The organism is Pseudoalteromonas sp. MM17-2 (genome assembly GCF_022347945.1).
Taxonomy (GTDB): Bacteria; Pseudomonadota; Gammaproteobacteria; order Enterobacterales; family Alteromonadaceae; genus Pseudoalteromonas; species Pseudoalteromonas ruthenica.
This window is the reverse complement of the sequence record NZ_JAKRFV010000013.1, coordinates 1-56,844: the sequence shown is the minus strand read 5'-3', so window position 1 is coordinate 56,844 and position 56,844 is coordinate 1. Positions and strand designations below refer to the sequence as shown.

Annotated in this window: 59 protein-coding genes (1 of these 59 only partly in view); 56 read left to right on the top strand and 3 right to left on the bottom strand. The window is 47.9% G+C overall.

All coding sequences use genetic code 11. The annotated features are described in order from the left end of the window. From fliD to MHM93_RS11740, 15 genes are all read left to right on the top strand, one after another. Positions 1-1,393, top strand: partial view of a flagellar filament capping protein FliD gene (gene fliD / locus MHM93_RS11810; RefSeq protein ID WP_138507730.1) — the 3' portion only. 23 nt of this gene lie to the left of the window's left edge; only the last 1,393 of its 1,416 coding nucleotides appear in the window; its start codon lies beyond the left edge, outside the window; it ends in the stop codon at positions 1,391-1,393. Between the two features lie 14 nt (positions 1,394-1,407). Continuing rightward, positions 1,408-1,830, top strand: a complete 423-nt coding sequence (fliS, locus tag MHM93_RS11805; RefSeq protein WP_239385704.1) for a flagellar export chaperone FliS — start codon at positions 1,408-1,410, stop codon at positions 1,828-1,830. Beyond that, positions 1,823-2,107, top strand: coding sequence for a hypothetical protein (locus tag MHM93_RS11800; protein ID WP_138587853.1), 285 nt, complete (start codon positions 1,823-1,825; stop codon positions 2,105-2,107). Before fliS ends, MHM93_RS11800 begins: the two co-directional genes overlap by 8 nt. 85 nt (positions 2,108-2,192) lie before the next feature. After that, on the top strand, positions 2,193-4,316 hold the full coding sequence (locus tag MHM93_RS11795) for a 6-hydroxymethylpterin diphosphokinase MptE-like protein (RefSeq protein ID WP_239449257.1): 2,124 nt from the start codon (positions 2,193-2,195) through the stop codon (positions 4,314-4,316). Continuing rightward, positions 4,313-5,503: a UDP-N-acetylglucosamine 4,6-dehydratase gene (locus tag MHM93_RS11790; RefSeq protein WP_239449256.1), complete on the top strand. Its 1,191-nt coding sequence runs from the start codon at positions 4,313-4,315 to the stop codon at positions 5,501-5,503. The genes MHM93_RS11795 and MHM93_RS11790 overlap by 4 nt, the downstream gene beginning before the upstream one ends. After that, positions 5,503-6,660: a LegC family aminotransferase gene (locus tag MHM93_RS11785; protein ID WP_239449255.1), complete on the top strand. Its 1,158-nt coding sequence runs from the start codon at positions 5,503-5,505 to the stop codon at positions 6,658-6,660. The genes MHM93_RS11790 and MHM93_RS11785 overlap by 1 nt, the downstream gene beginning before the upstream one ends. Then, entirely contained in the window at positions 6,657-7,814 is a 1,158-nt protein-coding gene (gene neuC / locus MHM93_RS11780; protein WP_239449254.1) for a UDP-N-acetylglucosamine 2-epimerase, read from the top strand. The genes MHM93_RS11785 and neuC overlap by 4 nt, the downstream gene beginning before the upstream one ends. Next, positions 7,807-8,889, top strand: a complete 1,083-nt coding sequence (gene neuB / locus MHM93_RS11775) for an N-acetylneuraminate synthase (RefSeq protein ID WP_239449253.1) — start codon at positions 7,807-7,809, stop codon at positions 8,887-8,889. Before neuC ends, neuB begins: the two co-directional genes overlap by 8 nt. Beyond that, positions 8,882-9,514: a NeuD/PglB/VioB family sugar acetyltransferase gene (locus MHM93_RS11770; protein WP_239449252.1), complete on the top strand. Its 633-nt coding sequence runs from the start codon at positions 8,882-8,884 to the stop codon at positions 9,512-9,514. The genes neuB and MHM93_RS11770 overlap by 8 nt, the downstream gene beginning before the upstream one ends. A gap of 12 nt (positions 9,515-9,526) precedes the next feature. Then, the gene (locus MHM93_RS11765) at positions 9,527-10,585 is read left to right on the top strand and encodes a nucleotidyltransferase family protein (RefSeq protein WP_239449251.1); all 1,059 of its coding nucleotides are present in this window, start codon (positions 9,527-9,529) and stop codon (positions 10,583-10,585) included. Continuing rightward, entirely contained in the window at positions 10,585-11,550 is a 966-nt protein-coding gene (locus MHM93_RS11760) for a Gfo/Idh/MocA family oxidoreductase (RefSeq protein ID WP_239449250.1), read from the top strand. Before MHM93_RS11765 ends, MHM93_RS11760 begins: the two co-directional genes overlap by 1 nt. Then, on the top strand, positions 11,550-12,245 hold the full coding sequence (locus tag MHM93_RS11755; RefSeq protein WP_239449249.1) for an acylneuraminate cytidylyltransferase family protein: 696 nt from the start codon (positions 11,550-11,552) through the stop codon (positions 12,243-12,245). Before MHM93_RS11760 ends, MHM93_RS11755 begins: the two co-directional genes overlap by 1 nt. Further along, a complete protein-coding gene (locus tag MHM93_RS11750) occupies positions 12,242-13,051 on the top strand; it encodes an SDR family oxidoreductase (RefSeq protein ID WP_239449248.1) in 810 nt (269 codons plus the stop codon). Before MHM93_RS11755 ends, MHM93_RS11750 begins: the two co-directional genes overlap by 4 nt. Before the next feature lie 70 nt (positions 13,052-13,121). After that, the gene (locus MHM93_RS11745) at positions 13,122-13,907 is read left to right on the top strand and encodes a flagellin (protein ID WP_239449247.1); all 786 of its coding nucleotides are present in this window, start codon (positions 13,122-13,124) and stop codon (positions 13,905-13,907) included. A gap of 150 nt (positions 13,908-14,057) precedes the next feature. Then, positions 14,058-15,488, top strand: coding sequence for a sigma-54 dependent transcriptional regulator (locus tag MHM93_RS11740; RefSeq protein WP_239449246.1), 1,431 nt, complete (start codon positions 14,058-14,060; stop codon positions 15,486-15,488). Between the two features lie 60 nt (positions 15,489-15,548). Here MHM93_RS11740 and MHM93_RS11735 read toward each other — a convergent pair whose 3' ends face one another. Beyond that, entirely contained in the window at positions 15,549-16,124 is a 576-nt protein-coding gene (locus MHM93_RS11735; RefSeq protein WP_022944846.1) for a DNA-3-methyladenine glycosylase I, read from the bottom strand. 173 nt (positions 16,125-16,297) lie between these two features. Between MHM93_RS11735 and MHM93_RS11730 the strand changes: the two genes are divergently transcribed. The 31 genes from MHM93_RS11730 (at position 16,298) to MHM93_RS11580 (ending at position 46,378) form a co-directional block, all read left to right on the top strand. Continuing rightward, positions 16,298-17,413 (top strand): ATP-binding protein, encoded by a 1,116-nt coding sequence (locus MHM93_RS11730; RefSeq protein ID WP_239449245.1) that lies wholly within the window; start codon positions 16,298-16,300, stop codon positions 17,411-17,413. Further along, positions 17,406-18,806 (top strand): sigma-54 dependent transcriptional regulator, encoded by a 1,401-nt coding sequence (locus MHM93_RS11725; protein ID WP_239449244.1) that lies wholly within the window; start codon positions 17,406-17,408, stop codon positions 18,804-18,806. The genes MHM93_RS11730 and MHM93_RS11725 overlap by 8 nt, the downstream gene beginning before the upstream one ends. A gap of 188 nt (positions 18,807-18,994) precedes the next feature. Then, positions 18,995-19,327, top strand: a complete 333-nt coding sequence (gene fliE, locus MHM93_RS11720; protein ID WP_026111098.1) for a flagellar hook-basal body complex protein FliE — start codon at positions 18,995-18,997, stop codon at positions 19,325-19,327. A gap of 19 nt (positions 19,328-19,346) precedes the next feature. After that, positions 19,347-21,068: a flagellar basal-body MS-ring/collar protein FliF gene (gene fliF / locus MHM93_RS11715; protein WP_022944842.1), complete on the top strand. Its 1,722-nt coding sequence runs from the start codon at positions 19,347-19,349 to the stop codon at positions 21,066-21,068. Further along, positions 21,061-22,098, top strand: coding sequence for a flagellar motor switch protein FliG (fliG, locus tag MHM93_RS11710; protein ID WP_022944841.1), 1,038 nt, complete (start codon positions 21,061-21,063; stop codon positions 22,096-22,098). Before fliF ends, fliG begins: the two co-directional genes overlap by 8 nt. 3 nt (positions 22,099-22,101) lie before the next feature. Then, on the top strand, positions 22,102-22,959 hold the full coding sequence (fliH, locus tag MHM93_RS11705) for a flagellar assembly protein FliH (RefSeq protein ID WP_239449243.1): 858 nt from the start codon (positions 22,102-22,104) through the stop codon (positions 22,957-22,959). After that, positions 22,956-24,293 (top strand): flagellar protein export ATPase FliI, encoded by a 1,338-nt coding sequence (fliI, locus tag MHM93_RS11700; RefSeq protein WP_053911136.1) that lies wholly within the window; start codon positions 22,956-22,958, stop codon positions 24,291-24,293. The genes fliH and fliI overlap by 4 nt, the downstream gene beginning before the upstream one ends. Then, positions 24,286-24,738: a flagellar export protein FliJ gene (gene fliJ / locus MHM93_RS11695; RefSeq protein WP_239449242.1), complete on the top strand. Its 453-nt coding sequence runs from the start codon at positions 24,286-24,288 to the stop codon at positions 24,736-24,738. Before fliI ends, fliJ begins: the two co-directional genes overlap by 8 nt. A gap of 72 nt (positions 24,739-24,810) precedes the next feature. Next, positions 24,811-26,688: a flagellar hook-length control protein FliK gene (locus MHM93_RS11690; RefSeq protein WP_239449241.1), complete on the top strand. Its 1,878-nt coding sequence runs from the start codon at positions 24,811-24,813 to the stop codon at positions 26,686-26,688. A gap of 46 nt (positions 26,689-26,734) precedes the next feature. Continuing rightward, positions 26,735-27,268, top strand: coding sequence for a flagellar basal body-associated protein FliL (gene fliL / locus MHM93_RS11685; protein WP_053911139.1), 534 nt, complete (start codon positions 26,735-26,737; stop codon positions 27,266-27,268). A 9-nt stretch (positions 27,269-27,277) separates the two neighbouring features. Further along, on the top strand, positions 27,278-28,372 hold the full coding sequence (fliM, locus tag MHM93_RS11680; RefSeq protein ID WP_022944834.1) for a flagellar motor switch protein FliM: 1,095 nt from the start codon (positions 27,278-27,280) through the stop codon (positions 28,370-28,372). Between the two features lie 42 nt (positions 28,373-28,414). Continuing rightward, entirely contained in the window at positions 28,415-28,819 is a 405-nt protein-coding gene (gene fliN, locus MHM93_RS11675; protein WP_022944833.1) for a flagellar motor switch protein FliN, read from the top strand. Beyond that, positions 28,816-29,211, top strand: coding sequence for a flagellar biosynthetic protein FliO (fliO, locus tag MHM93_RS11670; RefSeq protein ID WP_239449240.1), 396 nt, complete (start codon positions 28,816-28,818; stop codon positions 29,209-29,211). Before fliN ends, fliO begins: the two co-directional genes overlap by 4 nt. Before the next feature lie 4 nt (positions 29,212-29,215). Then, on the top strand, positions 29,216-29,959 hold the full coding sequence (gene fliP, locus MHM93_RS11665) for a flagellar type III secretion system pore protein FliP (RefSeq protein ID WP_022944831.1): 744 nt from the start codon (positions 29,216-29,218) through the stop codon (positions 29,957-29,959). 2 nt (positions 29,960-29,961) lie between these two features. Next, the gene (gene fliQ, locus MHM93_RS11660) at positions 29,962-30,231 is read left to right on the top strand and encodes a flagellar biosynthesis protein FliQ (RefSeq protein WP_138587836.1); all 270 of its coding nucleotides are present in this window, start codon (positions 29,962-29,964) and stop codon (positions 30,229-30,231) included. 2 nt (positions 30,232-30,233) lie between these two features. Next, positions 30,234-31,013 (top strand): flagellar biosynthetic protein FliR, encoded by a 780-nt coding sequence (fliR, locus tag MHM93_RS11655; protein ID WP_022944829.1) that lies wholly within the window; start codon positions 30,234-30,236, stop codon positions 31,011-31,013. Between the two features lie 8 nt (positions 31,014-31,021). Next, complete coding sequence (gene flhB, locus MHM93_RS11650; protein ID WP_022944828.1) at positions 31,022-32,152, top strand: flagellar biosynthesis protein FlhB; 1,131 nt, start codon at positions 31,022-31,024, stop codon at positions 32,150-32,152. An 80-nt stretch (positions 32,153-32,232) separates the two neighbouring features. Continuing rightward, positions 32,233-34,338, top strand: a complete 2,106-nt coding sequence (gene flhA / locus MHM93_RS11645) for a flagellar biosynthesis protein FlhA (protein WP_152441059.1) — start codon at positions 32,233-32,235, stop codon at positions 34,336-34,338. Between the two features lie 31 nt (positions 34,339-34,369). Beyond that, on the top strand, positions 34,370-35,869 hold the full coding sequence (flhF, locus tag MHM93_RS11640; protein ID WP_239449239.1) for a flagellar biosynthesis protein FlhF: 1,500 nt from the start codon (positions 34,370-34,372) through the stop codon (positions 35,867-35,869). Further along, positions 35,862-36,722 (top strand): MinD/ParA family protein, encoded by an 861-nt coding sequence (locus MHM93_RS11635; RefSeq protein WP_022946906.1) that lies wholly within the window; start codon positions 35,862-35,864, stop codon positions 36,720-36,722. The genes flhF and MHM93_RS11635 overlap by 8 nt, the downstream gene beginning before the upstream one ends. Positions 36,723-36,737: 15 nt before the next feature. After that, a complete protein-coding gene (locus tag MHM93_RS11630) occupies positions 36,738-37,460 on the top strand; it encodes an RNA polymerase sigma factor FliA (protein WP_022946905.1) in 723 nt (240 codons plus the stop codon). A 38-nt stretch (positions 37,461-37,498) separates the two neighbouring features. Then, on the top strand, positions 37,499-37,882 hold the full coding sequence (cheY, locus tag MHM93_RS11625) for a chemotaxis response regulator CheY (RefSeq protein WP_010560568.1): 384 nt from the start codon (positions 37,499-37,501) through the stop codon (positions 37,880-37,882). Positions 37,883-37,899: 17 nt separating this feature from the next. Continuing rightward, positions 37,900-38,655 (top strand): protein phosphatase CheZ, encoded by a 756-nt coding sequence (locus MHM93_RS11620; RefSeq protein WP_022946904.1) that lies wholly within the window; start codon positions 37,900-37,902, stop codon positions 38,653-38,655. A gap of 16 nt (positions 38,656-38,671) precedes the next feature. After that, positions 38,672-40,969: a chemotaxis protein CheA gene (locus tag MHM93_RS11615; protein ID WP_239449238.1), complete on the top strand. Its 2,298-nt coding sequence runs from the start codon at positions 38,672-38,674 to the stop codon at positions 40,967-40,969. 13 nt (positions 40,970-40,982) lie between these two features. After that, positions 40,983-42,116: a chemotaxis response regulator protein-glutamate methylesterase gene (locus MHM93_RS11610; RefSeq protein ID WP_239449237.1), complete on the top strand. Its 1,134-nt coding sequence runs from the start codon at positions 40,983-40,985 to the stop codon at positions 42,114-42,116. Beyond that, entirely contained in the window at positions 42,109-42,873 is a 765-nt protein-coding gene (locus tag MHM93_RS11605) for a flagellar motor protein (RefSeq protein ID WP_239449236.1), read from the top strand. The genes MHM93_RS11610 and MHM93_RS11605 overlap by 8 nt, the downstream gene beginning before the upstream one ends. 1 nt (position 42,874) lies before the next feature. Next, the gene (locus MHM93_RS11600; protein WP_239449235.1) at positions 42,875-43,855 is read left to right on the top strand and encodes an OmpA family protein; all 981 of its coding nucleotides are present in this window, start codon (positions 42,875-42,877) and stop codon (positions 43,853-43,855) included. Further along, on the top strand, positions 43,855-44,637 hold the full coding sequence (locus tag MHM93_RS11595) for a ParA family protein (protein WP_239449234.1): 783 nt from the start codon (positions 43,855-43,857) through the stop codon (positions 44,635-44,637). Before MHM93_RS11600 ends, MHM93_RS11595 begins: the two co-directional genes overlap by 1 nt. Next, positions 44,634-45,401 carry a chemotaxis protein CheW gene (locus tag MHM93_RS11590; RefSeq protein ID WP_239449233.1) on the top strand — a complete coding sequence of 256 codons (768 nt, stop codon included), beginning with the start codon at positions 44,634-44,636 and terminating at the stop codon, positions 45,399-45,401. Before MHM93_RS11595 ends, MHM93_RS11590 begins: the two co-directional genes overlap by 4 nt. A 62-nt stretch (positions 45,402-45,463) precedes the next feature. Then, on the top strand, positions 45,464-45,958 hold the full coding sequence (locus tag MHM93_RS11585) for a chemotaxis protein CheW (RefSeq protein ID WP_022944775.1): 495 nt from the start codon (positions 45,464-45,466) through the stop codon (positions 45,956-45,958). 3 nt (positions 45,959-45,961) lie between these two features. Continuing rightward, positions 45,962-46,378 (top strand): DUF2802 domain-containing protein, encoded by a 417-nt coding sequence (locus tag MHM93_RS11580; protein WP_022944774.1) that lies wholly within the window; start codon positions 45,962-45,964, stop codon positions 46,376-46,378. Here MHM93_RS11580 and MHM93_RS11575 read toward each other — a convergent pair. Next, complete coding sequence (locus tag MHM93_RS11575) at positions 46,375-46,680, bottom strand: EscU/YscU/HrcU family type III secretion system export apparatus switch protein (RefSeq protein WP_239449232.1); 306 nt, start codon at positions 46,678-46,680, stop codon at positions 46,375-46,377. The two genes, MHM93_RS11580 and MHM93_RS11575, sit on opposite strands and share 4 nt — an antisense overlap. Before the next feature lies 1 nt (position 46,681). Next, entirely contained in the window at positions 46,682-48,886 is a 2,205-nt protein-coding gene (locus MHM93_RS11570; RefSeq protein ID WP_239449231.1) for a flagellar hook-length control protein FliK, read from the bottom strand. A gap of 102 nt (positions 48,887-48,988) precedes the next feature. On the opposite strand from MHM93_RS11570, the gene ccmA reads away from it, so the two are divergent. The 10 genes from ccmA to MHM93_RS11520 are packed head-to-tail and all read left to right on the top strand — an operon-like array spanning position 48,989 to position 56,685. After that, the gene (gene ccmA / locus MHM93_RS11565) at positions 48,989-49,609 is read left to right on the top strand and encodes a cytochrome c biogenesis heme-transporting ATPase CcmA (protein WP_081604405.1); all 621 of its coding nucleotides are present in this window, start codon (positions 48,989-48,991) and stop codon (positions 49,607-49,609) included. Continuing rightward, a complete protein-coding gene (gene ccmB, locus MHM93_RS11560) occupies positions 49,609-50,295 on the top strand; it encodes a heme exporter protein CcmB (RefSeq protein ID WP_022944770.1) in 687 nt (228 codons plus the stop codon). The genes ccmA and ccmB overlap by 1 nt, the downstream gene beginning before the upstream one ends. A 1-nt stretch (position 50,296) precedes the next feature. Next, the gene (locus MHM93_RS11555; RefSeq protein WP_022944769.1) at positions 50,297-51,046 is read left to right on the top strand and encodes a heme ABC transporter permease; all 750 of its coding nucleotides are present in this window, start codon (positions 50,297-50,299) and stop codon (positions 51,044-51,046) included. Then, positions 51,036-51,248 (top strand): heme exporter protein CcmD, encoded by a 213-nt coding sequence (gene ccmD, locus MHM93_RS11550; RefSeq protein WP_022944768.1) that lies wholly within the window; start codon positions 51,036-51,038, stop codon positions 51,246-51,248. The genes MHM93_RS11555 and ccmD overlap by 11 nt, the downstream gene beginning before the upstream one ends. After that, positions 51,245-51,724, top strand: a complete 480-nt coding sequence (gene ccmE, locus MHM93_RS11545) for a cytochrome c maturation protein CcmE (protein ID WP_045979864.1) — start codon at positions 51,245-51,247, stop codon at positions 51,722-51,724. The genes ccmD and ccmE overlap by 4 nt, the downstream gene beginning before the upstream one ends. A gap of 3 nt (positions 51,725-51,727) precedes the next feature. Further along, positions 51,728-53,680: a heme lyase CcmF/NrfE family subunit gene (locus MHM93_RS11540; RefSeq protein WP_239449230.1), complete on the top strand. Its 1,953-nt coding sequence runs from the start codon at positions 51,728-51,730 to the stop codon at positions 53,678-53,680. Continuing rightward, the gene (locus MHM93_RS11535) at positions 53,677-54,246 is read left to right on the top strand and encodes a redoxin family protein (protein WP_045979862.1); all 570 of its coding nucleotides are present in this window, start codon (positions 53,677-53,679) and stop codon (positions 54,244-54,246) included. Before MHM93_RS11540 ends, MHM93_RS11535 begins: the two co-directional genes overlap by 4 nt. Beyond that, positions 54,243-54,704, top strand: a complete 462-nt coding sequence (locus MHM93_RS11530) for a cytochrome c-type biogenesis protein (RefSeq protein ID WP_239449229.1) — start codon at positions 54,243-54,245, stop codon at positions 54,702-54,704. The genes MHM93_RS11535 and MHM93_RS11530 overlap by 4 nt, the downstream gene beginning before the upstream one ends. Next, positions 54,704-55,939 (top strand): c-type cytochrome biogenesis protein CcmI, encoded by a 1,236-nt coding sequence (gene ccmI, locus MHM93_RS11525; protein ID WP_239449228.1) that lies wholly within the window; start codon positions 54,704-54,706, stop codon positions 55,937-55,939. The genes MHM93_RS11530 and ccmI overlap by 1 nt, the downstream gene beginning before the upstream one ends. Positions 55,940-55,947: 8 nt before the next feature. Then, a complete protein-coding gene (locus tag MHM93_RS11520) occupies positions 55,948-56,685 on the top strand; it encodes a VacJ family lipoprotein (protein ID WP_239449227.1) in 738 nt (245 codons plus the stop codon). Positions 56,686-56,844: the final 159 nt, after the last annotated feature.

The window sequence follows — 56,844 nt, the reverse complement described above, 5'->3', positions numbered from 1 at the left end:
CATAGGCTCGGGTCTTGACCTTGAGAGCATTATCAGTGCGTCTATTGAGGCTGAAAATGTTCCTAAAATGCAGAAGTTCATTCAGAAAGATGAGCGCCTTCAAGTCGAATTATCTTCGATTGGTGCGGTCAAGTCTGCGTTATCCAAGTTAAAGGACACCATGGAGAAATTAGGTGATCCCGATAACTTTAATAAACGTTTGGCGAATATTTCACAGCCTCCAAGTGGCGATATTATCTCTGTGAGCCCCTCTAGTGATATCACTCCAGGTAACTTTGATGTGCAGGTCCAACAGCTTGCCCAGGGTAGTCGTGCTATGTCAGCCGCCAATGCCTTTGCAGATAACTCCGCTGTAGTTACAGCGTCTGGAGGAACTCTAAGTTTCGGCGCTGGTGACAAAAGCTTTGATGTAACCTTGGATGCTGGAGCCACGCTATCAGATTTACGTGACGCTATTAATGATTCAGACACGAACTTTGGCGTAACTGCCAACATTATCAACACTGGTAGTGAAGCTAAATTAGTGCTGACTTCAAACGAAACTGGATCGGGTAATGATCTTGTTATTACCAATGACAATGCCGAACTTGACGCTGTCTCAACGGTCGCTAATGGTGGCGGTGCGGGAGGCATGAGCATTGCGGCGGGAGACGAAGCGACAGACGCCAAAATCACCGTAGATGGTATCGAGATTGTTAACGACAGCAATGTGTTTAAAGATGCCGTGCAAGGCATGACTATCACCGCTAAGCAGGTAAGTGAGGCCGGAGAAAGCGCAGGCATCAATGTCAGCGTGGATAGAGAAAGTGTTAATACACTCGTCAACAAGTTCATCGAAGATTATAACAATTTAGTTGGCACTATCGCCTATCACACTAGTTACGACGAGGAGCGCCAAGTGGGTTTGCGCGGTGATGCGACCATGCGTTCGTTGAGTGACCAGCTTGTAAGTGTATTGTCCAGTGAGCTGACTGATGCCGGTCCTTTCACCAGCATTTTCGACATTGGATTAAGCGTTAATGATGACGGTTATTTGGAAAAATCCAGCATAGTTCGTAGCCTAGACGAAGCAATGGATACCAATTATGATGATATTGGCAAGGCTTTTGCAGGTGAAAACGGTGTCGCGAATAAATTAGAGGAGCTGCTTGGATCGTTTGTTGACTCTGGTGGTATTTTGAAAAGTCGTGAGGAAAACATTAATAGCCAGATTGACGATCTAGAAGAGGATGTGCTGGATCATCAATATAGGATGGAGGAGCTAGAAACCCGGCTTCGTAAGCAATACTCCAATTTAGACGTTTTATTAGCACAGATGAGTTCGACGCAGCAGTATTTAGGTGCTCAGTTAGCTAGTTTACCAGGTTTCGGTAGCGGCAAATCATCATCTTAGTGAGGTTATAAATTATGTATAATGCAAAAGTTAAGAATTATCAGAAAGAAGCATTAAAAACCCGCCTCGCGGGCGCTGATAGATATGAAGTGATCCAAATTCTAATGGCCGGTGCAATTGAAAAGATGGTTCATGCTAAGGTAGCTATCGAGCATAAAAACTTTGAAGCGAAGGCTGAACATCTAGGTAAGGCATCTTCAATTATCGAGGCTTTGCGTGGCTGTTTAGATTTTAATGTGGGTGGTGAAGTAACGGAAAACTTATATGCACTTTATTCTTATATGCTCGACCAGCTCATTGATGCTAGCGTAGAAAATAGCGTTGAAAAAGTAGAAGAAGTGAGTGTGTTACTTAAAGAGATTAAGTCTGCTTGGGATAGTATTCCTGTCGAAGTGAGAGAGCAAACTCTTAATACCCAAGAGGCTCAGCTTGGATAAAATTGCTGAGTTGCAAGCCGATTTAAAGTCGCTGGAGGAAGCTTTATCCTGCGGTGACTACGGCGAGGCTGTCAAATATCATAGCAAGCTAGATAATAAGCTTCGTGGTCTATCGGAGCAAGAGGTTGCTGGTAACCAAAATGCGCTAGCAGATGTTTATAATAAGCTCACCTTGCTCAATGAAAGTGCGAGAGAGACTCAGTTGACAGTAAAGAAAGACCTTTCCAATTTTACTAAAAACCAAAGTAAGCTCAAAGCGTACGACATTCCCCGTTAAACTTTAAATGTTCATGTAATAATGGCACTCAACTTGCTGAGTATATGCTAAATTACTCTTTAGCTATCAGTTTATAAGGTTGATTATGAGCGCTGGTAAAAAGCACAATGATCTAAACGATGCACTCAATGCGGCTCAGGAAAAACTTCGTCACGCACAAGCTCACAAAATGAGAGAAGCCGCTTTTGCCGTGGAAGCAAATGAGCGGTTTGACAAAAATTTGACGGCCTTCAGGCATTATTATCCAGATATTGCAGATTTTATACAAAGCTACCAAACCCGAGACGACTTCTGCCTTCATGTAACCGAATCTGGCGACGCTACTTTTTATCCTGAAGGAAGTGATGTGCCCATCTATGGTGACAACCCTAGGGCCCAAGCTAAGGAGCAAGTTGAACACTACGTGCAGCATGCTAATTTCGGCCGAACGGACTACTTTAAAGCCTCAAGTGAAACAGCGAGCAGTGAGGATGAGAGGCTGCACTTGCGATATATGTATAAGTTGGTCCGAGAACTAGCAAAGACTAAATCAATAGAAAGCAAGCCTCTTACCGAGCTACCTGAATCTTTCCCGTCATGTTTAATTTTTGGCATCGGCCTTGGTTATCATATTCCTGAATTGCTTGACAAATGCAAGTTTGACTACGTGTTTATCTGTGAACCAGATTTAGAAATGTTTTTCGCTAGCCTTTTTTGTATTGATTGGTCAGATGTTATCCACCGACTAGACGAACAAGATGCGTGTCTTTTCTTACATTTAGGTACCAGCTATGAAAGCTTCTTTAACGAGGTCTTTCAAGTTGCTGAGGATATTGGCGCTTACTCGGTTATCAATAGTTTTTGCTATCAGCATTATCCATCCGAAAAGGTAAATAAATTAATAAAAACATTTTTTAGCAACTACTATCAGCTCCACCAAGGTTTCGGATTTTATAACGATGCTATAACAGGGCTAGCTCATGGAATTCGTAATATTGAACAAGGTGGAGAGTTTTTATTTGCAAATAAAAAGGCGTATGAACTGGTGGGCAATACGCCAGCCTTTGTTGTTGGGAATGGCCCCTCACTAGACGCTGCTATAGAAGTCTTGAAAAACTTTAATGGTCAAGCTGTCATTTTCGCTGCTGGAACAGCATATCAAAGTTTACTAAAAGCAGGAGTTACTGCAGATTTTCATGTTTTAGTTGAAAGGCCAAGGATCACATATGACATCCAGCGAACGATTGAACCAGAACAAGGTTACGGCGATACAAATTTATTAGCTGTAGATGTTATGTATCCTGATGTTCTAGGACTATATAAATGGGCGGGTTTAGGGTTAAAAGGGCCTGAGGCAGCCTCATCCTTCATTTCCACACATACCAAGAAAAAGTATGGTGTCTCAGCCACAACCCTCCCAGCCAGCGGACCGATGGTGTCCAACACAGCCTTGTCATTTGCATTGTGTATGGGATTTACCGAAGTTTATCTATTTGGCGTTGACAACGGTTACAGTCTTGGTGGCGTGACGCACTCCGAGCTAAGTATTTACAACGATAAAAAATTAAAAGAGCAATTCAAGCCACTTAAGGGTGCGAGAATTGAGTTTGAAGGAAACTTGGAACACCCGGTGAAAGCGACACCTCTGATGGCTATGTCTAAAACAACGTTTGATAGGTTGGTTAAGGGAGCTTCCCAATGCCATGTGTATAACGTTGGTGAAGGGGCGAAAATAGAGGGGGCGATGGCACTTAAGGAAAGTGATGTTGGCTTAGCGAATACAGTTACAGATAAGTGTAAGTTAGTTGAAGATTTAAAGTCTCTGTTATTCAGAAGTGTTGAAATAGAAGATATAGAGACAAAGATTAGCTTCGAAGAATTCGACTCTTTATGTCAGTATTTGATTGACATAGGCAACCGAGACTTTTCAAGTCGCGATGAAGCTCATGCAATTCTCAAATCTCAACAGCGGTTAGTTTATGCTTACCGAAAATCAGTGAACCCACATTTATTTAACCTATTAAAAGGCAGTTTACTATATTTCCACTGTCCACTGATAACTTTGCTGTATTACTTCGATGATGAGCAAGAAACACTTAAGCACTTCAGATCTGCTTTTTCCGTTTGGCTTGAATTGATTGAGAAAATCAAAGATGACTTCCCTGTTAATTGGAAAGCGAAGTGTACTTGGACAAAACCACAGTATCAGCAATATAAAGAGGCCAAGTGATGGATATATTGCGAGTAGTCAGTCGCAGCCAGCCGCTCTTTTCAAAGGATCTCACAGCGTATGAGCAAGAGTTGTCGGCGAAAGTGTCAGCGTCACGTTTTTTAGTGCTCGGTGGCGCGGGGACTATTGGTCAAGCCGTATGCAAAGAGATCTTTAAGCGTAGCCCTCAAGCCCTCCACGTTATCGATATTAGCGAAAATAATTTGGTGGAACTAGTGCGCGATATACGCTCGTCATTAGGATACATCGAGGGAGACTTCCAAACTTTTGCTTTGGATATTGGCAGCTTAGAGTATCGCGCCTTTATCGAACAACAACCTAAATACGATTATGTGCTTAACCTTTCTGCATTGAAGCATGTGCGCAGTGAGAAAGATCCCTATACGCTGATGCGTATGATTAACACAAACATCTTTAATACTGAACAATCATTACGCCAGGCAATTGCCCATAACAGCAGCAAGTACTTCAGCGTCTCCACTGATAAAGCGGCGAACCCAGTAAATATGATGGGTGCATCAAAACGTATCATGGAAATGTTTCTCATGCGTGCCGGTATGCAAATACCCGTCTCAATGGCTCGTTTTGCTAATGTGGCCTTTAGTGATGGCTCGTTACTTCACGGTTTCAATCAACGGCTACTGAAGCAACAACCTATTGTCGCTCCTAGCGACGTTAAACGTTACTTTGTCACCCCAACAGAGTCAGGGCAATTATGCTTGATGTCATGTTTGTTAGGTGACAATGGAGATATTTTCTTTCCTAAACTCAGTGATGAATTGCACTTACAAACCTTTAGTGAGATTGCAAAGGCCTATCTACATCAACGTGGATATGAGCCCTTTATATGTGAGAGTGAACAACAAGCACGTGAATTAGTGCACTCATTGCCCCAACAAGGGCAATGGCCTTGTTTATTTAGTTCCAGTGACACCACCGGGGAAAAAGACATCGAAGAGTTTTATACTCCGACAGAAGAGCTGGATATGACACGCTTTGATGACCTTGGCATCGTCAAGAGTAAGCTTGCCTATGACTCGACCAAGCTAAGCGCATTTGTAGACAATATTAATGCTATGAAAAGTGCGGGACGATGGAGTAAGGCTGACCTTGTTGCTGAGTTTATCAAACTGCTTCCTGAATTTTCCCATACCGAAATGGGTCGTTATCTAGATGGGAAAATGTGATGGAGGAGGTCAAAAAATTAGTTGAATTGGTGCGTAATCACTACGGTACCAATGACTTTGTTCCACTGCATGCCCCTCGATTCAATGGCAATGAAAAGCGTTATGTATCGGATACCCTAGAATCCACGTTTGTATCCAGTGTAGGTGCTTATGTTGGTGAGTTTGAAGACCAAGTTTGCACTTTCACCGGGGCTGGCGCAGCCGTTGCCACGGTTAATGGCACGGCTGCATTGCATACCGCGTTATTCCTATCAGGTGTAAAAAGTGGTGATATTGTTATCACTCAAGCCCTTACGTTCGTCGCTACGTGTAATATCATTGCCCACCTTGGGGCCACACCACTTTTTATAGATGTTTGCCGGGAGTCGCTCAGTCTTTGCCCAATCGCTCTTGAGGACTATTTAAGTGCTCACAGTGAGATTCGTGATGGCCAGTGTTATCACACTTGTGGCGCTAGAATAGCTAGCGTGATGCCGATGCACACTTTTGGTCATCCAGCCAAAATGGATGCATTGAAAGAGGTCTGTGAACGCTACCATATTACCCTAGTTGAAGATGCGGCAGAGAGTTTGGGAAGCTTTTATAAAAACCAGCACACAGGGACCTTTGCTGATTTCTCGGCGCTTAGCTTTAATGGCAATAAAGTCATAACAACAGGCGGTGGAGGTATGGTTTTGTGCGGCACACCTGAATTAGGCCAGCGCGCTAAACATATAACAACAACAGCGAAAGTGGCACATGCTTATGAGTTTTATCATGATGAACTCGCTTTCAATTATCGCATGCCTAATATCAATGCCGCTTTGGGGTGCGCGCAAATGGAACAGCTACCGGCTTATCTGAAAAATAAGCGTCGATTAGCAGCAACCTATAAAGCCCACTTTAATAACAGTGAACTGGTGTTTGTGGATGAGCCCCAAGATGCTCATTCAAACTTCTGGCTCAATGCGCTGTTATGCCCTTCACGACAATATCGCGATGCATTTTTAGAGCAAAGTAATTCAGCCGGTATAATGACCAGGCCGGTCTGGCAATTAATGCACACCTTACCAATGTTTAATGGTGCTCCTCGAGGACCACTGACAAACTCCGAATTTCTTGCTGATCATTTGGTCAACATACCGAGCTCGGTTGCGCCCGAAAAGGAGGTAAGGTGAAGAAAATAGGGATAGTAACCGGAACCAGAGCTGACTTTGGCTTGCTGTGTCGCACGATTTTACTGCTACAGAGCCACGGCGACTTCGACACTTACACATTTGCTTGTGGCACGCACTTGTCGCCTGAATATGGTTTGACTATAGACGAGCTCAGGGACAGTGGTGTTGAAAATATAGTGACTGTGGAAATGTTGCTTTCATCGGCATCCAAAGTAGGCGTGGCAAAATCCACAGGTCTTGCCACAATCAGTTTTGCTGACGCTTTTAGTCAACATAATCTAGATTGCATCTTATTGTTAGGCGATCGCTTTGAGACATTCGCGGCCGCGCAAGCGGCGCTATTTTTGGGTGTTTCTATTGCTCATATACACGGCGGTGAAGTAACCGAAGGCGCGTTTGATGATGCTTTGCGTCATAGTATTAGTAAAATGGCGGATATTCACTTTCCTGCAGCGCAGGTCTTTGCTAGGCGGCTCATGCAGTTAGGCGAGCAACCGAGTCGTATTTTTGTGGTCGGTGCGCCGGGCATCGATAACATCATGTCAGCACCTAGAGCAAGCCAACAGCAACTTGATGCTGTGCTTACATTTGCTGATCACACCGCTCCTTTAGTGCTTGTCACCTATCACCCTGTGACTCGGGGGGCGAGTGCTGAAAATGATATCACTGCGCTTGTTGACGTGGTTAAAGAGCGTACCGATTTAAACTTTATGATCACCTATCCCAATGCTGACGGCGAAGGTGCAGAAATGATTGCACAGTGGCAAACATTAAGTGCATTGCCCCATGTATCGGTCTGTCCCTCCCTTGGTTTTAAGCGCTATCTTAGTGTTATGGAGCGTGCATCCTGTGTGCTCGGTAATTCATCAAGTGGTGTTATTGAGGCGCCTAGTTTTAAAGTGCCAACAATTAACATTGGTACTCGGCAACAAGGTCGGCCGAAAAGTTGCACGGTGATTGACTGTCAGTTATCTGAAGTACACAGTGCGCTTAACAAAGCATTGAGCCCGGAGTTTGTAATGTCTTGCCAAAGTGCTGAGAATCCATATGGCTCAGGCAATACCGCAAAGAAAATAGTGAGTATTTTGGCTGATATCGATCTACAACAGTTGCAGCCCCAGCCTTTTTACCAATCCGAGAACGCTTATGAATAGTCGAACTTTAATCATTGCGGAAGCAGGCGTAAATCATAATGGTGATGAGCACCTAGCGCTTGAACTTGTGCGCCAAGCCCATGCGGCTGGAGCTGATATTGTTAAATTTCAAACTTTTAAAGCGGCAGAAATTGTTACGCAAGATGCTGCACAAGCGCGTTATCAAAGCGAAAATATTGGCAAGCAGGAATCTCAGTTTGCCATGTTGCAGCGCCTAGAGTTGAGTTATGAGTGTCATCGTCGTCTGCTTCAAGAGTGTCAGCAATTAGGTGTGGAGTTTTTATCTACGGCATTTGACGAGCAAAGTCTGTCTTTTCTGATTAATGACTTGGGTCTGCAACGTTTAAAAATACCCTCAGGGGAGCTTACCAATGCGCCATTGTTATTAAAGCACGCTCAAACAGGTTGCGACCTCATTGTGTCAACAGGCATGGCAACTTTAGGGGAGGTCGAGCAGGCGTTGTCGGTTATCGCATATGGGTTAACTCACCCTGACAGTGAGAGTCCGCGAGAGGGGGACTTTGCAAAAGCGTATGCTAGTGAGGGTGGACAACAGTGTTTGCGTGACAAGGTTACACTTTTACATTGTACAACTGAGTACCCAGCACCGTTGGATGAAATCAATTTAGGCGCGATGGACAGTATGAAACAGGCTTTTCATTTACCTGTAGGCTACTCCGATCATAGTGCTGGTTGGCTGGTGCCTGTGGCTGCTGTGGCCAAAGGGGCAACGGTCATTGAGAAGCACTTTACCTTGGATTGTAATTTGCCTGGGCCCGATCACAAGGCATCCCTTGAACCAAAAGAGCTTCAACAGATGATACGTTATATTCGCCAAAGCGAGCAGGCGCTGGGTCATGGTGTAAAAATGCCCACAGCAAGTGAAATTAATAATAAAGCTGCAGCCCGTAAGAGTTTAGTCGCGGCTGAGGAAATCCCTGCCGGTGCGCCCTTTACACAATGTAACCTTGCGGTGAAACGGCCAGGTACGGGAATGTCTCCGCACCTGTATTGGCGCTTACTGAACTGTAACGCCTCGCAAAATTACAAGCCTGGCGACTTAATCAATGAATAAATCAGCCATTTTGATGTTTGGCGCTGGTGGGCATGCCAGTGTGCTGGCCGATATATTAATGAAACAAGGGCTGCCACTCACAGCCGTGTTCTCGCCACAGTCTATTCAACGTCAAGCGTTGATAGGAATAACTCACTATAAAGATGATCAAGACGTGACGTTATTTAACCCTGAGGATTGTCAGGTGGTTATCGGCATTGGCCCGCAACCCTACGGCGACAGTCGCTCGAAGCTGGCGTCAAACTTGCAAAGTAGAGGTTATCGTTTTGCAACCGTTATTGCCGACTCCGCAGAGGTTTCGACTTATGCCAGTGTGCAGTTAGGAGGGCAGGTGTTGAGTGGGGCGATAATTAATGCGGGCGCGCACATAGAACAACATGTGGTAGTGAATACTCGAGCCGTAGTCGAGCATGATTGCAAGGTGGCAAGCTTTAGCCATATAGCCCCCGGTGCTGTGCTGTTAGGCGGTGCTGAAATTGGCCCGTATGCATACATAGGCGCAGGTGCGACTGTATTACCGAGCGTTAAAGTCGGTGCAGGCGCAGTGGTCGGTGCAGGGGCACTGGTTGATAGAAATGTCGAGAGTAACGCTGTTGTTTATGGTGCACGGGCGAAGCAGAAATAAAGGGAGACCCAAATGAGCTTTTCATGGCAAGAAATATTAATGGCCCCAGAGCAGCCTTTGCGCGAAGCGCTTGAAGTGATAAATACACAAGCGTCGCGAGTGGTACTCATTGTTGATAAGCAAACGCACTTACTGGGTGTGATTACCGATGGTGATATACGACGCGCGTTATTAAATAATCTCGGGTTGGAAGTTGCGTTATCGGAGGTCATGAATACCTCGCCGATATGCGCGGAGGTGGGCACACCTAAAGAACAGCTTATCGAGACTATGGAGCAAAAGGGGATCTTATCTATTCCCGTGGTGCGCCAGGGTAAAGTGGTCGGCTTACAGACCCTCAAGCATGTGTTAAGTAAACCAAAGTTTGATAACCCTGTTTTTCTGATGGCTGGCGGGTTTGGTACACGATTACGCCCGCTGACCGACCACTGCCCTAAACCTATGTTGCAGGTAGGCAATAAGCCGATACTAGAAACTGTTCTGAAAAGTTTTGTTAAAGCAGGCTTCAGTAATTTTTATATCTCAACCCACTACATGCCTGAACAAATCGAAGAGCACTTTGGCGATGGTAGCCAGTGGGGGGTCGAAATAGAATATGTTCACGAAGAGTCTCCCTTGGGGACAGGGGGAGCTCTCGGTTTATTGCCAAAAAGTATGCGACGCGACCTACCATTAATTTTAATGAATGGTGATGTACTAACAAAAGTCGACTTTGCGCGTTTACTGGAGTTTCATTGTGAGAATGGCGCAGACGCAACAATGTGTGTGCGTGAGTACGAGTATCAAATTCCTTACGGTGTTATTGAAGGTGAAGGAAGTCGAATCACCGATATGGTGGAAAAACCAATACAGCGGTTTTTTGTTAACGCCGGTATCTATGTGGTTTCCCCAGAAGTGATCAGTTCCGTACCCTTTAATCATCGCATCGATATGCCCACCGTGCTAGAGCAGCGAATAGCCAAAGATAAAGATGTATTAATGTTTCCCATCCATGAATATTGGCTTGATATAGGTCGAATGGACGATTTCAATCGCGCTCAGGTGGATATTCGTAGTCTGGGAATGGGTTAATGCAAAGCGTAGCCGTTATTGGTTTAGGTAATATCTCTCACCGCCATAGAGAGAACCTGAAAGCTCTAAAACCCGACGCTCGAGTTATCGCCATGCCAGCAAGCAATCGACAATTAACAACTTTGCCGGCCCATGCCGATGCCTGTGTAACGCAACTCAATGAGCTGATTGAGCTGCGACCTGAGTACGTCATTGTCGCGTCACCTGCGAATCTACATGCAAGCCATGGTAAATCGCTGCTAGAGGCAGGAATTCCATGCCTTATAGAGAAACCTCTGGGAGCAAGCCTAGACCAAGCTCAGGAATTGTTGAAATGTGCTCAGAAGCCATCAGCACCTGCTTGTGCAGTGGGTTACTGCTTGCGGTTTATGCCGACAGCACGAATCATGAAAGACCTGGTTCAACAACATGCAGTGGGCGAAATCTATAATATCCACATTGAGGTTGGCCAATATTTGCCACAATGGCGATCAGGTTTAGACTACCGTGATTCAGTGTCAGCGCGTAAAGAGCTTGGAGGCGGTGCCTTGTTGGAGCTGAGCCATGAGTTGGATTACGCTCGCTGGATATTTGGTCCTTTGGCACTAAGCCACGCCCATTTGCGTTCATCATCGGAGCTTGGCTTAGAGGTAGAGGACTTAGTTGATGTTAGCCTGCGTACCGAGCATGACGCGCATGTGCAAATACATCTTGATTTCTTGCAACGTCAACCACAACGATTTTGCCGTGTGATTGGAAATAAAGGCCGCCTTGATTGGAATTTACTAAGAAACGAGTTGGTGTTAACAGACTCGCAAGGGCAGAGCCAACAGTTTGGCGATTCTCATTGGCAAGCCAACACTATGTATCTGGATATGTTGGATAATTTTCATAACCAAATCGCACAGCGATCTTATCAAGGGGCGAGCGTGGCGCAAGCTTTAGAAGTCGTTAACCTTATTGATGTTATAAAACAGAGTGCCTAATGAACCATTATGCTTTTATCTTTGCTCGAGGGGGTTCAAAGGGACTGCCTCGCAAGAATGTTCTTCCTTTGGCTGGAAAGCCGTTAACACATTGGTCGATTGATTCAGCTAAAGCCATTTCTTTGATATCGCGGGTTTTTGTCTCAACTGAGGATCCAGAGATAGCTCGTCTAGCGAAAGAACGCGGAGCGGAGGTTATAATCAGGCCCATGGCCTTGGCACAGGATGACTCACCAGAGTGGCTTGCTTGGCAGCATGCTGTGCAGTGGGTCGAGGAAAAATATGGTCAGTTTGACACTTTTATCAGCTTACCAACGACAAGCCCATTGCGCGCCAGTGAAGACATTGAAGGGGCTTTGCAGCAGTTGCAAAAAGTCGGTGCAGATATTTGCATTTCAACAACACCTGCGGCACGTAGTCCTTTCTTTAATATGGTAATGCGTCAGCAGGACGAAACTGTGCAGTTAGTATGCGAGACGCCGTCAGGGGTTTCGCGCCGGCAAGACGCGCCCAGCGTTTATGATATTACTACAGTGGTGTACGCCGCGCGGCCAGCTTATATCCGCCAAGCCTCAGGCTTATTGGCGGGGAAAGTAACCAGTATTTGCGTACCCGCAGAGCGAGCCGTAGATATCGATACACAATTGGATTTTGATTTCGCCGAGCTGTTGGCTAAGAGAGTGAGGAAAGTATGAGAACATTGTCACAATTACAACAGTTAAATGGCCAATGGGCATTGATCACCGGTGGTGCTGGGCATGTTGGCCATGCCGCAGCGCAAACGCTACTAGAGCTTGGTGCTCATGTGATTTTACTAGATAGAAGTGAACAGCAGTTACAACAAGTTCATAGCTCGGTGTATGGCAGCAGTGACAAAGTTCATACTCTCTCTTGCGAGTTATCACAGCCAAGTGAAATAAGCACAGCAATGGCTAAGGTCAGCGAGCTCACTCAAGGCAAGCTCAACATTCTCATTAATAACGCAGCGTTTGTTGGCACTGATAAGCTCTCAGGCTGGTGTGTGCCTTTTGAGCAGCAGTCATTAGAGACTTTCAACGACTGCCTAAATGTGAATTTATCTGCGCCGTTTCAGCTGTGCCAACACGCTTATGAGCTAATGAAAAACACGCCCGGTGCCGCAGCAAGGATCGTTAATATCTCCTCAATTTACGGCGTTGTTGGTCCACAAATGGACATGTATGAAGGCACCGATATGGGCAATCCAGCTGCATATGCCACCAGCAAAGCGGGGTTGATGCAATTGACACGCTGGTTAGCTGCCAATGTTGCACCTAGAGTCCGAGTAAATAATATAGTACTAGGCGGCATTGAGCGTGGCCAGCCAGATTCATTCTTGAATAAATATAATGCCAAAGTACCTTTGGCTCGAATGGCCGCAGAAGAAGACGTCAAAGGAGCCATTGCTTATCTTAGTAGTGAATTATCTAACTATATGACCGGCCAGAGTTTATTCTTAGATGGTGGGTGGACAGCGATTTAAAGTGCTTGTTGGAGACCAATGTTCTACACTTTAGTATAAGTGCAGGCCACAAAACTCCAGGAGGCAGGTTATGAAAATCAACTCAGAAGCTGCAAGCCAACTAGCATCAATCAATACTCGTTCGACGCAATTAGATCAGCAACTCGCTACAGGTAAGCGCGTTAACTCAGCGGCTGATGATGCCGCAGCGCTTCAAATTATTGACCGTTTAACGGCGCAGCAAAATGGTTTTACACAGGCCAGCCGTAATGCCTATGACGGTATTTCCTATGCGCAAGTGAGTGAGTCAGCATTGAGTAACGTCAATGATTCTGTTGGCCGTATTCGCGAGCTATCCATACAAGCTGGTAATGGTGCACTTTCCGATAGCGACCGCCAGGCTTTGCAAGAAGAGGTCGTGCAACTGCAAAGCGAAATTACCAACACGTTAGAGCAAAGCAGTTTTGCCGGGAAGCCGTTATTTGATGGCCAAAGTGTCAGCTTTCAAATTGGCGCTGATGCGAATCAAACAAACGCCCTTGAACAGCCTAATAGCGACTTCCTTAGTGTCGTAAATGCTATTGATATCACCACTCAAGCGGGCGCTAATTCAGCGTTAGATGTGACTGAGCAAGCCGCAGAGCAGGTTAACCAGCAGCGAGCGCAGCTGGGCGCTTTCGAGAATAGCCTAAGCAGTCAAATTCGCTCGCTTAGCGAGCAAAACGAGAATGTTGCAGCAAGTCAAAGCCGCATTGCTGACACTGACTATGCAAAAGCGGTGAGTGAGCGCACCAGTAATGACATCCTTAACCAAGCATCTATCGCGCTGCGCGGCCAAGCCAACCAAAACGCCGCCGCAATTTTAGGACTGCTGTAATGGTGGTTCACTATGCGCTGAATCAAACAAAACTAGGAAAAGCGTCTGATTTTTGGCATTAACGTCAAAAACATGCCGCTTTTCCTTGAATCCTCCCTGAACTGCAATACAATCTAGAGTTATAACAATCGCTTAGTATTTGGCGGCGCGATGATCCTGATTCTAGATGACAATACGACTCGAGCCCAAGGGTTGAGCTCAGCACTAACCTTTGTGGGTGAGGCTAATGAACTGACCACCTCAGGTGATTTGTGTGCAAATATTGATAAGCACTACGAGCCCATCATTGTGCTCGGGGCACTCAATAACGGCGAACACCAGCAATTAATTAAAGCGCATCCAGAGTTACCATTTTTGTTAATTGGTGAAACGTTAAAACCCTTATTAGATATCGCTAACGTCATTGGCCTTATAACCGAGCCTTTTCACCATGATGTAACCACCCAATTGCTCCATGACTGTCAGCAGTATGCGCGCATGAAGCCCACCCAAAGTGCGCACAATCCTAAAGCCTTCAATGGCTTAGTGGGGGATACCGAAGCCGTCAATCATGTTCGTTTTTTAATCTCTCAGGTGGCGAAAACAGAAGCAAATGTACTCATTCTTGGGGAGTCGGGCACGGGTAAAGAAGTGGTGGCTCGTAACGTACACCTTCTTTCGGGACGTAGTTCAGGCCCGTTTGTGCCGGTAAACTGTGGCGCTATCCCCGGCGAATTATTAGAAAGCGAATTGTTTGGCCATGAAAAAGGCGCATTTACTGGCGCCATATCAGCGCGTAAGGGGCGCTTCGAGTTGGCTCAAGGTGGTACCTTGTTCTTGGATGAAATCGGCGATATGCCATTGCAAATGCAGGTTAAGTTACTGCGTGTATTGCAAGAGCGCACTTACGAGCGAGTGGGTGGTACCAAAGCCATTCAAGCCGACGTTCGAGTCATCGCAGCGACACACCGAAACCTAGAGCAAATGATTGAAGCGGGAGATTTCCGTGAGGATCTATACTACCGCTTGAACGTTTTCCCCATCGAGAACCCGGCGTTGCGTGAACGTGGCGATGATATTGGTTTGCTGCTCAAAGAGCTGACTAAGCGAACAGCCCAGCAAAGTGGTCAAAGCGTTAAGTTTACCGATCGTGCCATTGAAAGTTTAAAAGGCCATACGTGGCCCGGAAATATTCGTGAGCTCGGTAATCTTGTCGAACGCATGGTGATTATGTTTCCGGATCAAGTGGTTGATGTACCAGACTTACCGAAGAAGTATCAGCATCTCGATGTTGAAGCATTTGTTCCAGAGTACCCCGAAGAGCTATTAGAGCGCCAAGCCCTGAATGATATTTTCGGTGAAGGCTTTGTTGATGATGATGAGCAACTACCTGCTGAGCATGAAGCTGCAGCGGACAATATTGGGGTGCTGCCTGATGATGGAGTCAACCTCAAAGAGTACCTTGCAGAGTTAGAAGTGAGTCTTATCACGCAAGCGCTTGAGCGCTATGACTATGTTGTTGCCCGTGCTGCTGAGGTGCTGGGCGTGCGTCGCACCACCTTAGTTGAGAAAATGAAAAAATATAATCTCAACCGCGATTAGCTTTGCCGCAGTAACACAAGCGGTGCCAGCGCCCCTTAAATAGTTAACTCAGGTTCAAAGCTAATACAAAGCGATCACCTGCTCTTTGCGAAAGCATTGGTTGTGGTGGTCGTTAACCATGCCACAAGCCTGCATATGAGCATACACTGTAGTGGATCCTAAAAATTTAAAGCCACGCTTTTTCAAATCTTTAGCAAAAATATCGGATTGCTCACTGGTTGCTACGTAATCTTCAGGACTCGCGATGCTGTTGACGCGCGGTCTGTCATTCACAAATTGCCATTGATACGCGCTAAAGCTACCAAACTGATGTTGAATTTCAATAAAGCGTTGAGCGTTATTAATAGCGGCATTAATTTTTAACTTATTGCGGACAATACCGGCATCATTGAGCAAGCGCGTGATGTCTTCGCCATCAAAAGCGGCGACAGTGTGAATATCAAAGTCAGCAAAAGCACGGCGGTAGTTGTCTCGTTTTTTTAAAATGGTATACCAGCTCAAACCAGCTTGTGCCGATTCGAGAGTAATAAACTCGAATAAGCGTTGATCATCATAAACAGGCACACCCCATTCATCGTCATGGTAGGCAACGTAATCGGGCTTACTCAAGTCCACCCAGGCGCAGCGAATACACATAAAAACTCCTTGTAGAAAGCGTTATCAACTAATGTATCAGGTGACTGTTTTTTTATACAGTGTCATTTTTTTGATAGCAATAATAATAATGTAACTTTTTGAATATTAAACAAAATAAAGTTGGTACGTTTTGTGCTTTTATGGGTTAGACCTTGTGTTTAAGAGTGAAAATCATGGCATTAGCGAGTGTTATCAACCCACAAATCCTTCATCATGGCCAGTTTAGCCCGGCATTAGCGCAAGAAGCTTATGTTGGAGAGCTGAGCGACTTGCGGCTACAAGCCAGCTGGCTGAGTCATTTAGTCGACACCATGCCTGCGGGTGTGGTGGTGCTTGATGGACAGGGAATGATAGCCAAAGCCAATCAAATTGCCAGTGATATGTTAGGCGAGCCGCTCGAAGGTGAGAAATGGTTTGCGGTGATCCAGCGCTCATTCCGCCCGCAACAGGACGATGGCCATGAAGTGTCGTTGCGCGATGGACGGCGTATAAAACTAGAAATCCGCGCGCTCACGCCCGAGCCTGGGCAGCTCATTTTAATGACCGATTTAACGGAAACGCGCCGTTTGCAGTCAAGAGTGGCGCATATGCAACGTTTAAGCGCGCTTGGCAAAATGGTGGCTACTTTAGCCCACCAAGTGCGTACACCGCTCTCGGCAGCCATGTTATATGGGGCCAATTTGGGTTCGTCGCGATTGAATAATCAAACGCGCGCCCACTGTCACGATAAGCTCATGTCGCGTTTGAAAGATTTGGAAAACCAAGTGAATGATATGCTGTTGTTTGCCAAAAGTGGTGAGCAGCAAGTCGTTGAGCCGATGTCATTAGGGCAGTTACTCAATGATGTAAATTCTGGCAGTGAAGCCATGCTCAGCGAGCATGAAGCGCATCTACAAGTCCAGCTCCCTGAGCCCGATATCGAAGTCATGGGCAATCGTACAGCTTTGGCCAGTGCCATCAATAACCTGGTGCACAATAGCTTACAGGTGATAGGCAGTGGTGCGCACATTAAGATGCAGGCACGTCGTCAACGCACGAACAGTGATTATGTCGATATCATCATTAGCGATAATGGCCCAGGGATCAACGAAGAGATTATTGACAAAATTTTTGAGCCTTTTTTTACCACTAAGCGTCGGGGCACAGGTTTAGGTCTGGCTGTGGTTGCCTCAGTGGTGAATGCCCATAAGGGGCAAATAAAAGTAGAGAACCTTCAAAACGGTGGCGCGCAATTTACGCTAACGCTTCCTGTTTTGCACAGCAATACCCAGGAGCAGAGCAATGAATAACTATGTACTTGTTGTCGAGGATGACAAGGGGTTACGCGAAGCCCTAATCGATACATTAACACTGTCAGATATTCGCTGCATTGCAGCAAAAAGTGGTGAAGAAGCAATCATGATGCTAAAAGAGCACAGTGTTGCTCTAGTGGTCAGTGATGTGCAGATGCCCGGTATTAATGGCATTGAATTACTAAAAAGCATCAAGCTTAACTATCCAGACATGCCGGTATTAATGATGACGGCCTATGCCACTATTGATGACGCGGTCGAAGCGATGCGTCTGGGTGCCATCGACTATATGGCAAAGCCATTCGCCCCCGAGGTTTTACTGAATTTAGTGAGTCGTTATTTACCTAATGAGACGGCTAGCCAAAGTGGCCCGGTGGTCGCCGATGCCAAAAGTTTGGCGCTACTCGATTTAGCCAATAAAGTGGCTGACAGTGACGCGAGTGTCATGGTGATGGGCCCAAGCGGGAGTGGTAAAGAGGTATTGGCGCGCTATATTCACGACCAATCGCCGCGTAAAGAGGCGCCATTTATCGCTATCAATTGTGCAGCCATTCCCGAAAACATGCTTGAATCGACTTTGTTCGGTTACGAGAAAGGCGCGTTCACTGGCGCTGTGAATGCCTGTCCAGGTAAATTTGAGCAAGCACAAAATGGCACCATTTTACTTGATGAAATTACTGAAATGGATTTAGGCCTACAAGCGAAATTGCTACGTGTATTGCAAGAGCGCGAGGTTGAGCGCTTAGGGAGTCGCAAAACCATTGAGCTCAACGTACGGGTGTTGGCCACCTCAAACCGTGACCTCAAAGAAGCGGTCAGAGCCGGTATATTCCGGGAAGACTTATATTATCGCCTAAACGTGTTCCCGCTGACCTGGTTGCCGCTCAATCAGCGCCCCGGGGATATTATTCCACTGGCTGAACATTTATTGGAGCGTCATTGCCAAGCTAGCAAACAAGCGACTGCTTCGCTCAGTGCCGATGCCAAAGAGCGCTTAATGGCGCATACTTGGCCGGGAAATGTGCGTGAGCTTGATAATGTTATTCAGCGTGCGCTGATCTTAAAATCCGGTGACGAGGTGCACGCCAGCGCCATTTATATCGAAGAGTTCGTCACTGATGATGAAGTAGAGTTCAATGCGCACCAAGATATGCCCTCTGCGCTCAATCAACACTATGATGAGCTGCCAATGGCATCACCCCAAGGTGTAGACCAAGCCCATAACTTTAAAGATGAGCTTAAAAACAAAGAGCACAAAATAATTCTCGATACCTTAGCGCGCTTCAACGGGAAACGTAAGGATGTTGCTGATGCCTTAGGGATCAGCCCGCGTACCTTGCGCTACAAAATAGCGCAAATGCGCGAGCAGGGGATCCACCTTCCTGCATAGTCTCGTCATAATGTTCTATTTCAGCCCGGGATATGCTCGGGCTTTCTTGTGGGCGTCAAAAATATAGCTCGCTTAATTCCTCAGTGTCAAAATTAAAATAACAATAAGCGACTGTTAAATAACGATATTTTGTTGGCATGACTTGTGCATCGTTCAGGGTAAGTTTAATTAACTGAGTGATGCCCAAGATGAAAGTCCAAGCCAACTCATTATTTCAAGAAATGCAGTCGCTCGCGCAAGAAGCGCAAGCTCGTAACCCATTGAAAGAGGCACAAAACCAAGTGCCGCAAACATCGACCAGCCAATTTGGTGAGCTACTAAGTAGCGCAATCGATAATGTTCATAACCTACAGCAAGATGCTAAATCGAAAGTGGTTGCTGTGGAGATGGGTGATCGCCGCGTTTCTCTTGCCGAAGCAATGATCGCATCGCAAAAATCCTCTGTCGCATTTGAGGCCACTGTGCAGGTTCGTAACAAGCTAGTGGAAGCCTACAAAGACATCATGAACATGCCTGTATAACGGATAGCGGAGAACAGTTGTGGCACAAGCAAACCAATCAACAGATTTAGCCCTTGCCGATGGCGGTGTTGACATGAACACCGACTCCTCGGGTGAACAGCAAGAACAAAAGTCTGGCTATTTAAGCGCCCTCAACGGCGTGGATATGCTACGACAGGTGACGCTGATCATCGCTTTGGCTATTTGCTTGGCCATCGCTATTTTTATCATTATTTGGGCGCGTCAGCCTGATATGCGCCCGTTAGGTAAAATGCCTACCGAGGAATTGATTCAGACCTTGGATTTCTTGGACGCGCAAAAAATCGATTATGAACTCGATGGCAACGTGATCATGGTTGCCGAAGATGCCTATCAAGATATAAAACTAAATATGGCCCGAGAGGGGCTTACTCAAGGCCCGCAATCGGGCACCGATATCTTGATGCAAGACATGGGATTTGGCGTATCACAGCGTCTTGAACGTGAACGTCTCAAGCACTCTCGCGAGCAGCAGCTTGCGCGCACTATTGAAGAACTTAATAAAGTATCGCGCGCCAAAGTATTACTGGCCATTCCTAAAGAAAATGTATTTGCTCGTATTGAGAAGAAGCCTTCAGCAACGGTTGTTGCGACGGTTAAACGCGGCCGTAACCTCAACAGTGAAGAGATAGACTCTATCGTCGATATCGTCGCCTCGGCCGTGCAAGGACTGTCTCCTGAACGGGTTACGGTGACTGATCAAAATGGTCGTCTGCTTAACTCTGGTTCACAAAATTCGTTATCGGCGCGCTCACGTAAAGAGTATGAGATTGAGCGTCAACGAGAGCAGGAATATATAGAAAAAATTGATAGCATCATGATCCCGGTGGTCGGACTGGGTAACTATACTGCGCAGGTCGACTTGGTCATGGATTTCAGCGCAGTAGAAGAGACTCAAAAGCGTTACAACCCAGATTTGCCAGCGGTGCGCAGTGAAACCACATTAGAAGAGAATAACATTGGTGGCTTAGCGGTCGGCATTCCTGGCGCTTTAACAAATCAGCCGCCAGTGAACTCTAACATTCCAGAGAATGCGTTGGACGAGCAAAGTGCGCAAACTCGCTCACCGTCGCGCAGCCACAAAGAAGCGACCCGTAATTATGAGCTTGATACCACTATTTCTCATAAACGTAAGCAGACTGGGGTGATCCGCCGTATCAGTGTTTCCGTGGCTGTGGATTACACACAAACAGCTGGTGCGGATGGGCAAACCACCAGTGCGCCGCGCAGTGCCGAGGAACTCAACAATATTCGTCGCCTATTACAAGGAGGGGTGGGTTTCGACATGCAGCGAGGTGATGCTCTAGAAGTCGTAAGTGTCCCCTTTGTACGTGAAGATTTAGGTGCGGTTGCTGAACTGCCACTGTGGGAGCAAAATTGGTTTATGAAGATAGTGCGCTTAGCACTGGGCGCATTAGTGATAATCGTGTTGATCATTGCCGTGGTTCGCCCCATGCTTAAGCGACTTATCTACCCAGATGATACACTGGAAGAATACAATGAAGATGCGTTGAGTTCGGGTGTTGATATCGGTGATAGTACATTAGAGATGCTAAACAAAGATTTCGACTCGGCAGCGGTGGGCTTCTCCTCCGACGGGACACTGCAGTTGCCAGACTTACATGGTGATGAAGATCTCCTAAAAGCGGTTCGCGCCTTGGTTGCCAATGAGCCTGAACTATCCTCGCAAGTAGTTAAAGCATGGTTGAGTGAAGATGACTGAAGAACAACAGCAACTAACTAGCGGCTTCGATGTTGATAAACTCGAAGGCGTAGAGAAAGCAGCAATCCTGCTACTGAGCTTGTCTGAAGAGGATGCCGCGCAAATTCTTAAACACCTTGAGCCCAAACAAGTGCAAAAGGTGGGGATGACCATGGCCGCGCTTGATGACCTTAGTCAGGATAAGATCAGCGCCGTGCACAACCTGTTTATTGAGCAAATTCAGCAGTTCAGCACCATTGGCTTCCAATCAGAAGACTTTATTAAGAAAGCTCTGACAGCCGCATTAGGTGAAGATAAAGCGGCAAGCCTGATTGACCAAATTGTGATGGGCTCAGGTGCGAAAGGTCTTGATTCGTTGAAATGGATGGACTCCAAGCAGGTGGCGAACATTATTCGCAACGAGCACCCGCAGATTCAAACCATCGTTTTATCTTATCTAGAGCCAGAGCAAAGTGCAGAAATTCTGGCCCAGTTCCCAGAGAAAGTACGTTTGGATTTAACCATGCGGATTGCCAACCTCGAAGAGGTGCAGCCAGCAGCGTTGCAAGAGCTCAACGAGATTATGGAGAAGCAATTTGCAGGTCAAGCCGGGGCACAAGCTGCGAAGATGGGCGGCCTGAAAGCGGCGGCCGATATCATGAACTACCTCGATACCAATGTCGAAGGCCAGTTAATGGACTCTATTCGCGAGCACGACGAAGAAATGTCACAGCAAATTCAAGATCTTATGTTCGTCTTCGAGAACCTTATGGATGTCGACGACCGAGGCATTCAGGCCATCCTACGCGAAGTACAGCAAGATGTGCTGATGAAGGCAATCAAAGGTGCCGATGACGGACTGAAAGAGAAAATCTTCACCAATATGTCCAAACGGGCAGCCGATATGCTGCGTGATGACCTTGAAGCCATGGGTCCTGTGCGTATCAGCGAAGTGGAAGCGGCGCAAAAAGAGATTCTCTCTACGGCGCGACGCTTATCCGACTCCGGTGAAATTATGCTTGGTAGTGGTGGTGGCGAGGAGTTCCTCTAAACCATGAGTGAGTCAAAATTACGTCGTGGGCAACGATTAGACGCCAGTGAGGCAGCAGATGAACTGCTGCAGAACTGGCCTATTCCCGATGTCAGTGCAGATCCAAAGAAATATCAAGGGCGTTCAACCGCCTTTGGGACACCGCTCGAACAGCTTTATAAAAAGCATGTCGAGGAAGATGAGCAGAGCGATGGCGAAGAGATCCTGACCCCTGAGGAGACCGACTTTCCTAAACTGACCCTTGAAGAGTTAGAGCAAATTCGCCAAGACGCCTACGAAGAGGGCCTCAAACAGGGGCATGAACAAGGCTACGTTGACGGATTTGATAAAGGTGCCAGTGAAGGCAAAGAAGCGGGGTTTCAAGAAGGGCTAAAGCAAGGCAAAGAGCAAGGGCTTGAAGATGCGAAGCCCATCATTGACGAGCAGCTGGATGCGTTAAAAAGCACGTTAGAAGCGCTTGATGAACCCGCCAAACACATTGATGAGCAGGTTGAACATGAGCTGATCTTTCTCGCCAGCGAGTTAGCCAAAGCCATTACCTTGAGTGAGCTAAAAACCAACCCCGACACTATTTTAAATGCGCTTCGCGCGGCAACCGAAGCCTTGCCAAGTAATGAGGCAATGTGTCAAATCAGCCTCCATCCAGATGATTTAGCGATAGTGACGTCACACTTCAGTGATACCGAGTTGGACAATCGCCATTGGCAGTTACTAGGTGAGCCGACTTTGGCGCGCGGTGATTGTAAAATCAAGCAACAGCGTTCATCTATCGACTTCACATTAGGGTTGCGAATCCAACAAGTACTGGAACCGTTTTTGCACGACAGCGGTGTCCATGTACGTGATGAGCCAAAATCATGACAACTTCATTAAGTGAGCGTTTGCACCAGCAGCGTAAACACATCCATCAACCTCAGGTCGCGGTAGCGGGGAGCTTGACCCGCGTTGTTGGCCTGACCCTTGAAGCAAAAGGGCTGCAAGCACCGCTGGGTAGCCAGTGTCAGGTCGAAACGAACCAAGGCTTAGTCGATGCCGAAGTGGTGGGATTTAACGACGACGTGCTTTATTTAATGCCCAATGACCGTATCTCTGGGGTGTTGCCAGGAGCCCGCGTTATCCCTCAACACAAGCAGCAAGGGCTGCCAGTAGGGATGAACTTACTCGGACGTGTGGTCGATGGTTTGGGGCGCCCTTTAGATGGACTCGGGCCACTGCGCTGCGAGGAGTTTACTCACTTTGCCAAAAACACCATCAATCCTTTAGCACGGCGACAAATAAGCCAACCTATGGACGTGGGCGTGCGTGCTATCAACTCCATTATCACCGTGGGTCAAGGCCAACGTATGGGCTTGTTTGCCGGTAGTGGCGTGGGTAAGTCGGTATTGTTAGGGATGATGACCCGAGGCAGCGCGGCCGATGTTATTGTGGTTGGTTTAGTGGGTGAGCGTGGCCGTGAAGTTAAAGAGTTCATCGAGGAAATCCTGGGTGAAGAAGGGCGTCGTCGTTCTGTGGTGGTGGCGGCGCCGGCTGATGCATCGCCATTGATGCGTCTAAAAGGCTGTGAAAGCGCCATCACTATTGCCGAATATTTTCGCGACCAAGGCCTCAATGTATTGTTATTACTTGATTCGGTCACTCGTTATGCCATGGCACAACGGGAGATAGCACTCGCCGTTGGTGAACCACCCGCAACTAAAGGCTATCCCCCTTCGGTGTTTGCCAAGCTACCTGCTCTGATTGAGCGTGCGGGTAATGGCGGTGAAGGCCAAGGCGCCATTACTGCCTTTTTCACGGTGTTGTCAGAGGGGGATGATTTGCAAGACCCGATTGCTGATGCCGCACGAGCTATTTTAGATGGCCATATTGTGCTCTCACGAGAGCTTGCCGACAGTGGCCATTACCCGGCCATTGATATCGAAAAATCGATTAGTCGGGTGATGCCACAAGTGGTCTCAGAGCAACATATGCAGCAAGCGCGGTTAATCAAGCAAGTGGTGGCAATGTACAATGAAAACAAAGACATGATCACCCTAGGCGCATATCAAAAAGGCACCGACCAGATACTCGACCAAGCCATTGATATGATGCCGCGTATTAATAACTTTTTACGCCAGGGAATGAAGGATGTAGTGCCTTACGATGAGTGTTTAACGTCGTTAGCTAATTTACTAGGGCAGGGAGGCAACCATGGCTAAGCTGGCGCTGCTTTATAAACTTGAATCGGACAAAGAAGAAAAACTGCGTGCCGACTTTCTAGGCGCGCAACAGCACTGGCAGTCTCATCAGCAAAAGCTCAATGGACTTAACCAGTTTCGCCAAGAGTATTTTTCACAACTGACGCAAAAGGCACAGGCCGGCCTATCCAGCGCTGGGTTTAGTCACTACCAAAACTTCATCAGCAAAATAGACCAAGCCATTGAGCAGCAAACACAGGTGGTTGAAACTGCCCACAGAGTCACGGAGCAGCGCCAATCACAATGGCGTCAACAGCGGGTACGTACTGAAGCCGTAGCCAAGTTAATTGAAAAAGAAAAACTTAAGCAACAAGCGAAGTTAGCGAAAGCAGAGCAAAAAATGTTGGATGAATTCGCTACCAATCAGTTTTATGCCCGACGGCGTTCAGGCGAAACTGGTATGTAACTTGCTGTAATTTTCTAAAAGCTTAGTTAACCTTGCAAAGCGGCACTGCTTTGCCACCTTTGAAGGGGTCATATGATGACACAGGTAGAATCAGTAATTGTCCTTCCCCAATCGGGACAGAGCCAAGATAAGGGTGCTTCATCCACTTACGACTCTGGTGAGAAAGAGTTTGCGCAATTCTATTCTCAAGAGCAGCAACGCCAAGACCGTGTGAAGCGCTCCCCAGAGGATGAAAAGCAGGCCATTGGTGGCTTTGTGGGTCAAAAAAGTGATTCAAAAGAGCCCCAAAAAAAGACTCAAGAAACCGAACAAAGTGTTGATAAATCAGCGGAAAAGGTTAACGAGCAAAGTAGTGATAAAGAACCATCAGCAACGGTCTTTGATGGTGAGGGTGATGCAGCTGATGGCGCTGAGCCGCCTAGTCATGCAGGGCAGCCTAGCGAAGAGGTGGCGCAGACCACTCCCATAGCGGCTAGTGAAGATGACTTTTATCAGCAACTTTTTGCGCAATTATCGATGAGCACGGAGCTCTCTGCGGTTGCCAAAGAAGTGGGCAGTGCTCTTAATGGTACCGGGTTCAGTGATGATATTGATGTCGACTTTATTGCTAAGCTGCCAATCGAGCTTAAACAATCGCTTGCCCGTTTAACGCCGGCACAGCGCAGTGAGTTGAGTGTGCAACTACAGCAAATGGCCTCGGCAGCAGGGATAGACGCAAAAGCCTTGGCTAGCATAGAGACACAACTGAATCAGTTAGTGGCCACCCCAGGGCAGTCAGGCCTGAGCGATGCTGAACGTATTGCCGTGCAAGCCAAAGAGTTATCCATGGCAAAAGCCAGTGAACAGGTGCAGCGTCCAGCCGAGAGTGTAGCAGCGCGCAGTGCTGAGGATGCCAGCAAACTAAATAATTCAACTAAGGTTGCCAGTGATGTTCAGCAAGAACTGAATAAAGTACTCGCTGATGGCAAAGCCCTTGGTGCAGAGGCTGCTAAGTCTGATGCAAAAAATAGTACCGCGAGCGCGGTGCCAGGGTCATTAAACCCAGAGCAACAGCAACGCCAATCCCAAACTCAAACTCAGCATATATTGGCAGCAGCCAAAGTTGAAGTCGACCAAGGCGGGCCCAGTGCCAGCAAAACGACTCAAGCAGCGGTTAATCCAATGTTGAGCGATGCACAAATGAAAGCGGCTCAGCCACAAGGGGACAAGCAAACTAATCTATCAGCGAGTAAATTCAGCGCCGAGCCTATGGCTGAGTCAGGGGATAAGGCGGTTTCGCCAAGTAAAGGTACTCAAGGAGAGAGCGCTCAACCTTCAGCCAGTGCTTTGAGCGCTCAGTCTAAAGTGACCCAGCTTGCCAGTGCCTTAGTGGCGCACGCGCAAGGCAATACCGAGCTCAGCAGTGCAATTGAGGCGGACCTCGCACATTGGCAGCAGGTGCAACAAGCCGCCATGCAAAGTACGCAGCACAGCCAAGCTCAAGGGCAAACTCAGCGTATGGCGCTGGATCCGGCACTACTGCAAGCAATTAATATCACTAAAAACGACGCCGCGCAGCAAATACAGCAGCGCGTTAATATGATGCTTAACCTCAATAACCAAGAAGCCGAAATCCGTCTTGATCCACCGGAGCTAGGAAGTATGCAGGTGCGGGTACGCAGTGAGGGAGAACAAGCACATGTTAATTTTGTAGTGCAAAATCAACAAGCTAAAGAAGCGCTAGAGCAGGCGATGCCGCGATTAAGAGATCTACTAGCGCAGCAGGGATTATCTTTGGGTGATACCAACGTCGAGCAGCAAAACCAGCAAAGTGCGCAGCACGATGGTGAGCAAGGTCAAGGCAGCGAGCATGGCCCACTGACAGAGCAAGCAAGCAATGATGAAAACCATGGCTTAGAGCAACAGCAGAAAAACGCGCCAATGGAACAAGGAATTGATTTCTATGCGTAATAACTATTGCTATTATACAGTTAAGTGATTTTATTCGAGGCAACCTATGGCCGATGATAAGCAAACCGACCTGCAAATAGAAGAAGGCGGCGGCTCAAAGAAAAAACTGATTATAATCATTGCTGTTGTAGTGCTATTAGTCGGTGGTGGTGCGGGCTACTTCCTGTTTGCTGGGGGCGACGACCCGGCGCCTGCTACACTGGAACAAGAGCAAGGCGGTGCATCAGAGCAAGGTGGTGCAGCACCGAGTGCACAGCTTGGCAGTGCATTGTATGTGGGTATGCCTCGTCCTTTCGTATTCAATGTACCGGGCGCTGCACGTGACCGCATAGTACAAATTAAAGTACAGCTACTAGTGCGTGGCGAAGGGAACGAAGAGGCCGCTAAAAAGCATATTCCACTTATTGAAGGCACATTATTAAGTGTGTTCGCCGGTACCAATGCCGATGAACTAAGCACTGCAGCAGGTAAAGAATCTTTGCGTGACGAAGCGCTTACGCAAGTACAACAAGCCCTCGAAGGCGTAGAGGGTTCGAAAGTCGTAGAGCGAGTGCTCTTTACCGGCTTTGTAATGCAGTAAGGGGTAGATGTGAGCGACTTATTATCTCAAGACGAAATTGACGCGCTACTGCACGGGGTAGACGATGTCGAAGAAGAGGATACCTCCGAGGGTGCCAGTGCCAGTGGCGAGAGCGCGCTGCAGTATGACTTTTCTTCACAAGATCGTATTGTCCGTGGGCGTATGCCAACGCTTGAGATTGTCAATGAGCGCTTTGCCCGACATATGCGCATCAGCTTATTTAATATGATGCGTCGCACCGCTGAAGTGTCCATCAACGGCGTGCAAATGATTAAATTTGGTGAATATATTCACACCTTGTTTGTTCCCACCAGTTTGAATATGGTGCGCTTTCGCCCTTTAAAAGGCACCGGGCTGATTACTATGGAAGCGCGGCTGGTATTTATATTGGTAGATAACTTCTTTGGCGGTGATGGTCGTTATCATGCCAAAATTGAAGGTCGTGAATTCACCCCTACCGAACGCCGTATTGTACAGATGCTGCTGAAAATCATCTTTGAGGATTACAAAGAAGCGTGGGCTCCGGTGATGGATGTGTCGTTCGAGTATTTAGACTCGGAAGTAAACCCGGCGATGGCCAATATTGTCAGCCCCACTGAAGTGGTGGTGATCAGCTCGTTCCATATTGAGCTTGATGGTGGCGGTGGCGACTTCCATATTGCCCTGCCATATTCCATGTTGGAACCCATCCGTGAGCTGCTTGATGCCGGTGTACAGTCTGATACTGAAGACACTGATTTACGCTGGTCTAAAGCTCTGCGCGATGAAATTATGGATGTTGAAGTCGACTTATCGACACGGTTATTAGAGGTAGACTTGAGTCTTGAGCAGATTATGGAGCTCAAAGCTGGAGACATTATTCCAGTAGAAATGCCTGAGCATATCACCGTGTTTGTTGAAGACTTACCGACCTTCCGCGCGAAGATGGGCCGCTCTCGGGATATGGTGGCATTGCAAATTAGTGAAAAGATTAAACGCCCAGAATCGGTGAAGTCGGAACTTCATGTGTTTACGAAAGGCGGTAAAAAGCTCGACTCAGATGCTGAATTAGCCGAGCTTGAGGAAGATCTGCATTTAAGTGAAGGCGTAGATTTAGATTGGTAAAAAGGTGCGCACATGCGCGCCTAGCAACAGAGGTTGTATGTAATGAGTGATGATCAAGATACCATGGATGAATGGGCCGCAGCCCTAGCCGAAGCCGAAGAAGGTGAACAAGGCGGTGGCGACGATGCCCAGGTTGCAGAGCTAGACGAGCTCTCCGAAGAGCGCGATGAGGTCACGCCAGAGGAAAAGCGTAAGCTGGATACCATTTTAGATATTCCGGTGACCATTTCTATGGAAGTGGGCCGCTCTAAAATCAATATCCGAAATTTGCTGCAGCTTAACCAAGGCTCAGTGGTTGAACTTGATCGCGTTGCTGGCGAGCCATTGGATGTATTAGTGAATGGCACCTTGATTGCGCACGGTGAAGTGGTGGTGGTGAACGATAAGTTTGGTATTCGCTTAACCGACGTGATTAGCCAAGTAGAGCGGATCAAAAAACTACGATGAAAGCATTGGCCTCGCTTTTTGCCCTCGTGGCGCTTCCCGTTTATGCGCAAAATGGTGCTGCCCAGCCTGGCGCGGGGCTTAATCTCAATGTTATGTCTATGTTGTTGTCGCTGTTGTTGGTGGTCGGGACAATTATCGCATTAGCTTATATGCTTAAGCGCTTTAATCCGAATATGGCCAATAATGACGATTTTAAAGTTATACGCACTTTGCCACTGGGGACTAAAGAGCGGTTATTGGTGGTAGAAATCGATAATAAGCAACATTTATTAGGCGTTACGCCAGGTGCCATCAATTACTTATATGAGCTGGAAACGCCGCTCAAAGAGCGCGAGATGGCGCCACTGGCAAAGCAACTCAGCCACATACTCAATACTAAAAAAAAGACCTAAGATAATGAAATACTGGCTAATACTTCTTTTTGCTATGCTTTTAAGCCCGACTGCTTTTGCAGAGCAGGGGCTTCCCGCCGTGACCGTAACCACCAATGCCGACGGCACGCAGGATTACTCAGTCACCTTGCAAGTATTAGCGATTATGACGGCGCTAAGTTTTATCCCTGCCGCCGTTATTATGATGACCTCATTCACCCGTATTATTGTGGTGTTGGCGATATTGCGTCAAGCCATCGGCTTGCAACAAACCCCTTCGAACCAAGTGCTGCTGGGTATGTCTTTGTTTCTGAGTATTTTTATTATGGCACCGATATACAATCAGGTGCACGACCAAGCGATTCAGCCTTACCTAGACGAAGAAATGTCCTCTATGCAGGCGCTGGAAGCCGCTAAGCAGCCGATGAAGGCTTTTATGCTTTCACAAACACGGATAAAAGATTTAGAAACTTTTGCGCAAATAGCCGGTTATGAGAAACTAGACTCGCCTGCGGACACCCCTTTTATTGTGGTGATCCCCGCATTTGTCACCAGCGAATTGCAGACCGCGTTTATTATTGGCTTTATGTTTTTCATTCCCTTCCTTATCGTCGATTTAGTCGTGGCCAGTGTGTTGATGGCCATGGGTATGATGATGCTCTCGCCCATGATTGTCTCCTTACCTTTTAAAATTATGCTATTTGTATTAGTGGATGGGTGGTCATTGGTAATGGGCACCTTGGCACGTAGCTTTGGGTTGGGAGTGTAACAATGGAGCCGGGCGTTTTTGTCGATATTCTCAGTGATGCTTTATTTTTGGTGATAAAGTTGGTGTCGGCGATCATTGTCCCTAGTTTGATTGTTGGTTTGATTGTTGCGGTATTCCAAGCGGCGACCTCAATCAATGAGCAAACCTTGAGCTTCTTACCTCGTTTACTCGTCACCCTAAGTGCACTTATTATCGGTGGCCACTGGTTTACGCAGGAACTTATGGACTTCTTTAACCGCTTAGTGCTGTCGATACCTGAAATTGCGGGATAACCATGGAATACCCCTTTGCCGTCATTGTTCAGTGGCTAAGTGACTACTTACTTCCCTTAGTCCGTATACTGGCAATGTTGATGGTCATGGCTGGGATAGGGGCACGCAATGTCCCTTCGCGTATTAAGCTTGGCTTGGCCTTGGTGATTGCCTTTGTTGCGGTGCCGGTATTGCCTCCTACTCAGTTCACCAACTTGTTTTCGTTGGAAATGGTGTTTGTGGTACTGCAACAACTGCTCATTGGTGTGGCTATGGGCTTTGCCTCGCAGTTATTATTGAATACCTTCATTCTCGCCGGGCAAATCTTAGCAATGCAAACGGGCTTGGGTTTTGCCTCGGTGGTTGACCCCTCAAATGGCCTAAGCGTGCCGGCGGTGGGGCAGTTCTATTTAATTCTCACCACCTTATTATTTTTTGTTTTTAACGGTCATTTGATGATGATCCAAATGATTGTACACAGCTTTATCGCGGTCCCTATAGACGGCACTTGGTGGGCGGTTGATCACTACTGGGATATCGTTACCTGGGGCGGGTGGATGTTTACCACCGCTTTGGTATTGGCGTTGGCGCCGCTTACTGCGATGTTGGTCATTAATTTATCTTTTGGCGTGATGACGCGAGCGGCACCGCAATTAAATATCTTCTCAATTGGTTTTCCCTTTACCCTAGTGGCGGGATTAACCATTATCTGGGCAACCCTAGGAAACTTCATGGCGCAGTTTGAGGCGCAGTGGTTACGCATGGTTGAGCTACTTTGCTCGATGGCAGGCTGTAGTCCTTAGGAGTTGTTATGGCAGAAGATTCAGGTCAAGAACGTACCGAAGAGCCCACGCCGAAAAAGCTACAAGAGGCGAAGAAAAAGGGCCAAATAGCACGCTCAAAAGAGTTGGGTACCACCTTTGTATTGATTATGTCGGCGGTTTCTTTGCTCATTTATGGCCCCGATATTGGTCGTGGTTTACACACAGTCATGAAGCGAATGCTATCGCTGAGTCGCAACGAAACTTATGACACCACCAAGATGTTTGCGGCATGGGGGGCGGTAGCGGATTCATTGCTCTACCCCATGAGCATGTTTGTACTGGTTATAGTTATCGCCGCGTTTATTGGTAATACCATGCTTGGAGGGTTTAACTTTTCATGGCAAGCGATGGCACCCAAAGCCAGTAAGATGTCGCCGATGAAAGGGTTCAAACGTATACTTGGGCCGCAAGCAGCAGTTGAGCTGATAAAAGCGCTGCTCAAATTCGGGCTAGTTGCAGCGTGTGCGGTGTTTTTGATCAAAATGTATTTTTACGAAATTCTGCATTTGAGTATCGAAACGCCACCGAACAATATAGCTCACGCGTTGGAAATTATTGCGTGGATGTTTCTAGCATTGAGTTGCACCATGATTGTTGTCTCGGCGGTGGATGTGCCTTATCAGGCGCACAACCACCATAAACAGTTGAAGATGACCTTACAAGAAGTTAAAGACGAGTATAAAAATTCCGAAGGTGACCCGCAGATCAAAGCGCGTATTCGGCGAACCCAGCGGGAAATGTCACAACGTCGGCAAATGCAAGATGTGCCTGATGCTGATGTGGTGGTAACTAACCCGACGCATTTCTCGGTAGCGATAAAATACGATACTGAAAAAGCCGGTGCGCCAATAGTATTGGCTAAAGGGGCCGATGAAATGGCCTTACAAATTCGTAAAATAGCCAAGGGGAATGACGTCCCGCTGGTAGAATCTCCAGTGCTAACACGGGCGCTCTATCATACCACCGAAGTAGGCGAACAAATTCCCGAGCAGCTATTTACCGCCGTCGCGCAAGTGTTGGCCTATGTGTATCAGCTGAAACGCTTTGAAAAAGGACGCGGTCGCCGGCCTTCTAAACTGGCGGACAAACTACCTATTCCTGATGAATTCAAGTATTAACCAACTGAAATATAAGATATAAAAAACTGGCCTACTCCTTGCTTTGATGACTGCAGTGTCAATTTATTGCTGTAGCATTTATGGATTTTAAGGCCGTTCTCACCCAGCTTAATCGCGATAAAAAAGAATATGCAAAAGGCGTAGGTACGCCGTTGTTGGTGCTCGCCGCACTGGCAATGGTGGTATTACCTATGCCGCCATTTTTACTGGATATTCTGTTTTCGTTTAATATTGCGCTGGCCTTGGTGGTGCTGTTAGTTACGGTCTACACCATGAAACCGCTTGAATTTGGTATGTTCCCAGCGGTGCTTTTAGTCGCGACCATTATGCGTCTGGCGCTTAATGTTGCCAGTACGCGGGTGGTGTTATTAGAGGGCCACCAAGGCGGGGACGCGGCCGGTAAAGTAATTGAAGCCTTCGGCTCGGTGGTGATCGGCGGTAACTATGCCGTGGGTCTGGTTGTCTTTCTGATCTTAATTATTATCAACTTCGTGGTTATCACCAAAGGGGCCGGACGTATATCAGAAGTGTCTGCCCGCTTTACCCTCGATGCGATGCCCGGTAAACAAATGGCCATTGATGCCGATTTGAACGCGGGTTTTATCAGCGCCGAGCAAGCGCGGGAGCGGCGTGAAGAAGTCACCCGTGAAGCGGACTTTTACGGTTCGATGGACGGTGCCAGTAAGTTCGTAAAAGGCGATGCCATTGCGGGTATCGTTATCTTAGTGATCAATATCGTTGGCGGGTTATTTGTCGGTATGATCCAACATGACTTGAGCTTTTCTCAGGCCATGGAAGTGTACACCTTACTCACCATTGGTGATGGCCTCGTGGCGCAGCTGCCATCGCTGTTGCTATCAATCGGTACTGCTATCGTCGTAACTCGCCAAAATGAATCACACAATATGGGCGATCAAGTTAAAACCCAGCTTGGCAATGACAAAGCACTGTGGATAGCATCCGGTATTCTCATCACTATGGGGTTGGTACCGGGGATGCCGCATGTGGCGTTTTTAGGCTTGGGTGGCTTACTTGGTTTTGTTGCTTATTATTCGCAAAAGCAGGCAAAACTTGCTGCTGAACAGGAGCAACAAGAAGCTGAGCAGGGCCCTGGCAGCAATGTTGCCACCCACGACGAACCAAAAGAATTGGGCTGGGACGATGTGCAGCAAGTCGATGTCATCGGTTTGGAGGTAGGCTACCGTTTGATCCCGCTGGTGGATCAGGCCCAAGGTGGAGAATTGTTAAGCCGCATTAAAGGGGTCCGTAAGAAGCTCTCACAGGAACTGGGCTTTTTAGTACCGCCTGTTCATATTCGCGATAATTTAGAGTTAGACCCTAATGCCTATCGTATTACCCTAATGGGCGTGTCCAGCGGTGATGGTGAACTCAGTCATGGTGATGAACTGGCCATCAACCCGGGTCAAGTCTTTGGCCCAATCAATGGTGTGGCTACCAAAGATCCGGCTTTTGGTCTGGATGCGGTGTGGATCAAACCAGAGCAAAAAGATGAAGCACAGTCTTTAGGTTACACCGTCGTTGATGCTGCTACGGTAGTGGCGACCCACATTAGCCAGTTACTCACTAATAACGCCTCACTGCTATTGGGCCATGAAGAAGTACAGAGTCTGCTTGATATGCTAGCGAAAAGCCATCCGCGTCTAGTAGAAGGTCTAGTACCAGATGTGTTACCGCTGACTACAATAGTGAAAGTACTACAAAATCTCCTCAATGAAGGCGTTGCTATTCGCGATATGCGTAGCATAGTGCAAACACTCGTAGAGTATGGTCCGCGCAGCCAAGACCCAGATGTATTAACCGCAGCGGTACGTATTTCATTGCGTCGTTTGATTGTGCAAGATGCGGTTGGCGCTACGCCAGAAATTCCTGTCATAACATTGGCGCCTGAGTTGGAACAGATGTTGCATCAGTCGCTTCAGAACGCAGGAGATGAGGGTGCTGGCATTGAGCCAGGCTTGGCAGAGCGGCTACAGGCCTCTTTAAGCGAAGCCCACCAGAACCAAGAAATGTCGGGTGAACCTTCCATCTTATTGACCTCCGGGATGCTTCGTACAGTGTTATCACGTTTTGTGAAGCACACCATCCCTGGGCTGAAGGTGATGTCTTACCAAGAAGTGCCCGATGAGCGTCAAATTAAGATTGTTAGCTCCGTTGGACAGCAATAGATCGGAAAGCCGGTTGTGAGAGGGTAATATTATGAAAATCAAACGCTTTTTTGCTAAAGATATGCGTACAGCACTGAAAGAAGTAAAAGATGAGCTGGGTGTTGACGCGGTGATCATGTCGAACAAAAAGCTTGCAGATGGCGTTGAAATCGTTGCTGCTATTGACCATGAACGCCCAGCAGCTGCACCGAAAAGCGCTCCCCAGCAGCAAATGCAGCCGCGCGCCACTGAGCAGCGTATGGTGCGCCCACAAACACGTACGCAACGTCCTGAGCCGCAAAGCCACAATGGTGTGGCCGATTCATTACAGGCGTTGTTAGAGCGTCAGAGCCCGAAACCAAAGAATGCTGCTCTCGCCGACATGTTTTCGCAATCAGGTATTGATATGAGCGCGCCTGAAGAGCCCGTTGAACAGCCTCAGCGCCGGGCCGCGCCGGCCAATCACTATGCTCCGCAGCCAATGCTAGCAGAGCCAACTCAAGCCCGCGCTGCAGCGCAGTCTATGGGTGATGATTTAGACGGTGACGGTTTTGACGAGCTGCACCGCCAGCCCAACGATTCTGTGCAGCAAGAGGCCATGGAAAGCGAAGAGATCAGTGCCATGCGCGATGAGATGAATGCCATTCGTCAGCTTCTTGAACATCAAGTATCCGGCTTATTACATCAGGACCGGGCGCGCCGCGACCCAACTCGTGCCTGCTTTATCGAGCGCTTGCAGGGCATGGGCATCGACACTGAAGTGGCTGAGCAGTTGGTGCGTTATGTACCAGACGATGTATCGCGCAAACAGGCATGGAGTGCAGCCCTGGATATGGTGCAAAAGCAGCTACACACCACCAATAATGAGATTTTACGTCATGGCGGCGTATATGCGTTAGTCGGTCCTACTGGCGTGGGCAAAACCACGACGGTTGCAAAACTGGCCGCATTAGGGGCGCAAAAATACGGCGCTGACAAGGTTGCGCTGATCACCACGGATACATACCGTATCGGTGCTTACGAGCAGCTAGCAACTTATGGACGCATCATTGGTTGCCCTGTGAAGCAAGTAAAAGATGCCAATGAATTGGCCGATGTGCTTTATCAATTACGCAATAAACGTCTAGTATTAATTGACACAGCGGGAATGAGCCAGCGCGATTTACGTTTAAGTGAGCAATTAAACACGCTCATGCGCAGTACGCGAGTCGATATTCGTAGCTATTTAGTGCTCAGTGCCACAGCACAACATGAAGTGCTTCAAGAAACCGTAAGGCACTTCCAAAAAGTTGACTTAAGTGGTTGTATTTTCACCAAACTTGATGAAAGTCTAAGTTTAGGCGAGATTATTAGTGTAGCGATTCAAAATCGCTTACCAATAGGGTATCTTACTAACGGTCAACGCGTTCCAGAAGATATTCGCGTTGCTAACTCAGAAAAAATGGTTAGAAAAGCTGAACAATTGTTTATCAAACGCCAAAAAACACAAAAATCAGCGGCACCAGCAGGGCGCCAAACAGTGGCGTCTCAGGCAGTAGGAATGTATGATTAACACAGTGCACGATCAAGCAAGTGGCCTTCGAAAAATGAATCAAAACAATAGCCAAGGCGTAAAGGTAATCGCCGTGACCGGTGGCAAAGGGGGCGTCGGTAAAACCAATGTCTCTTTGAATTTAGCTATTGCCATGGGTCAGCAAGGCAAACGTGTCTTAGTGTTAGATGCTGACCTAGGACTGGCAAACTGTGACGTTATGCTTGGTCTGCGTGTTGAAAAGAACCTTTCTCATGTTCTAAGTGGTGAGTGCGAACTGCGCGATATACTGGTAACTGGGCCTGCGGGCATTCGTATTGCTCCGGCAACATCGGGGTCACAGAGCATGGTTGAACTGAGTGCCGCAGAGCATGCAGGTTTAATCCGTGCGTTTAGCGAGCTCGATAACGACTTTGATGTCCTCATTGTTGACACCGCCGCCGGTATCTCCGATATGGTACTGAGCTTCTCGCGTGCTGCGCAAGATGTTGTTGTGGTGGTCTGCGATGAGCCAACTTCGATTACCGATGCCTACGCGCTGATCAAGGTGCTTAGTCGTGAACATGGCGTATACAAATTCAAAGTCGTTGCCAATATGGTGCGCAGCCAGCGTGAAGGGCAAGACTTATTTGCCAAACTCTCCAAAGTAACCGACCGATTTTTAGATGTGGCGCTCGAATTAGTGGCCACCGTGCCCTATGATGAAAACATGCGTAAATCAACGCGTCGCCAGAAAGCCGTTGTGGAGTTATTCCCTAACTCACCTGCTTCGGTATCGCTGAAAAGTCTCGCTGGCAAGGCATTAAAATGGCCAACCCCTAATCAACCATCGGGGCATTTGGAGTTCTTCATTGAAAAGCTGGTCAATAATTAACTGTTGTTCGGATTTATGAATAAAGTGGCTGGATATCAAGATCAATTACAATTAAACACTCTGGTCGAGCGCCATGCCGCGCTGGTCAAGCGTGTTGCATGTCATTTGCTGGCGCGACTGCCGGCGAGTGTGCAGCTCGATGATCTCATTCAGTCCGGCATGATTGGCCTCATTGAGGCATCAAAAACCTTTGATGCCAGTAAAGGCGCCAGCTTTGAGACGTTTGCTGGTATTCGTATTCGTGGTGCGATGCTTGATGAAGTACGACGGGGAGATTGGGCTCCACGATCGGTACACCGCAATAGCCGCGCTGTAGCTACCGCTGTACATGAATTGGAAACTTCCCTAGGTCGGGAACCAAAGGATGTTGAAGTAGCTGAAAAACTTGATATTTCGCTCGATGAATACCATCATATTTTAAACGATGTTAATTGCTCTAAAGTGCTCGGTATCGAAGACTTAGGTGTCGATGAAGATGTACTCACCCCGAGCAGTGAACAATCTCAAACGGGGCGGCCCTACACCAGCGTTCACAACGAACGCTTTAACCAAGCATTAGTAGCGGCAATTAATTCTCTCCCCGAGCGTGATGCATTGGTATTATCGTTGTACTATAACGATGAAATGAATTTAAAAGAAATTGGGCAAATACTGGACGTAAGTGAGTCCCGTGTGAGTCAGATACATGGTCAGGCAATGATTAAGCTCAAAGCGAAAGTCAATGACTGGGTCAATTAGTAGTAAGAATAAAGGTTCATACCTCACTGGAGGATACTTTGGATAAAAACATGAAAATTCTCGTGGTCGATGACTTTTCCACTATGAGAAGAATCATTAAAAACCTATTGCGTGATTTAGGCTTTACCAACGTGCAAGAAGCGGACGATGGTAGTACCGCGCTGCCCATGTTGCAAAACCAAGAGTTTGACTTTGTGGTTACCGATTGGAACATGCCAGGTATGCAGGGTATCGATTTGCTCCGTGCAATTCGCGCCGACGACAGCTTAAAGCACATTCCAGTACTGATGGTAACTGCAGAGGCGAAGAAGGAACAAATCATTGCCGCTGCCCAAGCTGGCGTGAACGGTTACATCGTTAAGCCCTTTACCGCAGCTACATTAAAAACCAAGCTGGATAAAGTATTTGAGCGCTTAGGTTAACCGAGAAGGAGAGGTTTATGTCAGCTCCCGCTGCACCTCACATTACCCTAGAGCAAGCCAAACAGCTTGTATCGTTTCTTGAACAAGGTGAGCAGGAGAAAGCCGATCAGCTGATCCTCGATGCTGCCTCCAAGGAACAGTCCGAACTGTTTGCTGAGGTTGGCAAGTTGACGCGGCAGCTTCACGAGTCGTTGAAGAATTTCCAACTCGATACGCGCTTGAACGACCTCACGCAAGAAGCTATTCCCGATGCTAAGCAGCGTCTTAATTATGTGATGGAAATGACCGAGCAGGCGGCAAACAAAACCATGGATGCCGTGGAAGCCAGTTTGCCCATCGCTGAGCAGCTATCCACTGAACTACATCAAATTAAACCCATTTGGGATAAATTGATGCGTCGTGATCTCGAATTAGGTGAGTTCAAGCAGTTGTGTCATCAGCTCGATAGTTTTATGAACCGCTCTCAAGGCAGCACAGTGGAGCTGCATGACCTTCTTAACAATGTGCTGATGGCGCAAGACTACCAAGATTTAACAGGGCAAGTAATTCGCCGCGTAATCGAGCTGGTGCGCGAGGTAGAAGACAGCCTTATTAATTTATTAACTGTGTTTGCAGGCAACGAAGGTGAAGAACCGGTGGTTGAACAACAAAAAGCAAAACCAGCTGTGAACGCAGAAGGTCCAGAAGGGCCAATTATAGACACAGAATCACGTGATGACGTGGTCTCAGGCCAAGATGAAGTAGACGACTTGTTGTCTAGTTTAGGCTTCTAAAGAGGAGAGCGGCTGCATGAGCTTTGAAGTAGATGAAGATATTTTACAGGACTTTTTAGTCGAAGCAGGTGAGATATTGGAGCAGCTCTCTGAGCAGTTAGTAGAGCTTGAAAATAACCCTGATGATAAAGACTTGCTCAACGCTATCTTCCGGGGCTTCCACACTGTTAAAGGGGGAGCTGGGTTCCTTGGCATGAATGAGCTGGTGGATGCCTGTCATGGTGCTGAGAATGTGTTTGATATTCTGCGCCAAGGTAAGCGCCAGGTTACTTCTGAGCTGATGGACGTGATCCTGCAAGCGCTCGATACAATTAACGACATGTTTGCGCTTATTCAAGCACGAGAGCAGCCGCAACCTGCAGACCCTGAGTTACTTGCTGTATTGCATAAACTGAGCGAACCTGAATCCGAAGATGAGGCACCTATTGCCGTGCCTGAACCTGCCGCAACTCCGAGTGAACCTGTTGTTGAACCCGAACCTGTGCCTGAAAATGTCGCACCAGGGGCCGATGATTTTAGCGATGATATTTTGTTCGATGCGCCAAGTGATGGCAGTGACGAAGGCGAAGCGATCGACGAAATCACCGAAGATGAATTCGAAAGCTTGCTCGATGAATTGCACGGCCAAGGCAAAGGCCCGTCTGTGGGTGAAGGGTCAGCGGATGCTGAGGCATCCGGTAATGATGAAGATATTACCGATGATGAGTTTGACTCGCTACTAGACGAATTACATGGCGCAGGCAGCTTTGGTGCCATTAGCGATAATGGTTCCGCGCCGAGCGCCGACGAGCAGGGGGCTGCGCAGCAGAGTGCACCGACTACATCGGGCGAATCAGAGTCGGCCAGTGGTGATGATGAAGACATTACCGAAGATGAATTTGATGCGCTACTTGATGAACTGCACGGCAAAGGCAATGCGCCTAAAGCAAGCTCGGCAGACGCTTCGCCAGCGCCCGTTGAAAAGCCTGCGGCGCCAGTAAGCCAAAGTAAAGCTAAAGATACACCGCCGGCAACGCCAGCGCCTAGTCAAGCCCCAGCGGCCGCAAAACCAGCGCCAAGCACGGCTAAGGGGAGCACCCCGCCTAGCAGTGGGGATGCCAAAAAACCGGCACCTAAAGCCGCACCACCGCCACAAGCAGAAACGACAGTGCGTGTCGATACCAAACGACTAGATCAGATCATGAATATGGTGGGTGAGCTGGTATTGGTGCGTAATCGTCTTATTACCTTAGCGAATAATAACAACAGTGAAGCTATGGGTAAGGCTATCTCGAATCTTGACGTGGTCACCGCCGACCTACAAGGTGCGGTGATGGCAACTCGGATGCAGCCAATTAAGAAAGTATTTGGCCGCTTCCCACGTGTGGTACGTGACCTTGCCCGCAGCTTACAAAAAGATATTTCCTTGGTCCTTGAAGGGGAAGAGACTGATTTAGATAAAAACCTTGTCGAAGCCCTCGCTGACCCACTTGTGCACTTAGTACGTAACTCAGTGGACCATGGTATTGAGATGCCTGACGTTCGAGAAGCAGCAGGTAAACCTCGCACCGGTACGGTACGCTTATCGGCTTCTCAAGAAGGCGACCACATTCTCCTGAGCATCCACGATGATGGCGCTGGGATGGATGCCGAAAAACTGAAGAAAATCGCTATTAGCAAAGGGGTTATTGATCACGACCAAGCCGCTCGGTTGAGTGACACGGAAGCCTATAACCTTATTTTTGCCCCTGGATTCTCCACCAAAGAGGAAATTTCTGATATTTCTGGGCGTGGTGTGGGTATGGATGTGGTGAAAACCAAGATCAGCCAGCTTAACGGCACCATTAATATCGACTCACAGCTCGGTGTTGGTACCCGTCTAGATATCAAAGTACCGCTGACGCTTGCTATTTTGCCAACGCTGATGGTGATTGTTGGTGAACAAACCTTTGCTCTGCCATTGGCGGCTGTTAGTGAGATTTTCCACCTTGATTTGACCAAAACTAACATTGTCGATGGCCAGCTCACCATTATTGTGCGTGAAAAAGCTGTACCACTATTTTATTTAGAGCATTGGTTAGTCAAAGGGGCGGACCGCACCCAACGTAAAGCCGAAGGTCATGTCGTCATCGTTCAAATTGGTACTAAAAAGGTCGGCTTTGTGGTGGATTCGCTGATTGGTCAAGAGGAAGTAGTCATAAAGCCTCTGGATGCGTTGCTGCAAGGCACACCAGGTATGGCCGGAGCGACAATTACCTCAGACGGTGGCATAGCCTTAATTCTAGACGTGCCAAGCATGCTAAAACATTACGCTGGGCGCTCCAGCGTTAACTAAAATCGAGTATTAAATGGCTGTCAAAGTTCTAATAGTTGACGACTCAAGCTTTTTTCGTCGCCGGGTTACTGAAATTCTTGAAGGTGATGCCAATATCGAAGTCATTGACGCAGCTGTCAATGGCGCCGATGCGGTGGAAAAAGCAGTTAAGTTACGCCCAGATGTGATCACCATGGATGTGGAAATGCCAGTGCTAGATGGTATTTCTGCGGTGAAACAAATCATGGCGAAATCGCCAACACCTATTCTTATGTTTTCCTCACTGACGCGTGAAGGAGCCAGCGCCACACTGGATGCACTTGATGCCGGGGCATTGGATTTCTTACCGAAAAAGTTTGAAGACATCGCGCGCAACAACCAAGATGCGATTGAGATACTTCGACAAAAGGTGCGCGAGCTAGGACGTCGTCGTCTTTCGCGTTTTAATCGCCCAACGACCTCGACAACAGCATCGTCACCAGCGCGCCCAAGTGTCACGACACGTAGTTCAGCGCAACCTGATAGAAGCTTTAACCAAGGAACTTCGACTCGGCCTCAAAGCTCTAGCCAATTCAAGCCCAGCGGCAAAAAGTACAAGTTAGTGGCTATTGGCACCTCTACCGGGGGGCCTGTGGCACTGCAAACGATTCTGACCAAGCTGCCAGCCAATTTTCCTCATCCTATTTTGCTTATTCAGCATATGCCGGCCGCATTCACTCCTGCATTTGCGCAGCGCTTGAATAACCTTTGCAAAATCAAGGTAAAAGAAGCGCAACAGGGAGACCGTTTGCAACCTGGAACGGCGTATCTTGCACCAGGTGGTCAGCAAATGATGTTTGATGGCCGGGCTCAACAGCAAACTCTGAAGGTATTTCAAGACGACAACCCAAGAATTACTTATAAACCCAGTGTCGATGTTACTTTTGCCAGTAGTGCAAAAGCATTCGGCGGTGATGTATTAGCCATTGTGCTGACCGGGATGGGTGCTGATGGTCGCGAAGGTGCGCGGATGCTTAAACAATCAGGCTCACGGGTTTGGGCGCAGGACGAACAGTCTTGTGTTGTGTATGGCATGCCGCAAGCGATAGCCAGCGCCGGTTTGCATGACCACCAAGTGGCTCTTGACGATGTTGCCGCGCATTTACTCAAGGAAGTCGGCTGTGGATAAACTTTCCATAATTGGCCTTGCTGTTGCCATTATCGCCATTACCTTAGGCTATAGCCTCGAGGGCGGTATGGTTTCAGGGCTGATTGATGGACCGGCATTGATCATTGTCCTTGGCGGCACTTTAGGTGCCGTGATGTTGCAATCGCAACTAGCGACCTTCAAAAAGGCTTTGGGCGTCTTTAAGTGGGTATTTGTTCCCCCGTTTTATGATACCCAAGCTGGGATTGAGCAAATTAAATCGTGGGCCAGTACCGCACGTCAAAAAGGGTATCTGGCTCTTGAGGAACAAGCACTCGTAAGTGAAGACCCTTATGCCGCGAAAGGCTTAAGCTTGCTGATTGATGGCTCTCATGAGCAGCGCTTGCGTGACACCCTAGAAATCGAGCTTTTATTAGAGCGCGAGCGGTTGCTAGATGCAGCTCGGGTTTACGAGGCCATGGGAGGATATGCGCCGACCATTGGTATTTTAGGGGCTGTGCTCGGGCTCATTCAGGCGATGGCATACATTAGCGAGCCCGACAAATTGGGTGCTGGGGTCGCCACCGCGTTTTTGGCCACGATTTATGGCGTGGGCTTTGCCAACTTGTTATTCCTGCCCGTTGCCAACAAGCTAAAGCAAGTGATTGAAGAAAAAATGCTCTATCATGAGCTCATCGCTGAGGGCATCATGGCAATGCAGCAGGGAGAGACGCCCGCAAATATAGAGTTGAAACTCGAGGCTTACTGCGCTGAGCGCCATGTTAGTGCAGGGTACTAATATGATGCGCATTCGTCACCGCCGAGGTCATGTAAAGGAGTCGCAACACACCCACCGTTGGCTCGTTTCTTACGCTGACTATATGACCATTATGTTCGCCTTGTTCGTGGTCATGTACGCGATTGCTATCAATAAAAAAGATGAAGAGTTTGCTATTTTTTCGCAGACGTTGGAGCAATTTTTTGACCGTGCTACCCAAGTGACTCAACCCATATTAACTGAGCAGCAGCAATCCACAGGGGACGGTGTGTTGCAACAACCACTGCCCGTCAATGAGAATGTGTTAGAAGGTGAGAGTATTGTCAAAGAGCCTATTCGTGGCTCAAAGTTGATTCCAGAGCAAGCAGACGTGAGTCTTATCGAGCAAAAAGAGCTCGGAGAGCCTTTAGAAACTTTGTTAGATAAGTTAACTGGCACTTTGCTTAATGAAATTCGCCAAGGTGATGCACAGCTCCAACTGAATGAGAACTGGCTTACTATTGAGATGAGTTCGGGGCTGCTTTTTCCGAGCGCCAGCGCCACAGTGACGAATCGCGCCGAACAAGTGGTGGCTCGTATTGCTGAGATTATTTCGCCAATGCGCAATTACTTGCGTGTGCGCGGCTATACCGATGACCGCAGTATCAATAACGAAATGTTTCGCTCAAATTGGCAGTTATCAGCGGCACGTGCAGCGGCCGTAGTCAAAGAGTTGCAAACCCTGGGCATAAACCCTGCGCGAATGGCGTTGGAAGGGTATGGACAGTACACCCCTTTTGCTGACAATGATACTGCCCAAGGGCGGGCGCAAAATCGTAAAGTGGTCATCGCAATTTCAAAGTTTGCCTTGCCACTGCAAGAGGCCCCCCAACAAGACAGTGCCGTTGAATCAGTTGAGCCCGCAGTGGAGCAAGAGCTGCCAAGCACTGACAATACAATAAAAATAATACAACTACCCCATGGCGGTATTCGTATTACGACGCGCAATGAGGAACAGCAATAATGAAGGTATGGACGGTCGCGAATCAAAAAGGCGGGGTGGGTAAAACCACCACAACGGTGTCTTTAGGCGGTCTATTGGCTGAACAAGGAAAGCGTGTCTTATTAATTGATACTGATCCTCACGCGTCGCTTACCTACTATTTTGGTATTGATTCAGAGGCCATCGAAGTGAGTGCTTACGATGTTTTCACTCGCGGTAAAAATATGGCGAGCGAGGAAATACTGCAATCGCTGTGTCCATCTGATGTCGAAAATATTGATATTCTGCCGGCTACCATGGCCATCGCCACGCTTGATAGAAGCATGGGTAATAAAAACGGCATGGGGTTAATACTTAAAAAGGTATTAGCGAAAATCAGCGAACATTATGACTATGCCATTCTTGATTGCCCACCAGTACTTGGGGTGTTAATGGTCAACGCGTTGGCAGCAAGCGAGCGCGTGCTCATACCTGTGCAAACTGAGTTTCTTGCGCTCAAAGGACTAGAACGCATGATGCGCACCATGGAGCTGATGCAGCAAAGTGCACAAACCTATAGCTATCAATACACGGTGGTCGCGACTATGTATGATAAGCGCACCAATGCCTCTTTGGATGCATACAAAAAACTGCGCGCTACGTATCATGACAGTGTTTGGCCGGGTGTGATCCCCATTGATACCAAGTTTCGCGATGCCAGCCTTGCGCAGCAGGTGCCTAGTAAGCACTGTGCTAAGGCGCGAGGCGTACAAGCCTACCGTGCGCTGTTAGACTATTTGCAAAACAAGCAGGTGGATGCATGAGTGGTCCTAATGAAAAGGTGATGAAGGAGTACCTCAGTGCGCTACTTAAAGAAGAAGCAGAGCCTAGGCGGGTAGCTAAGCCGGTCATCACTGAATCCCCTCAGGCAAATAAACAACAGCAACAGCAACAGCAACAGCAACAGCAACAGCAACAGCAACAGCAACAGCAACAGCAACAGCAACAGCAACAGCAACAGCAACAGCAACAGCAATCCAGCACGCACGTTGAGGATATTGCTCGGGCAATTAATAAGGCAAAACCTGCATCCTCAGGCACTAAGCTGCGCGCGCCACAGGCGGCGCGAGAAGAATATATGCAGGGCGAATTTCAGGCGCTGTTTTTTGACGTGGCTGGTTTGCTATTAGCAGTGCCTCTGAAATCTCTCGGTGGTATTCACCAGATTGGTGAAGTAAACCAATTATTCGGGAAACCACCATGGTTTAAAGGGGTGATGTTAAACCGCGATGAAAAAGTCAGCCTTGTGGACACCGCCCGCTGGGTAATGCCAGAAAAATATGACAAAAACTTGGAACAGGCATTAAACTATAAGTATGTGATAATGCTTGGAGAATCTCAGTGGGGATTAGCCGCTGAGAATTTGATCAACAACGTAACCTTGAAAAGTGAAGACGTAAAGTGGCGACAAAGCCATGGTAAGCGTCCGTGGCTTGCTGGGGTTATAAAAGAAAAAATGTGTGCTTTAATTGATGTGGATAACCTGCAATTGCTTTTAGAGCAAGGGTTAGACAGTCAGGCTGAGTAATCAGGCACAAACTAATTGGTAACCAAGGCCGATTCATGACAGACGGCGTTATGGAGCTAAGTATGAGCGAAGAAAGAATAGTATCAGCGAAAGATGTAGACAGCAGTGATGAGGTACTGCAATGGGTCACCTTCCGGTTAGAGGAAGAAACCTATGGTATCAATGTGATGCAGGTACAAGAAGTACTTCGTTATACCGAGATCGCGCCCGTGCCCGGTGCACCCAGTTATGTCCTGGGTATTATTAACTTGCGAGGCAACGTGGTTACCGTGATTGATACCCGTTCACGCTTTGGGTTAGTTGACGCTGAAGTCACTGACAACTCTCGCATTGTGATTATCGAAGCGGAAAAGCAGGTTATTGGTATTTTGGTAGACTCGGTCGCTGAGGTGGTGTACCTGCGCAGCTCCGAAATCGACAGTGCGCCCAACATTGGCACAGAAGAGAGTGCTAAGTTTATCCAAGGGGTCTCAAACCGTGACGGTGAGTTACTGATTTTGGTGGATCTAAACAAACTACTCAGTGACGAAGAGTGGGACGAGTTAAGTAATATCTAAGTAATGAAAGACCCGAATCTGCTGTATATGATAGCCGCTAGCATAGTGTTATTGCTGGCGGTTTTAGTAATAGTGTTGTGGTTACGTACGTCGCAATTAGCGCGGCAAATGCGGGCACTGCGACAAAATATGGACACTGAAAAACAGGCGTCATCACAAACGCAAATTTTGCGTGCGGAGGTCAGTGAGTTGCGCACAGCATTGGCAAATATGAGCAACCGTATTGGCCAAATTCAACAGCGCACCGAAGAAGTGGCGCAACAGCAAGACACTATTCGTGAAGCAGACCCGCAAGCACGAATCTACTCTCGAGCAGTAAAAATGATTGAGCTAGGTGCGCCCATGGAAGAAGTGATGAGCGAATGTGAGCTACCTCGGGCAGAAGCTGAGTTACTGTTTTCACTGCATCAGAAAAATTAAGCTTTCACATTGAGCTTATTGCTAAAGTTTTGCCACCCAGGTGGAAACTTACCACGTAATACATAGGAAAAGGCAATAAGCTCAGCAATCACATAATAAAGCTCTTTGGGGATTTCTTGGCCTTGATCGAGCTTTTCTAAGGTCTTCGCTAAATCAGCATCTTGGTGAATTAAAATGCCTTGTTCTTGCGCTGCTTCGATAATGTGCTCGGCTAACTCGCCAAACCCTTTGCTCGACACGGTTGGCGCACTGCCATGCTCGTAGAGCAATCCAATGGCACTGCGTTGGGATGATGCTGTCATACTACACCTTTAAATTAACGATACTATGACGGCGATAAAACTGCCGCCACTGTTGTACTTGTTGCTCACTCACCTGCTCAACCTTAATGGGCGCAACGCCGAGGCCGTGACTTTGCAGCTTGCGTCTTAGTGTTTCACTGTGTTCGTTGGCAAGGTGGTGTAAAGCCTGAGAGCTGGCGCGAAGTTCACAATTGAGGGTTTGCTTACACAAGTGCGCCTGCACACTGAGCTCGCCCAATTTCGGATAGTCAAATTGCATACGCACAAACCACACGTCTTCGCCCTTGCCTTGTTGGCTCTTTTCTTTGTAGCGACCAATACTTAGCTGCGTTTGTCCTGCCTCGGGTGGCAAACGCATAGGTAAAAACAGCTGTACCAAAGGGTTAGAATCTTGTTGCGTTGTTAATTGTGGAGCGCTGGATTGGGGCGTCATACTTTGTTTAATGGCTGCCAAATCGCCGCTCAATGCTTGCGCCCCCGCACTTTGCAGCTGTTGCAATACTTGCTCAGCAGCAGACGCTGGCGTTTGCGGTGTTTGAGCTAAAAGTAGGTTTATCAGTGGCATCAAGGCGCTTTGGCTGTGAGTCGCTATCGTGCTTGGCAGCTGTTGCAAGCTCTGAGCGCCCAACAGTGATAGCAAAAGAGTATCGATTTGAGCTGTGACGCTTGCACGGTATTGGCTAACAGGCTGTGACCAAGGTTGCAATTGGGCTTGCAACTGATTGACTGTGTTGGCTGGTGGGGTATGCGGTCCAACCATTTTACTAAAAGCTTGATTGACGAGTTGCTGTAGCTCTTTAGGCGCGTTTTGCACCAAAGTGTCTAGATTGGCAAGGTGATGGGTCAAGCTATGCTGTGCTGTATAAGGCTTTATTAGTGGTGCCATTAACGCCTTACTGAGAGGCAAGGAGAGTACTTGCTGTGCCCCTGATACCGTTTCTGTAGCAGCCCCGGGCACCAAGGTTGCTTTTACCGTGTGTTGCATCTGTGCGGTTAATGCTAATAGCGGCGATTGATTGCGAAGGGTATTAAGCAAGGCGCTCACCTCAACGCCCGGGCTTAATGGTTGCGCCATGGCGTTGTGTCTTGCCGCGCCATTGAAGGCGCTGAGTGACACCGGTTCAAGCCTTTTCGGCGAATCAAGTAGCACCGTACTAAGCAGTGGTTTTGCAGTACTTTGTAATAACTGCTGAGCACTTGCGAGTGAATTGATACTTGGCGCACTTCGCCCTTGCTGCCAAGACTGTAATTGTTGCTTAGCATGCTGCCATAACGAGGTGTTTGCTTTGTTGTCTGTTACCGGCCTATCAACGAGTTGCTGTGTTGCCGATGAGGCCGTGGTGGTGCTTTGAGTGCCCACAATCACTTGTGGGCGGGCAACGTGTAAGTCAATACGCGGTAATTGCAGTTTGAGTTGTAACGCAGGTGATGTTGGCGCCACCCCCAGGCTTGTTGTGAGGCCCTGAGTTGGCAGTTGAGCCGATACGGTTCGGTTTATCGGCAAGGTCAATATGGCTTTATTCGCTTGGCCACCGACCAGGTTGAGCTGAGCACGCTTACCATCGGGACGTGGTAGCAACTGCAAGTTCATCGGCGTCTTTAGCAGCATGGCAACGAGCTTTTGTTGGCTCATCGGCAGTGGTAATTGGCTCCCTCCACTAAGCGGTAAGTGGGCCTGTATCTTTCCTTTCACTAACTGAACGATCAAGGATGTCGGCGATGGCTGAGCGTTAATTATCTCGGCACTGGATTTATTTAGATGCAAACTGGCATTAAGCGCCGGTATTGATAACGCTGCTTTGTCAGTTAATTGCACTGTTAGCGCCAAACGCGTTGGGCTCACAACTTGGCCCTGACCATTGGTTAGGGCTGCGCCAAGCAAACGCATTATATCCTGAGCGGAGCCAAGCGGCAGTGAGGTTTTGCTGGGCGTTAATTGCAGTTGTCCTTGAGCATTAAGTTGCACGGTGCCTTGCTCAATAGTCAATGGTAGCGGCCCCTTTGGCGGTGATTGCAGGGGAACCTCGAGGGTACGCCATTGACCTTGCAGCTGAACTTGCATCGTTGCTTTGTCAGCGCTGATATGAACATTTTTAACCGCCAAGGGCTGCTCAGTGGGCAGCGTGAGTGTCTTAGCCTGCTGCGTATCGCCAGCGATGCTCAGCGTTTGTGTGTGATGAATTAAAGGGGCAGATGGGCCCGACATATTACCCCCGAAACAAGATCAAAGTTTTGCCCGCAATTTTTCGCATTAGCATAGCATTATGGTAGACTATCGCCCAATTTTAAGCACTGAGAATGTCTGTTCGTGTTACACGTTGACGCAGTCACTTGCATTAAGCAAGAGCGATGCCTGTTTGAAGACCTTAGCTTTTCAATAAACGCTGGGGAGATCATGCAGTTAGAGGGGCCTAATGGGGCTGGGAAAACCTCTTTATTGCGCATTTTGGCGGGCTTTTCAGAGCCTATGCAAGGGCAAGTGCGCTTTATGCAAAAGTGTATTCGCCGTGACTACGAAAACTATGCGCAACAAGTGTTGTTTATTGGCCATAAAACGGGTGTAAACACACAGTTAAATGCATTAGAAAATTGTCAGTTCTGGCTTGATACTCACGGACTGAAAACCGACCTCAATATTTATGACGTGCTGAGCAATCTTGGCTTAGTAGGACTAGAAGATGTTCCGGTGCGGCAATTATCAGCTGGCCAACAGCGCCGTGTTGCCTTGGCTCGGTTGTGGCTCAATGATGCCAAACTGTGGTTTTTAGATGAGCCATTCACTGCCGTAGATAAAAAAGGCGTGGCATTATTGCAACAGCGTTTCGCTCAGCATTTAGCCCAACAAGGGGCGATTTTACTCACCAGTCACCAAGACTTGACCGCGCACTTTTCTCACCTCAGTAAGTTGCAGTTGGAGTATCGCATTTAATGATTCAGCAGCACTCCTACTGGCGAGTTTGGGCCAGCGTATATAAAAAAGATGTTCGTCTTGCCTTTCGCCAGCGCAGCGATATTGTTAATCCGCTGCTGTTTTTCTTAATCGTGATTACACTGTTCCCACTTGGCGTAGGTCCTGAGCCAAACTTATTGGCACGCATGGCGCCCGGTATTATTTGGGTCGCTGCTTTACTAGCGACGATGTTGGGTCTGGATAAAATGTTCCGAGATGATTACCTAGATGGTACTTTGGAGCAGTTATTATTGTCGCCATTCCCTTTGTCGCTGAGTGTGTCGGCAAAAATTGCAGCGCATTGGACCATTACAGGCTTGCCAATGGTGTTATTAACGCCACTGTTCGCATTACTAATGAATTTAGAAATGCAGGCCCTCAACGCAACGTTGTTAACGTTGCTTATCGGTACTCCATTATTAAGCTTGATCGGGGCGATCGGCGCGGGGTTAACCGTGGGTTTGCAAAAAGGGGGAGTGTTACTCAGTTTGTTGGTCTTACCGCTGTACATTCCCGTATTGATTTTTGCGACTTCCGCCATTGATACAGCCAGCATGTCGTTGGCTTATGGCGGTCAGCTCGCAATCTTAGGTGCATTTCTTACCGTCGCCATCGTGCTTGCGCCTATTGCCGTTTCATCAGCATTGAAAGTGAGTATTAACTAGTATGTGGAAGTGGTTACATCCCTATGCCAAGGCCGAGCGGGCCTACACGCTGTGTAACACACTGTTGCCGTTTTTTGCAGTGGTTACCGTGATATGCATGATCTTAGGTTGGGTTTGGGGGTTGGCTTATGCGCCGGCCGATTACCAACAAAAAGACAGCTATCGCATTATCTTCATTCATGTACCGTCGGCTATTTGGTCGATGGGTGCTTATTCGTCGATGGCCATTGCCGCCATCGTCGCGTTAGTATGGCAAATTCGCAATGCCCAACTGGCGGTGATTGCTATAGCGCCGGTGGGTGCGGCAATGACGGTGATCGCATTATTGACCGGCGCTGCGTGGGGTAAACCTATGTGGGGTACTTGGTGGGTATGGGATGCGCGCTTAACCTCAGAGCTCATCCTGTTGTTTTTATACTTAGGGGTCTTGTCTTTGTACCATGCCTTTGAAGACAAACGTGCCGGAGGCAAGGCAGCGTCTATTTTAGCCCTTGTCGGAGTGGTCAACTTACCCATTATTCACTTCTCAGTCGAGTGGTGGAATACCCTGCACCAGGGATCAACCATTACTAAATTTGATACCTCTGCCATCGACCCAAGTATGTTTTGGCCGTTAATGGTTAATATTGTCGCTTTTGCTGGTTTTCTAGGCTGGGCAACGTTGATCCGTTTGAAAACGGAGCTGTTAAAAAGTGAACAACATCGACCGTGGGTGAGAGCACTCGCCACAGGAGCAAAACATGGAGTTTAATAGTTTTTCTGAATTTCTCGCCATGGGTGGGTATGGCTTTTATGTATGGCTTTCCTTCGGCAGCTGTGCATTTATTTTGATTGCGCTTTTAGTGACCTCGCTATTAGAGAAACGTAACGTGCTCAAGCAGGTTGCCGCTCAAAGCGCACGAGAGCAACGTATTGAGAGGGCGAAACGCTCGCAGCAGGAGTCGTCACTATGAACCCAAGACGCAAAAAACGCTTAATCACCATTATTGCCTTATTACTCGGTTTATCATCGGCGGTGGGGCTCACTCTGTATGCGTTGCAAGAGAACATTAACCTTTTCTATACCCCCAGTGAGCTGATTGAAGGCAAGGGTAAAGATCTGGAAAAACCCAGTATTGGCCAAAAACTACGGATTGGCGGCATGGTGGTGCCAGGCTCAGTTAAGCGCGACGAAAACTCGCTATTTGTAGAGTTTAAACTGATTGACAGTGGCCCTATGGTCACCATCCGTTACAAAGGCATCTTGCCGGACTTATTCCGTGAAGGCCAAGGCATCGTAGCCCAGGGCACCTTAGTGCAGAGCGATGTGGTTGAGGCATTCGAGGTACTCGCCAAGCACGATGAAGAGTACATGCCAGAGGAAGTGGCAGAAGCGGTGAAGGGTATCAAACACGAGAAACCTAAATACAATAGCAATTACGGCAACTAAATTATGATTCCAGAGCTCGGGTACTTTTCCCTAACCTTAGCAATGGTGCTGTGTGTACTGTTGTTTATATTTCCTTTGTGGGGCGCGCATACCGGTAATCTCAGGTTAATGCGTGCGACTCCTTCTTTGGCTGTGGGCCAATTCATTTTTGTTCTGCTCTCTTTCGCGGCTCTTATTTACGCCAGTGTCACCGATGACTTTACCGTCGCCTACGTTGCTTACCACTCCAGTAGCACGCTACCTTGGTATTACAAAATAACCTCGACTTGGGGTGGCCATGAAGGCGCTATTTTATTATGGCTGGTCATGCAAGCGGGTTGGACAGCCGCAGTGGCGCTGATGTCTAAATCGTTGCCATGGCCGCTGCGGGCACGGGTGCTCGGCGTACTTGGGTTCTTAGCGGTTGGCTTTATGCTTTATACCTTATTGATGTCGAGCCCGTTTGAACGCTTATTACCTTACTTTCCAGTAGAAGGGCGCGATCTTAATCCTTTGCTGCAAGACCCTGGCATGATTATTCACCCGCCATTGCTGTATATGGGCTATGTGGGTTTATCTGTCTCTTTCTCATTTGCTATTGCCGCACTGTTGACCGGTCAGCTAGATAATTTGTGGGCCAAGTGGTCTCGTCCTTGGACGATGGCTGCCTGGGGCTTTTTGACTCTCGGTATTACTATTGGTAGCTGGTGGGCTTATGCTGAACTTGGCTGGGGGGGCTGGTGGTTCTGGGATCCAGTAGAGAACGCCTCACTGATGCCGTGGCTGGTGGCCACCGCATTATTGCACTCTTTGGCGACCACGGAAAAACGCGGCATCTTTAAGTCATGGACTGTGCTATTGGCTATTGCAGCGTTCTCGCTGAGCTTACTAGGTACCTTTATCGTGCGTTCAGGGATCATCGTCTCGGTGCACGCGTTCGCGTCAGACCCAGATCGCGGTATGTTTATTTTGGCGTTTTTAGCCATCGTCGTCGGTGGCGGTTTGTTGCTGTATGCACTGCGTGCAGGGCAGGTACAAAGTGAGGGACGTTACAGCCTATTCTCGCGTGAAGTGGCACTGTGGCTAAATAATATTTTATTGGTGGTGGCAACCCTTATTGTCCTGCTTGGCACGTTGCTCCCTATGGTGCACAAGGAGCTCGGCCTTGGGTCTATTTCCATTGGTGAACCGTTCTTCAATCAGATGTTCAGTTATTTAATTGTGCCTTTTGCCTTGCTATTAGGCGCCGCACCACTGCTACGCTGGAAGCAGAATAAGTTTAGCCAAGTGGCACGTAAGTATGGCCTCGGGCTAGTCCTGACACTGATCGCGACACCGGTGTGGCTGTATAGCAGCTTCGATAACGTCAGTGCCTTAACGCTACTGGCCACCGGCCTAGGAGTGTGGGTGTTAATTATGAGCGCCCAAGACCTGTTGTTAAAAGTGTCACAAGCAAGCAGTGTGGCCACTGGCATTAAGCGCCTCGGTTTGAGCTATTGGGCGATGCTGCTTGGCCATGTCGGTCTTGCCTTAGTCGTGATCTCGGTCACCCTTACATCGGCTTATTCCACCGAACGAGACGTGCGCGTTGAGCCCGGTGAGCAAGTTGCCTTAGGTGGCTATGAATTCCGTTTTGATGGTGTTAAAGCCATTCGTGGCCCCAATTACAGTGGTCACGCTGGCGTTGTCACTGTGTTTGATGGTGATGAGGTGGAAGCCGTATTACACGCGGAAAAACGCCGCTATGACATCGGCATGCAGTTTATGACCGAGGCTGCGGTTGACCCAGGTTTTACCCGCGATTTATACCTGGCCCTTGGTGAGCAATTAAGCGGTAACGCGTGGTCTTTACGCTTGTACCATAAACCTTATGTGCGGGTGATGTGGCTAGGTGGGATATTAATCTCCTTAGCTGGGTTTGTTGTGTTGTTCGATAGACGCTATCGCCGTCGCGTGCGTAAGGAAGGTCAGTCATGAGTAAAAAGTGGATAGTGATTACGCCGTTATTAGTTTTCGTGCTGTTATGCGGGTTTTTACTCAAAGGCCTTTTTTCAGATCCGCGCGAATTACAAAGCGGCCGCGTGAATCAGCCTTTGCCGGCCTTTGACTTGCCTGATCTCATGGATCCAGATAAACGCTGGACCAATGCCGACCTGCAAGGGCAAACCTATTTACTCAACGTTTGGGGCACTTGGTGTCCTACCTGCTTGGCGGAGCTGGGTTATTTGACCGAGTTACGCGAGCAGGGAGTTAGTATTGTTGGTTTGTATTATGAACAAGGCTACGACCCTGATTTTGACGGTCAATTTAACCTCGCTGCTTTGCAGCAAGAAGTGCGTGATATGTTGGCCCGTGCAGGCGACCCATATCAATTCAACATGCTTGATCTAGATCGCCAATTTCTTCTTGATTTAGGCGTTTCAGGTGCGCCCGAAACCTTCCTCATTAATAGCGAGGGGAAAGTGCTTGTGCATCATACCGGCGACATTAACCAACGTGTGTGGCGCGCTAAGTTCGCACCCTTAATGCAGGAGGCGCAATGAGATATTTACTATTAGCCATAGTCCTGATGTTGGCGCTGCCAGCACTTGCTGTGGAGGAAAAGTACGATTTTGCTAATGACGACCAAGCCCAGCTGTTTTCAGAGTTAACCAAAGAGCTACGCTGTCCAAAGTGTCAAAATCAAAATATCGCTGACTCTGATGCCGTGGTGGCCAAAGACTTACGCGATAAAGTCGAAGAGCTCGTTAAAGAGGGTCAAAATAAAGACCAAGTGATTGATTATATGATTGATCGTTATGGTTACTTTGTGCACTATCAGCCGCCAGTCACTCCAGCGACCATCTTATTATGGATCTTGCCAGGGCTGATCGTTATTGCTGGCTTAGCTTTTATTGTTTTACGGCAAAAGAAAGCGGCGAAAAAAGCAAGTTGGTCAGCGGCCGATGAGCAAAAACTGCAGCAACTTATCAAGCAATATCAGCGTAAGGAGTCAGCGTAATGCTTACTATGTGGGGGGGCTTTGCTGCCCTGATTATTATTGCTTTAGTGTTTGTCTGCTGGCCGTTTTTTCGACGTTTTCAGGCACAGAGTAATTCAGGCGTAAATGCGCAGCGTATTGACATCTTCAATCAACGTCAGCAAGAGCTTGCAGACGAACTCGCCATGGAGCGCATCTCACAAAGCAGTTTTGATGAGTCGATGGTTGAGTTGAAGCGTCGTTTACTGAACGATCTATCACCTGAGCAACAGCTACATGGCCGAGGTAATAACCGTATTTTGGCGTTAACAGGGGTGCTCTTTGTGGTGGTCCTCAGTGGCGTGTTTTACTACTTTACTGGCAGTTATCAGCAGTTAAAGAGCTGGGAGCAGGCTATTGAACAACTGCCTGAGTTAGGTGAGCGCGCGGTGATGGGCAAAGGTGAACCATTGTCGGCCAACGAGCGACAAGCGTTATTACTCGGGCTTCGCACCCGCCTAGCACAAGACGGCGATGATGCCGTTGCCTGGCTAATGTTAGGACGCGTTGCAATGACCCTGGATGAGTTTGAAATGGCCACTCAAGCTTTTGATAAAGTATTGGTCATGGACCCAGACAACTTAGGCGCTAAAGTCAGCTACGCACAAGCGCTGTTGGTACGGGGTAACGACAGCAGTATGACGCAGGCGGCAAAGTTACTCTCGCAAGTGTTGCAGCAGCAGCCACAAAATATGGATGCGATTTCCATGTTGGCGCTAATAGCCTACGAGCGCCAAGATTGGCTTGAAGCAAAAAGTGCCTTTGAGCTTATTTTATCGTCCATGCGTCAAGACGATCCGCGTTATGCCATGGTGGCGCAGCGCATCGATGAAATCGAGCAACGCATTAGCCAGTCGCAGCAAAGCTCCGGCGAGGAAATAACGGTTGCTGTATCGCTTGCCGATAAAGTTAAAGACCGCATCCCCCATCAAGCGATTTTGTTTGTCTATGCTAAAGCTGCTTCCGGGCCACCTATGCCTCTGGCAGTAAAGCGTTTTTCTGAATTTTCATTGCCAATGACGGTGACATTATCGCAAGCGGATGCGATGATGGCGGAATTAACACTGGCTCAATTTGAGCAAGTGCAAATCATCGCTCGTATCTCCAAAGATGGTGATGTCGCCATTGCCAGCGGCGAATTACAAGGACAGTCTGGTGTGATTGACCAGCAGCAACAGAAGCAAGTGGACGTGCTTATCGACACTTTGATTCAGTAGGAAGTGACATGTTAAAGAAGACTTTTATAACGCTTGTGGCGTTAGTACTCAGTGCCTGTGCCCAGGTTCCTCCAGAAAAAGAGGATCCGCGCGATCCGCTACAAAGCCTGAACCGGCCATTGTATGACTTTAATATGGATGTGTTGGATGCTTACATTTTGCGGCCAGTTGCAGTGGGTTATGTGGAAGTAACGCCAGCGCCTGTTCGTCGTTCGGTGGTGAACTTTACCGACAATATCAGCGCGCCAACCGATGCTATTAATGCAGCACTGCAAGGCAAAGCGGATCACACCGGCATAAGCATTGCGCGCTTTTTAGTCAATACCACAGTAGGTATAGGGGGACTATTTGACGTGGCTTCATCCCTTGGGTTGGAGTATGTTGATGAAGACTTTGGCCAAACCTTAGGGGTTTGGGGAGTAGGTGATGGAGCGTATGTGATGATCCCAGGAATGGGGCCGAGCACCGCACGCAACGTAACCGGCGATATTGTTGATAATATGGTATTGCCTGAAATCGCTCTGACCACACCGCAAACTATTTTAGTGTTTGCTTTGAAGGCCGTGGAGGCGCGAGCTTCATTGATCCCCCAAGAGAGCCTGCTAAATGAATCGCTGGACCCGTATACCTTTATGAAAGATATTTACTACCAGCGCCAGCTGTATGAGCTACATGACGGCAATCCGCCTGTAGAGGAAGAGCCTGAAGCGCAAGACTACGACGATGACTTTTTGGAGAACCTCTAGTCGATTAGCGCGAACAGCGAATAATAAAAAAGCCGGCAATTTGCCGGCTTTTTCAATTATTTGACCCGTCCTAAATAGCGTTGACACTTTTCAAACTTAATTTGGAGAGTGTAATGAAATCAAATAGCAAACGAACTCAACGAGATTATTCCCTCGCTT

Excerpts from the sequence above, each read along its gene's own strand:
- fliQ (WP_138587836.1), top strand. The coding sequence starts at position 29,962 with ATGGAGCCGGGCGTTTTTGTCGATATTCTCAGTGATGCTTTATTTTTG.
- MHM93_RS11590 (WP_239449233.1), top strand. The coding sequence starts at position 44,634 with ATGAGTGGTCCTAATGAAAAGGTGATGAAGGAGTACCTCAGTGCGCTA.
- MHM93_RS11530 (WP_239449229.1), top strand. The coding sequence starts at position 54,243 with ATGAGATATTTACTATTAGCCATAGTCCTGATGTTGGCGCTGCCAGCA.
- MHM93_RS11620 (WP_022946904.1), top strand. The coding sequence starts at position 37,900 with ATGTCAGCTCCCGCTGCACCTCACATTACCCTAGAGCAAGCCAAACAG.
- fliE (WP_026111098.1), top strand. The coding sequence starts at position 18,995 with ATGAAAGTCCAAGCCAACTCATTATTTCAAGAAATGCAGTCGCTCGCG.
- MHM93_RS11765 (WP_239449251.1), top strand. The coding sequence starts at position 9,527 with ATGAGCTTTTCATGGCAAGAAATATTAATGGCCCCAGAGCAGCCTTTG.
- MHM93_RS11795 (WP_239449257.1), top strand. The coding sequence starts at position 2,193 with ATGAGCGCTGGTAAAAAGCACAATGATCTAAACGATGCACTCAATGCG.
- fliR (WP_022944829.1), top strand. The coding sequence starts at position 30,234 with ATGGAATACCCCTTTGCCGTCATTGTTCAGTGGCTAAGTGACTACTTA.
- fliL (WP_053911139.1), top strand. The coding sequence starts at position 26,735 with ATGGCCGATGATAAGCAAACCGACCTGCAAATAGAAGAAGGCGGCGGC.
- MHM93_RS11740 (WP_239449246.1), top strand. The coding sequence starts at position 14,058 with ATGATCCTGATTCTAGATGACAATACGACTCGAGCCCAAGGGTTGAGC.
- fliP (WP_022944831.1), top strand. The coding sequence starts at position 29,216 with ATGAAATACTGGCTAATACTTCTTTTTGCTATGCTTTTAAGCCCGACT.
- flhA (WP_152441059.1), top strand. The coding sequence starts at position 32,233 with ATGGATTTTAAGGCCGTTCTCACCCAGCTTAATCGCGATAAAAAAGAA.
- neuB (WP_239449253.1), top strand. The coding sequence starts at position 7,807 with ATGAATAGTCGAACTTTAATCATTGCGGAAGCAGGCGTAAATCATAAT.
- MHM93_RS11595 (WP_239449234.1), top strand. The coding sequence starts at position 43,855 with ATGAAGGTATGGACGGTCGCGAATCAAAAAGGCGGGGTGGGTAAAACC.
- flhB (WP_022944828.1), top strand. The coding sequence starts at position 31,022 with ATGGCAGAAGATTCAGGTCAAGAACGTACCGAAGAGCCCACGCCGAAA.
- MHM93_RS11785 (WP_239449255.1), top strand. The coding sequence starts at position 5,503 with ATGGAGGAGGTCAAAAAATTAGTTGAATTGGTGCGTAATCACTACGGT.
- MHM93_RS11725 (WP_239449244.1), top strand. The coding sequence starts at position 17,406 with ATGAATAACTATGTACTTGTTGTCGAGGATGACAAGGGGTTACGCGAA.
- fliH (WP_239449243.1), top strand. The coding sequence starts at position 22,102 with ATGAGTGAGTCAAAATTACGTCGTGGGCAACGATTAGACGCCAGTGAG.
- MHM93_RS11570 (WP_239449231.1), bottom strand. The coding sequence starts at position 48,886 with ATGTCGGGCCCATCTGCCCCTTTAATTCATCACACACAAACGCTGAGC.
- MHM93_RS11745 (WP_239449247.1), top strand. The coding sequence starts at position 13,122 with ATGAAAATCAACTCAGAAGCTGCAAGCCAACTAGCATCAATCAATACT.
- ccmI (WP_239449228.1), top strand. The coding sequence starts at position 54,704 with ATGCTTACTATGTGGGGGGGCTTTGCTGCCCTGATTATTATTGCTTTA.
- fliS (WP_239385704.1), top strand. The coding sequence starts at position 1,408 with ATGTATAATGCAAAAGTTAAGAATTATCAGAAAGAAGCATTAAAAACC.
- MHM93_RS11535 (WP_045979862.1), top strand. The coding sequence starts at position 53,677 with ATGAGTAAAAAGTGGATAGTGATTACGCCGTTATTAGTTTTCGTGCTG.
- fliN (WP_022944833.1), top strand. The coding sequence starts at position 28,415 with ATGAGTGATGATCAAGATACCATGGATGAATGGGCCGCAGCCCTAGCC.
- ccmB (WP_022944770.1), top strand. The coding sequence starts at position 49,609 with ATGATTCAGCAGCACTCCTACTGGCGAGTTTGGGCCAGCGTATATAAA.
- MHM93_RS11610 (WP_239449237.1), top strand. The coding sequence starts at position 40,983 with ATGGCTGTCAAAGTTCTAATAGTTGACGACTCAAGCTTTTTTCGTCGC.
- MHM93_RS11755 (WP_239449249.1), top strand. The coding sequence starts at position 11,550 with ATGAACCATTATGCTTTTATCTTTGCTCGAGGGGGTTCAAAGGGACTG.
- MHM93_RS11760 (WP_239449250.1), top strand. The coding sequence starts at position 10,585 with ATGCAAAGCGTAGCCGTTATTGGTTTAGGTAATATCTCTCACCGCCAT.
- fliO (WP_239449240.1), top strand. The coding sequence starts at position 28,816 with ATGAAAGCATTGGCCTCGCTTTTTGCCCTCGTGGCGCTTCCCGTTTAT.
- MHM93_RS11580 (WP_022944774.1), top strand. The coding sequence starts at position 45,962 with ATGAAAGACCCGAATCTGCTGTATATGATAGCCGCTAGCATAGTGTTA.
- flhF (WP_239449239.1), top strand. The coding sequence starts at position 34,370 with ATGAAAATCAAACGCTTTTTTGCTAAAGATATGCGTACAGCACTGAAA.
- MHM93_RS11600 (WP_239449235.1), top strand. The coding sequence starts at position 42,875 with ATGATGCGCATTCGTCACCGCCGAGGTCATGTAAAGGAGTCGCAACAC.
- MHM93_RS11770 (WP_239449252.1), top strand. The coding sequence starts at position 8,882 with ATGAATAAATCAGCCATTTTGATGTTTGGCGCTGGTGGGCATGCCAGT.
- ccmE (WP_045979864.1), top strand. The coding sequence starts at position 51,245 with ATGAACCCAAGACGCAAAAAACGCTTAATCACCATTATTGCCTTATTA.
- MHM93_RS11615 (WP_239449238.1), top strand. The coding sequence starts at position 38,672 with ATGAGCTTTGAAGTAGATGAAGATATTTTACAGGACTTTTTAGTCGAA.
- MHM93_RS11630 (WP_022946905.1), top strand. The coding sequence starts at position 36,738 with ATGAATAAAGTGGCTGGATATCAAGATCAATTACAATTAAACACTCTG.
- MHM93_RS11750 (WP_239449248.1), top strand. The coding sequence starts at position 12,242 with ATGAGAACATTGTCACAATTACAACAGTTAAATGGCCAATGGGCATTG.
- MHM93_RS11735 (WP_022944846.1), bottom strand. The coding sequence starts at position 16,124 with ATGTGTATTCGCTGCGCCTGGGTGGACTTGAGTAAGCCCGATTACGTT.
- fliG (WP_022944841.1), top strand. The coding sequence starts at position 21,061 with ATGACTGAAGAACAACAGCAACTAACTAGCGGCTTCGATGTTGATAAA.
- fliI (WP_053911136.1), top strand. The coding sequence starts at position 22,956 with ATGACAACTTCATTAAGTGAGCGTTTGCACCAGCAGCGTAAACACATC.
- MHM93_RS11520 (WP_239449227.1), top strand. The coding sequence starts at position 55,948 with ATGTTAAAGAAGACTTTTATAACGCTTGTGGCGTTAGTACTCAGTGCC.
- MHM93_RS11635 (WP_022946906.1), top strand. The coding sequence starts at position 35,862 with ATGATTAACACAGTGCACGATCAAGCAAGTGGCCTTCGAAAAATGAAT.
- MHM93_RS11730 (WP_239449245.1), top strand. The coding sequence starts at position 16,298 with ATGGCATTAGCGAGTGTTATCAACCCACAAATCCTTCATCATGGCCAG.
- MHM93_RS11555 (WP_022944769.1), top strand. The coding sequence starts at position 50,297 with ATGTGGAAGTGGTTACATCCCTATGCCAAGGCCGAGCGGGCCTACACG.
- MHM93_RS11540 (WP_239449230.1), top strand. The coding sequence starts at position 51,728 with ATGATTCCAGAGCTCGGGTACTTTTCCCTAACCTTAGCAATGGTGCTG.
- fliJ (WP_239449242.1), top strand. The coding sequence starts at position 24,286 with ATGGCTAAGCTGGCGCTGCTTTATAAACTTGAATCGGACAAAGAAGAA.
- MHM93_RS11575 (WP_239449232.1), bottom strand. The coding sequence starts at position 46,680 with ATGACAGCATCATCCCAACGCAGTGCCATTGGATTGCTCTACGAGCAT.
- MHM93_RS11690 (WP_239449241.1), top strand. The coding sequence starts at position 24,811 with ATGATGACACAGGTAGAATCAGTAATTGTCCTTCCCCAATCGGGACAG.
- MHM93_RS11585 (WP_022944775.1), top strand. The coding sequence starts at position 45,464 with ATGAGCGAAGAAAGAATAGTATCAGCGAAAGATGTAGACAGCAGTGAT.
- ccmD (WP_022944768.1), top strand. The coding sequence starts at position 51,036 with ATGGAGTTTAATAGTTTTTCTGAATTTCTCGCCATGGGTGGGTATGGC.